57 protein-coding genes and 3 tRNA genes are annotated in these 57,671 nt (G+C 29.7%); 40 read left to right on the top strand and 20 right to left on the bottom strand.

Going from position 1 to position 57,671, the window contains the following annotated elements; translation table 11 throughout:
* Positions 1 to 83: 83 nt before the first annotated feature.
* Positions 84 to 168, top strand: a tRNA-Ser gene (locus tag CLV86_RS00300).
* A gap of 194 nt (positions 169 to 362) precedes the next feature.
* Here the strand turns inward: CLV86_RS00300 and CLV86_RS00295 are convergent.
* Both CLV86_RS00295 and CLV86_RS00290 read right to left on the bottom strand, forming a co-directional pair.
* On the bottom strand, positions 363 to 2,177 hold the full coding sequence (locus CLV86_RS00295) for a sodium:solute symporter family protein (protein WP_121048267.1): 1,815 nt from the start codon (positions 2,175 to 2,177) through the stop codon (positions 363 to 365).
* A 127-nt stretch (positions 2,178 to 2,304) separates the two neighbouring features.
* Positions 2,305 to 3,141, bottom strand: coding sequence for a universal stress protein (locus CLV86_RS00290; protein WP_121048264.1), 837 nt, complete (start codon positions 3,139 to 3,141; stop codon positions 2,305 to 2,307).
* Positions 3,142 to 3,266: 125 nt separating this feature from the next.
* On the opposite strand from CLV86_RS00290, the gene CLV86_RS00285 reads away from it, so the two are divergent.
* Entirely contained in the window at positions 3,267 to 4,136 is an 870-nt protein-coding gene (locus tag CLV86_RS00285) for a DUF3298 domain-containing protein (RefSeq protein WP_121048261.1), read from the top strand.
* Between the two features lie 25 nt (positions 4,137 to 4,161).
* A complete protein-coding gene (locus CLV86_RS00280; RefSeq protein WP_076733405.1) occupies positions 4,162 to 4,617 on the top strand; it encodes a pyridoxamine 5'-phosphate oxidase family protein in 456 nt (151 codons plus the stop codon).
* Between the two features lie 4 nt (positions 4,618 to 4,621).
* Here CLV86_RS00280 and CLV86_RS00275 read toward each other — a convergent pair whose 3' ends face one another.
* Positions 4,622 to 4,825, bottom strand: a complete 204-nt coding sequence (locus CLV86_RS00275) for a hypothetical protein (RefSeq protein ID WP_121048258.1) — start codon at positions 4,823 to 4,825, stop codon at positions 4,622 to 4,624.
* Positions 4,826 to 4,949: 124 nt separating this feature from the next.
* Between CLV86_RS00275 and CLV86_RS00270 the strand changes: the two genes are divergently transcribed.
* Positions 4,950 to 5,777, top strand: a complete 828-nt coding sequence (locus CLV86_RS00270; RefSeq protein WP_121048254.1) for a universal stress protein — start codon at positions 4,950 to 4,952, stop codon at positions 5,775 to 5,777.
* Between the two features lie 19 nt (positions 5,778 to 5,796).
* On the opposite strand, the gene CLV86_RS00265 is transcribed toward CLV86_RS00270, so the two are convergent.
* Complete coding sequence (locus CLV86_RS00265) at positions 5,797 to 6,486, bottom strand: Crp/Fnr family transcriptional regulator (RefSeq protein ID WP_121048251.1); 690 nt, start codon at positions 6,484 to 6,486, stop codon at positions 5,797 to 5,799.
* A gap of 184 nt (positions 6,487 to 6,670) precedes the next feature.
* Here CLV86_RS00265 and CLV86_RS00260 point away from each other — a divergent pair, with 184 nt between their 5' ends.
* The 9 genes from CLV86_RS00260 (at position 6,671) to CLV86_RS14170 (ending at position 15,587) form a co-directional block, all read left to right on the top strand.
* The gene (locus tag CLV86_RS00260) at positions 6,671 to 9,079 is read left to right on the top strand and encodes a heavy metal translocating P-type ATPase (RefSeq protein WP_121048248.1); all 2,409 of its coding nucleotides are present in this window, start codon (positions 6,671 to 6,673) and stop codon (positions 9,077 to 9,079) included.
* Positions 9,080 to 9,172: 93 nt separating this feature from the next.
* Complete coding sequence (gene ccoS / locus CLV86_RS00255) at positions 9,173 to 9,379, top strand: cbb3-type cytochrome oxidase assembly protein CcoS (RefSeq protein WP_076733410.1); 207 nt, start codon at positions 9,173 to 9,175, stop codon at positions 9,377 to 9,379.
* A gap of 11 nt (positions 9,380 to 9,390) precedes the next feature.
* Entirely contained in the window at positions 9,391 to 11,589 is a 2,199-nt protein-coding gene (ccoN, locus tag CLV86_RS00250; protein WP_121048245.1) for a cytochrome-c oxidase, cbb3-type subunit I, read from the top strand.
* A 5-nt stretch (positions 11,590 to 11,594) separates the two neighbouring features.
* Entirely contained in the window at positions 11,595 to 11,789 is a 195-nt protein-coding gene (locus CLV86_RS00245; RefSeq protein ID WP_076733412.1) for a cbb3-type cytochrome c oxidase subunit 3, read from the top strand.
* Between the two features lie 2 nt (positions 11,790 to 11,791).
* Positions 11,792 to 12,775: a cbb3-type cytochrome c oxidase N-terminal domain-containing protein gene (locus CLV86_RS00240; protein WP_121048242.1), complete on the top strand. Its 984-nt coding sequence runs from the start codon at positions 11,792 to 11,794 to the stop codon at positions 12,773 to 12,775.
* A gap of 39 nt (positions 12,776 to 12,814) precedes the next feature.
* Positions 12,815 to 14,236, top strand: coding sequence for a cytochrome c oxidase accessory protein CcoG (ccoG, locus tag CLV86_RS00235; RefSeq protein ID WP_121048239.1), 1,422 nt, complete (start codon positions 12,815 to 12,817; stop codon positions 14,234 to 14,236).
* Between the two features lie 18 nt (positions 14,237 to 14,254).
* Positions 14,255 to 14,701, top strand: a complete 447-nt coding sequence (locus tag CLV86_RS00230) for a FixH family protein (protein ID WP_121048236.1) — start codon at positions 14,255 to 14,257, stop codon at positions 14,699 to 14,701.
* Positions 14,702 to 15,409 (top strand): sulfite exporter TauE/SafE family protein, encoded by a 708-nt coding sequence (locus tag CLV86_RS00225; RefSeq protein WP_121048234.1) that lies wholly within the window; start codon positions 14,702 to 14,704, stop codon positions 15,407 to 15,409. It begins immediately after the preceding gene.
* 28 nt (positions 15,410 to 15,437) lie between these two features.
* The gene (locus CLV86_RS14170; RefSeq protein ID WP_170148495.1) at positions 15,438 to 15,587 is read left to right on the top strand and encodes a hypothetical protein; all 150 of its coding nucleotides are present in this window, start codon (positions 15,438 to 15,440) and stop codon (positions 15,585 to 15,587) included.
* A 51-nt stretch (positions 15,588 to 15,638) separates the two neighbouring features.
* Here the strand turns inward: CLV86_RS14170 and hemN are convergent, their stop codons facing one another.
* Positions 15,639 to 17,003, bottom strand: a complete 1,365-nt coding sequence (hemN, locus tag CLV86_RS00220; RefSeq protein WP_121048231.1) for an oxygen-independent coproporphyrinogen III oxidase — start codon at positions 17,001 to 17,003, stop codon at positions 15,639 to 15,641.
* 193 nt (positions 17,004 to 17,196) lie between these two features.
* Here hemN and CLV86_RS00215 point away from each other — a divergent pair, with 193 nt between their 5' ends.
* The 6 genes from CLV86_RS00215 to CLV86_RS00190 all read left to right on the top strand — a co-directional run bounded on the left by CLV86_RS00215 (position 17,197) and on the right by CLV86_RS00190 (position 22,918).
* Positions 17,197 to 17,628, top strand: coding sequence for a DUF2452 domain-containing protein (locus tag CLV86_RS00215; RefSeq protein ID WP_076733418.1), 432 nt, complete (start codon positions 17,197 to 17,199; stop codon positions 17,626 to 17,628).
* A gap of 24 nt (positions 17,629 to 17,652) precedes the next feature.
* The gene (locus CLV86_RS00210) at positions 17,653 to 18,987 is read left to right on the top strand and encodes an exonuclease domain-containing protein (RefSeq protein ID WP_121048228.1); all 1,335 of its coding nucleotides are present in this window, start codon (positions 17,653 to 17,655) and stop codon (positions 18,985 to 18,987) included.
* A gap of 80 nt (positions 18,988 to 19,067) precedes the next feature.
* On the top strand, positions 19,068 to 19,850 hold the full coding sequence (locus CLV86_RS00205; protein ID WP_121048225.1) for a DUF3108 domain-containing protein: 783 nt from the start codon (positions 19,068 to 19,070) through the stop codon (positions 19,848 to 19,850).
* Positions 19,851 to 19,854: 4 nt separating this feature from the next.
* Positions 19,855 to 20,184 (top strand): FUSC family protein, encoded by a 330-nt coding sequence (locus CLV86_RS00200; RefSeq protein ID WP_121048222.1) that lies wholly within the window; start codon positions 19,855 to 19,857, stop codon positions 20,182 to 20,184.
* Between the two features lie 52 nt (positions 20,185 to 20,236).
* A complete protein-coding gene (locus CLV86_RS00195) occupies positions 20,237 to 21,274 on the top strand; it encodes a M28 family metallopeptidase (RefSeq protein WP_121048219.1) in 1,038 nt (345 codons plus the stop codon).
* Between the two features lie 84 nt (positions 21,275 to 21,358).
* Positions 21,359 to 22,918, top strand: a complete 1,560-nt coding sequence (locus CLV86_RS00190) for a M28 family peptidase (RefSeq protein ID WP_121048216.1) — start codon at positions 21,359 to 21,361, stop codon at positions 22,916 to 22,918.
* A gap of 61 nt (positions 22,919 to 22,979) precedes the next feature.
* Here CLV86_RS00190 and CLV86_RS00185 read toward each other — a convergent pair.
* The 4 genes from CLV86_RS00185 to CLV86_RS00170 all read right to left on the bottom strand — a co-directional run bounded on the left by CLV86_RS00185 (position 22,980) and on the right by CLV86_RS00170 (position 25,928).
* Positions 22,980 to 23,055, bottom strand: a tRNA-His gene (locus tag CLV86_RS00185).
* A 96-nt stretch (positions 23,056 to 23,151) separates the two neighbouring features.
* A complete protein-coding gene (bshB1, locus tag CLV86_RS00180) occupies positions 23,152 to 23,868 on the bottom strand; it encodes a bacillithiol biosynthesis deacetylase BshB1 (RefSeq protein ID WP_121048213.1) in 717 nt (238 codons plus the stop codon).
* Between the two features lie 10 nt (positions 23,869 to 23,878).
* On the bottom strand, positions 23,879 to 24,775 hold the full coding sequence (gene rlmF, locus CLV86_RS00175) for a 23S rRNA (adenine(1618)-N(6))-methyltransferase RlmF (protein WP_121048210.1): 897 nt from the start codon (positions 24,773 to 24,775) through the stop codon (positions 23,879 to 23,881).
* A gap of 4 nt (positions 24,776 to 24,779) precedes the next feature.
* A complete protein-coding gene (locus tag CLV86_RS00170) occupies positions 24,780 to 25,928 on the bottom strand; it encodes a trans-sulfuration enzyme family protein (RefSeq protein ID WP_121048207.1) in 1,149 nt (382 codons plus the stop codon).
* 138 nt (positions 25,929 to 26,066) lie between these two features.
* On the opposite strand from CLV86_RS00170, the gene CLV86_RS00165 reads away from it, so the two are divergent.
* The gene (locus CLV86_RS00165) at positions 26,067 to 26,438 is read left to right on the top strand and encodes a hypothetical protein (protein ID WP_076733427.1); all 372 of its coding nucleotides are present in this window, start codon (positions 26,067 to 26,069) and stop codon (positions 26,436 to 26,438) included.
* Positions 26,439 to 26,500: 62 nt separating this feature from the next.
* Here the strand turns inward: CLV86_RS00165 and mscL are convergent, their stop codons facing one another.
* From mscL to CLV86_RS00145, 3 genes are all read right to left on the bottom strand, one after another.
* The gene (mscL, locus tag CLV86_RS00160; RefSeq protein WP_076733428.1) at positions 26,501 to 26,953 is read right to left on the bottom strand and encodes a large conductance mechanosensitive channel protein MscL; all 453 of its coding nucleotides are present in this window, start codon (positions 26,951 to 26,953) and stop codon (positions 26,501 to 26,503) included.
* 361 nt (positions 26,954 to 27,314) lie between these two features.
* Complete coding sequence (locus tag CLV86_RS00150) at positions 27,315 to 30,623, bottom strand: cytochrome c biogenesis protein (protein WP_121048201.1); 3,309 nt, start codon at positions 30,621 to 30,623, stop codon at positions 27,315 to 27,317.
* An 85-nt stretch (positions 30,624 to 30,708) separates the two neighbouring features.
* The gene (locus CLV86_RS00145; protein WP_121048198.1) at positions 30,709 to 31,119 is read right to left on the bottom strand and encodes a group III truncated hemoglobin; all 411 of its coding nucleotides are present in this window, start codon (positions 31,117 to 31,119) and stop codon (positions 30,709 to 30,711) included.
* Between the two features lie 60 nt (positions 31,120 to 31,179).
* Here CLV86_RS00145 and CLV86_RS00140 point away from each other — a divergent pair, with 60 nt between their 5' ends.
* Genes CLV86_RS00140 through corA form a run of 7 tightly spaced genes read left to right on the top strand, consistent with a single transcriptional unit; the run spans position 31,180 to position 36,603 of the window.
* A complete protein-coding gene (locus CLV86_RS00140) occupies positions 31,180 to 31,941 on the top strand; it encodes a Rossmann-like and DUF2520 domain-containing protein (RefSeq protein WP_121048196.1) in 762 nt (253 codons plus the stop codon).
* On the top strand, positions 31,928 to 32,458 hold the full coding sequence (locus CLV86_RS00135; RefSeq protein ID WP_121048193.1) for a KdsC family phosphatase: 531 nt from the start codon (positions 31,928 to 31,930) through the stop codon (positions 32,456 to 32,458). Before CLV86_RS00140 ends, CLV86_RS00135 begins: the two co-directional genes overlap by 14 nt.
* A gap of 52 nt (positions 32,459 to 32,510) precedes the next feature.
* On the top strand, positions 32,511 to 33,419 hold the full coding sequence (locus CLV86_RS00130; RefSeq protein ID WP_121048190.1) for a geranylgeranylglycerol-phosphate geranylgeranyltransferase: 909 nt from the start codon (positions 32,511 to 32,513) through the stop codon (positions 33,417 to 33,419).
* A 2-nt stretch (positions 33,420 to 33,421) separates the two neighbouring features.
* Positions 33,422 to 34,015, top strand: coding sequence for a Maf family nucleotide pyrophosphatase (locus CLV86_RS00125; RefSeq protein WP_121048187.1), 594 nt, complete (start codon positions 33,422 to 33,424; stop codon positions 34,013 to 34,015).
* Positions 34,016 to 34,040: 25 nt separating this feature from the next.
* Positions 34,041 to 34,949: a septum formation inhibitor Maf gene (locus CLV86_RS00120; protein ID WP_121048185.1), complete on the top strand. Its 909-nt coding sequence runs from the start codon at positions 34,041 to 34,043 to the stop codon at positions 34,947 to 34,949.
* Positions 34,950 to 34,982: 33 nt separating this feature from the next.
* Positions 34,983 to 35,513 carry a mechanosensitive ion channel domain-containing protein gene (locus CLV86_RS00115; RefSeq protein ID WP_076733437.1) on the top strand — a complete coding sequence of 177 codons (531 nt, stop codon included), beginning with the start codon at positions 34,983 to 34,985 and terminating at the stop codon, positions 35,511 to 35,513.
* Between the two features lie 10 nt (positions 35,514 to 35,523).
* Positions 35,524 to 36,603, top strand: coding sequence for a magnesium/cobalt transporter CorA (gene corA, locus CLV86_RS00110; protein ID WP_121048183.1), 1,080 nt, complete (start codon positions 35,524 to 35,526; stop codon positions 36,601 to 36,603).
* 72 nt (positions 36,604 to 36,675) lie between these two features.
* On the opposite strand, the gene murA is transcribed toward corA, so the two are convergent.
* From murA to CLV86_RS00095, 3 genes are all read right to left on the bottom strand, one after another.
* Positions 36,676 to 37,992, bottom strand: coding sequence for a UDP-N-acetylglucosamine 1-carboxyvinyltransferase (gene murA, locus CLV86_RS00105; RefSeq protein ID WP_121048181.1), 1,317 nt, complete (start codon positions 37,990 to 37,992; stop codon positions 36,676 to 36,678).
* 8 nt (positions 37,993 to 38,000) lie between these two features.
* Positions 38,001 to 38,648 carry a DUF4290 domain-containing protein gene (locus CLV86_RS00100; protein ID WP_076733441.1) on the bottom strand — a complete coding sequence of 216 codons (648 nt, stop codon included), beginning with the start codon at positions 38,646 to 38,648 and terminating at the stop codon, positions 38,001 to 38,003.
* An 85-nt stretch (positions 38,649 to 38,733) separates the two neighbouring features.
* Complete coding sequence (locus tag CLV86_RS00095; protein ID WP_076733442.1) at positions 38,734 to 39,027, bottom strand: DUF493 family protein; 294 nt, start codon at positions 39,025 to 39,027, stop codon at positions 38,734 to 38,736.
* A 91-nt stretch (positions 39,028 to 39,118) separates the two neighbouring features.
* On the opposite strand from CLV86_RS00095, the gene CLV86_RS00090 reads away from it, so the two are divergent.
* From CLV86_RS00090 to CLV86_RS00040, 11 genes are all read left to right on the top strand, one after another.
* On the top strand, positions 39,119 to 39,661 hold the full coding sequence (locus CLV86_RS00090; protein WP_121048179.1) for an AAA family ATPase: 543 nt from the start codon (positions 39,119 to 39,121) through the stop codon (positions 39,659 to 39,661).
* A gap of 8 nt (positions 39,662 to 39,669) precedes the next feature.
* Positions 39,670 to 41,571, top strand: a complete 1,902-nt coding sequence (locus CLV86_RS00085) for a RecQ family ATP-dependent DNA helicase (RefSeq protein WP_121048177.1) — start codon at positions 39,670 to 39,672, stop codon at positions 41,569 to 41,571.
* On the top strand, positions 41,571 to 42,527 hold the full coding sequence (gene fmt / locus CLV86_RS00080) for a methionyl-tRNA formyltransferase (RefSeq protein ID WP_121048175.1): 957 nt from the start codon (positions 41,571 to 41,573) through the stop codon (positions 42,525 to 42,527). The genes CLV86_RS00085 and fmt overlap by 1 nt, the downstream gene beginning before the upstream one ends.
* A 193-nt stretch (positions 42,528 to 42,720) precedes the next feature.
* Complete coding sequence (locus tag CLV86_RS00075) at positions 42,721 to 42,993, top strand: HU family DNA-binding protein (RefSeq protein WP_013870774.1); 273 nt, start codon at positions 42,721 to 42,723, stop codon at positions 42,991 to 42,993.
* Positions 42,994 to 43,120: 127 nt separating this feature from the next.
* On the top strand, positions 43,121 to 43,480 hold the full coding sequence (locus CLV86_RS00070; protein ID WP_121048173.1) for a hypothetical protein: 360 nt from the start codon (positions 43,121 to 43,123) through the stop codon (positions 43,478 to 43,480).
* A gap of 306 nt (positions 43,481 to 43,786) precedes the next feature.
* A complete protein-coding gene (locus CLV86_RS00065; RefSeq protein ID WP_121048171.1) occupies positions 43,787 to 44,503 on the top strand; it encodes a hypothetical protein in 717 nt (238 codons plus the stop codon).
* Between the two features lie 149 nt (positions 44,504 to 44,652).
* Positions 44,653 to 46,266 (top strand): type I restriction-modification system subunit M, encoded by a 1,614-nt coding sequence (locus tag CLV86_RS00060; RefSeq protein ID WP_121048169.1) that lies wholly within the window; start codon positions 44,653 to 44,655, stop codon positions 46,264 to 46,266.
* A gap of 146 nt (positions 46,267 to 46,412) precedes the next feature.
* Positions 46,413 to 47,651: a restriction endonuclease subunit S gene (locus tag CLV86_RS00055; protein WP_170148494.1), complete on the top strand. Its 1,239-nt coding sequence runs from the start codon at positions 46,413 to 46,415 to the stop codon at positions 47,649 to 47,651.
* Positions 47,652 to 47,743: 92 nt separating this feature from the next.
* A complete protein-coding gene (locus tag CLV86_RS00050) occupies positions 47,744 to 48,073 on the top strand; it encodes a GIY-YIG nuclease family protein (RefSeq protein ID WP_121048165.1) in 330 nt (109 codons plus the stop codon).
* A gap of 53 nt (positions 48,074 to 48,126) precedes the next feature.
* The gene (locus CLV86_RS00045) at positions 48,127 to 49,446 is read left to right on the top strand and encodes a hypothetical protein (RefSeq protein WP_121048163.1); all 1,320 of its coding nucleotides are present in this window, start codon (positions 48,127 to 48,129) and stop codon (positions 49,444 to 49,446) included.
* 3 nt (positions 49,447 to 49,449) lie between these two features.
* A complete protein-coding gene (locus CLV86_RS00040) occupies positions 49,450 to 52,353 on the top strand; it encodes a type I restriction endonuclease subunit R (RefSeq protein WP_121048161.1) in 2,904 nt (967 codons plus the stop codon).
* Between the two features lie 107 nt (positions 52,354 to 52,460).
* On the opposite strand, the gene CLV86_RS00035 is transcribed toward CLV86_RS00040, so the two are convergent.
* Positions 52,461 to 52,534, bottom strand: a tRNA-Met gene (locus tag CLV86_RS00035).
* Between the two features lie 140 nt (positions 52,535 to 52,674).
* On the opposite strand from CLV86_RS00035, the gene CLV86_RS00030 reads away from it, so the two are divergent.
* Together CLV86_RS00030 and CLV86_RS00025 are read left to right on the top strand one after the other, a co-directional pair.
* Positions 52,675 to 53,061, top strand: coding sequence for an START-like domain-containing protein (locus CLV86_RS00030; protein ID WP_076733460.1), 387 nt, complete (start codon positions 52,675 to 52,677; stop codon positions 53,059 to 53,061).
* A 54-nt stretch (positions 53,062 to 53,115) separates the two neighbouring features.
* A complete protein-coding gene (locus CLV86_RS00025) occupies positions 53,116 to 53,958 on the top strand; it encodes an aminotransferase class IV (RefSeq protein WP_121048159.1) in 843 nt (280 codons plus the stop codon).
* Here the strand turns inward: CLV86_RS00025 and CLV86_RS00020 are convergent.
* The 4 genes from CLV86_RS00020 to CLV86_RS00005 all read right to left on the bottom strand — a co-directional run.
* Complete coding sequence (locus CLV86_RS00020) at positions 53,955 to 54,515, bottom strand: YqgE/AlgH family protein (RefSeq protein WP_076733462.1); 561 nt, start codon at positions 54,513 to 54,515, stop codon at positions 53,955 to 53,957. The two genes, CLV86_RS00025 and CLV86_RS00020, sit on opposite strands and share 4 nt — an antisense overlap.
* A gap of 344 nt (positions 54,516 to 54,859) precedes the next feature.
* On the bottom strand, positions 54,860 to 55,297 hold the full coding sequence (locus tag CLV86_RS00015) for a hypothetical protein (RefSeq protein ID WP_121048157.1): 438 nt from the start codon (positions 55,295 to 55,297) through the stop codon (positions 54,860 to 54,862).
* Between the two features lie 196 nt (positions 55,298 to 55,493).
* Complete coding sequence (locus CLV86_RS00010) at positions 55,494 to 56,234, bottom strand: SOS response-associated peptidase (RefSeq protein ID WP_121048155.1); 741 nt, start codon at positions 56,232 to 56,234, stop codon at positions 55,494 to 55,496.
* 36 nt (positions 56,235 to 56,270) lie between these two features.
* Positions 56,271 to 57,671: helix-hairpin-helix domain-containing protein (locus CLV86_RS00005; RefSeq protein ID WP_487246501.1), on the bottom strand; the 1,401-nt coding region annotated here is incomplete at its 5' end.

Raw genomic sequence — 57,671 nt, 5'->3', positions numbered from 1 at the left:
ATCATAAAATTTATTTGAAAAGAAAGAAAAAGGACACTATATTTGCACCCGCATTCAGGCAAATAGCTTGATGAGGCACTCAAGGAGAATTGGCAGAGTGGTCGAATGCGGCAGTCTTGAAAACTGTTGAGGGTCACACCTCCGGGGGTTCGAATCCCTCATTCTCCGCAACTAACCTCATAATCTTTTGATTATGAGGTTTTTGTTTTTAATTTCACAATATAAATCCTATTTATTTTTAATAATTAAACCACAATATTATCTTATTTATCGATTTGGTTTATTTAAAAAAACGTTTAATTATATAAAAAAAGCCTCGTAATTTTTTAATTACGAGGCTTTTATGCTTTTTTTAATGTTTTTTACAAAATTTTTGAACTAACACGCTTCCACACCTTAATTAAAAACAATCCTGAAACTAGCGCTACAACTGTTAATACAAATGCTAAATTATAATCTCCATAAATATAATAACCTGTTGCAAACATGCAACTGTATATTAGTACACAGCCTAAAACCATAGCTAATAGACCAGAAGGAACACTCCAAACATAATTATTATTTTTTAAGCTTATACCTTGCTCTTCTGCTTCAAAAACAACTTTTTTCCAACCTGGACCACCTGGTTGTATTTTTTTATAAAACTGCTGAAGTACTTCTTTACTTTCAGGTTGTGTTGCATAGGTAGCAATAAGCCAAATTATAGTAGTAATTACAACAACAAATGGGTATTGATAATACTCTGCAAAAACACCAGAATCCACTCCAAAAAGGTATACACCTATTGGTGTTAATTTTAATAGAATTGAAATAATACCAGATGCAAACATTGCTGTTATTTCACTCCAAGCATTAATTCTCCACCAAAACCAACGCAAAATAAAAATTAAACCTGTTCCGGCTCCAAACATTAATAAAACTTCGAAAAGTTGTAATGCATTTTGAAGTAATAATGCTAATAAGGCACTTAAAACCATAAGTACAACTGTAGAAACTCTACCAATAAATACAAGTTTTTTTTCTGAAGCATTTGGGTTTATTTGTTGCTTGTAAAAATCGTATACCATGTATGATGATCCCCAATTTAATTGTGTAGAAATTGTAGACATATAAGCAGCAACTAACGATGTTAATACTAAACCTAAAAGACCACTTGGTAATTTTGTTAACATGGCTGAGTAAGCTAAATCATGACCTAATTTACTTTCTGTAATATTTGGAAAAGCCTCTTGAATACTTGCCAAGTCTGGAAATACAACTATAGATGCTAATGCAACTAAAATCCATGGCCAAGGACGCAATGCGTAGTGCATTATATTAAAGAAAAAAGTTGCACCAATGGCATGATTTTCATCTTTTGCAGCGAGCATTCGTTGTGCAATATATCCTCCTCCTCCAGGTTCTGCACCTGGATACCACGAACTCCACCATTGCACTGCTAACGGAATTATAAAAAGTGTTATTAATGCATTTGTATTATTAAAATCTGGTAAAATAGAAAGCTTTTTAGAAACATTTTCATTACTTAATAGAGCATCTAACCCACCTACCTCAGGTATGTTTATTAAATAATATGCTGCTCCAATAGCTCCACCCATAGCAACAAAAAATAAAATAAAATCTGTATATACAACGCCTCTAAAACCTCCTAAAGCACTAAATAAAACGGTTATTAATCCTGCACTAATAACAGTTTCCCATGGTTCAAGACCTAACATTATACCTCCAATTTTAATGGCTGCTAACGTAACCGAAGACATTATTATTACATTAAAAATAACACCTAAATAAACGGCTCTAAATTTTCTTAAAAATTGGGCTGGCTTACCTCCGTATCTAAATTCATAAAATTCTATATCTGTTTTCACGTTAGATTTTCGCCATAATTTAGCATATACAAATACGGTTAATAATCCAGTAATTAAGAAAGCCCACCAAACCCAATTTCCAGAAACACCATTAGTCCTAACAATATCTGTAACTAAATTAGGTGTGTCTGTAGAAAAAGTTGTGGCAACCATAGAAACACCTAACAACCACCATGGCATTGTTCTACCTGAAAGAAAAAACTCTGAAGAATTTTTACTAGATTTTTTTGAAACATATATTCCTATGGATAATGTTATTACAAAAAATACTATTATTAAAGCATAGTCTAATGTGCTTAATGATACCATATTTCAATTATTTGGTTAATTATATAAAATCTATTTTTTAAAATTTTATAGTTTGGTTAGCCCAATGTATTGAAATTTTATGAAACGATTTAAAATAGTTTTAAATTAAAATAGTTACACCTAAAATTTAATTTTGAAGTACTAAAAATGGAATTTTAATATTTAACTCTAAATTTTCAATCTTAGAATTTTTTAGCATATTCTCTAAATAAGACTGCCTATGGTTTATCATAACTAATAAATCTATATTTTTTGTTTCTATTGTTTTTTCTATTATTTTTACAACATCTATTTCTGGTAACTGAAAAAAATCAACAAAATTATCTTTAAAACAATAGCTTAAAAAAGCTTTATTATCTTCTTGCCTATAAGACATCTTTTTAAGTGTAGAGACATATAAAAAATGAATTTTACACACATAATTTTTAGCAATGTTACTTACTAACTTAAAAGCTCTTTTATTAAAAGGAATGTTATAATCTGTAGGAAATAAAATATGTTTTGGGTGCATATCCTTATAACTTAAAGGCACAGATAGTATAGGGCAATTAGCATATTTAATTATATTAATTGTATTACTGCCAAACGCATTATTTACATTATTTGTTTTTCCTTTTGTTCCAATAACTACTAAGTCTGCCTCCTCTTTTTTAATAAGGTCATTTACAGATTCTACAATACTATTAAAAATAGAAATACTTTTATAATTATGTCTCGGGTTAGGAGATTTTTCTAGCATTTGTGTTATAATTTTCTGTAATTTACTATCTGCTTCTTGTTTAATTTTATCTCGATACTTTTCAAAATAATCTCTAGAAAGCTCTTCAGTATTGTTATAAACTTCAGTAGCATAGGCATGAACAATGGTAAAATCGCATTTTTCGTATTTCATTAATTCTAAGGCATAATAAATTGCATTTTTAGAGGTCTCAGAAAAATCTGTAGGAATAATTATTTTAATCATTTTCTTTAAATATTAAATGGTTACATCTTAAAATTAAAACAGAAATACCTTAAAAAAGATGATTTATATCATGTTTAAAAAAAATATATAGCGCTAATTTTGAGATTGTTAAAAAGCTATTTATTATGAAAAACCTTAAAGTAGTTCTTGTTTTTTGTCTTCTTTTAAATTGTAAAACAGATTATAAAAAAGAAATTAAAGATTATAACATTGATCCTGTTCAAGAAAAGATTATAGACGCTTCTAAAGCTGAAGAAAAAGATTTAATAAATAATAAATCTATTGCCATAGAAATAAAACAAAAAAAACTAATTAATAAAAAAGACGAAAGAATTGATCTTGAAACTTTAATTAAAGAAAAAACTTTTTTTAAGGAAAAAGAAAACTATACTATAAATTTTACTTATCCAGAGCTAAATGAAAAATTAAATCCTAAGTACGAGAATTTTAACAATTATATTAAAGATTTTTATTTAAACATTTCTGGAACCGAAGCCTCTATTTTAGAAAAAAAACAAAAATGCGATAGTATTACTTTAAAAAACTTTAAAGAAAGCAGACTAATAAATTATAAAATATATAGTGTAAATAACAATTTGGTAAGTGTAGTTTTTTACAAAGAAAACTTTTATTCTGGAACATTACATCCTAGTTTTAGTTTTAACTGTATGAATTTTGATTTAAATCGAGGTGTTTTTATGACTTATAAAGATTTCTTTTTAAACGATAGTGAAACAGATTTTACAAACATTTTAAATCGCGAAATATTTAGTAAAATAAACAAAGGAGAATTGTATTATGATTGTTGGGAACTCTCCTTAGACAACTTTTTAAATCATAAAAACAATTTTGTTTTAAATGAAACCTATGTAGAGTATTATTTCGATGATTGTGTAATGTGCCCATCTTACACAGGAAGTTATTCGGTAAAAATACCATTAGTAAAATTACTATCGGTTTTAAAGAAACATGAGTTTAATCCATTAGAATTTTAAATATTATTCACTAAATAAAAAAATTATGATAAAAAATTTAGATACTAAAGAGTGTGAGTTCATTTTAAACAGAAATTACGTTGGCTACTTAGCATATAACTATTTAAATAAGCCTTATGTACTACCTATAACCTATTTTTATAATAAAGAACAACATAATATAATTTGTTATTCTGCAAAAGGTCATAAAATTGATGCGTTAAGAAAAAATAACGCTGTTTCTATGTGCGTTACAACCATATCTGCAATAAACGATTGGAAATCTATTATGGTACATGGTAAATACAAAGAGCAATCTGGTAGTGGTGCACTTGCTTTACTACACCAGTTTTCACTTGGTGTAAAAGATTTAATAAATAAAAATGAAAATAAAAGTTTAGATTATATTAATCAGTTTTCTAGTAAAATATCGTCTGAAGATTTACCAATAATTTACACAATAGAAATTGAAGATATTACCGGTAAAATGAGAATATTATAATTTTTTACAAAAACACGAACTCTATAGCAGTTCCAAAAGTTATAAGTTTTTCTCGTAAACCTTCCACCGCATTATGTGTGGTGAACTCGAAAATAATTTTATTATTAGATGCATCTTCTATTAAATTAGAAATACCTTGAGTATTAATAAGACACTCTCTAATAGAAATATAATACTCTGTACTTTTAGTAATTACAGCAGCTTTCATTTAATTTATAATTTTCATTTTGGTAAAACTAAAAATATAATAAGTCTTGTAATATGACTTTTATCATCTTAATAAAAAAAAAGCAAACTTACCTTTGGAGTATATTAATACAAACACTAAAACAATGAAAAAAATATTAGTTCCCGTAGATTTCTCAGAATATTCAGAAAATGCATTAAAAGTTGCTGCAACAATAGCTAAAAAACAGCATGCAGAAATTGTAGCTGTACATATGCTAGGTCTTAGTGATGCTGTAATTACAAAAGAAGACGACTCCATGGAAGGTATGTTTTTTGTACAATTAACAAAAAAACGTTTTGCCGAGTTTTTAGATAAAGATTATTTAGATGGTATCACTATTCATCAAACTGTTAAAAACTATAAAGTTTTTAGTGAAATAGACGATGTCGCTAAAGAATACGAAGCAGACCTTATTGTAATGGGCTCTCATGGAAGTAGTGGTTTAACCGAGGTATTTGTTGGATCTAACACAGAAAAAGTAGTCCGTACAGCTTCGGCACCTGTATTAGTTATTAAAGAAAAAAGCGATTTTAATATTAAAAGAGCAGTGTTTGCAAGCGATTATAGGTTAGAAAGCCTTGAGGTTTTTAATAAAACTACTAATTTATTTAAAAAATTAGGGATAGAAGTAAAATTACTTTTTGTTAATCTTCCTGGAGAATATTATCTAAGCACAAACGAAATAGAGCAACGTATAACTAATTTTTTAGTGCACCTACATAAAGATGATAATATTTTACCCGAAGATATTGCAATCTATTCAGACTACTCTGTAGAAAAAGGTGTTTTTAATTATGCAAAAAGAGTAAAAGCAGATATTATTGGAATTCCAACTCATGGAAGAAAAGGACTAGCACATTTTTTCTCTGGTAGTATAAGTGAAGATATTGTAAACCACTCTAAACTTCCTGTATTAACCGTTAAAATATAAAATAAATAGTTTTAAAATTTTAAAAGCCTTCTATTAAACGATAGAGGGCTTTTTTATCTTCTATTTTAATGCGTTTTCCATCAGTAGCAATTAAATTTTCTTTTTTAAATGAAGATAGCGTTCTTATACATGCTTCTTTTGCCGTACCAACAATATTAGCAATATCCTCTCGTGTAAGCGTTATAGAAATATATCCTTCGTTATCTTTACCAAAATTATCCTCAAGATATTTAATAGTTTCGGCAACACGTTGTCTAACCGTTTTTTGTGCCATATTAACTATTATATTATCTGCAAACTTTAAATCGCTGGCAATATGCACTAATACAGCTTTTGTAAATTCTACATTGTTATTTAAACTCTCTTGAAGATGTTGTTTGGGTATATAACAAACTTCCATATCATTTAATGCAACAGCACTTAAATTAGTCGATTCGTCTGAAATTACAGAACGTTGTCCCAAAACCTCTCCTTTTGTAGCAATTTTTACAATTTGGTCTTTACCATTGTTACTCATTTTAGACAATTTAGAGACACCACTTCGTACACAAAAAACGCCGTTAAGCTTCTCTCCTTCTGCAAATAAAGTTTCTCCTTTTTTTACAATTTTTGAAACTTTACTATCCGAAATTCGCTTTAATTCTTCCTTTTTTAAAGCTTTAAACGAGTTTAATTCTCTAATTATACAATTCTCACAACGACCATGCATTCTTTCTAATTTTTCTACTGCTAAAGATACGTAAATCTATTCACGATATATAATAAATACCTCTATAAATCTAAGTAAAAAATGACAAATGTCATTTTTTAGGGTTTACTATTTAAAGACCTTTGTATTAGGTATAACAATACTAATTAATAGAGATTAATTGGTGTGAGCAAATAATATAATTATGGAAAATTGTTTCCATTGTGGAGATGAGTGCAAAACAGTAATCAATCATCACAATAAATCTTTTTGTTGTAACGGTTGTAAAACTGTTTTCGATATTTTAAATGATAACGATTTATCTTATTATTATGATATAGAACAGTCTCCAGGTACTACTCCATTTTTTAAAGAAGGAAAATTTGATTTTCTTGAAAATAAAGAAATTACCTCTAAACTTTTAGAGTTTAACGAGCAAGGTACACAAGTAGTTTCATTATTAATTCCAACAATACATTGTAGTTCTTGTATATGGGTTTTAGAAAACCTCAACAAACTTAATCCAGCAATAAAAACGGCACAAGTAAATTTTCCTAAAAAAACGGTAAGGATTACTTTTTCTTCTGAAGAAATTACACTTAAAAACTTAGTTGTATTATTATCTAAATTAGGTTACGAACCATACATTTCTCTAGATGATGCAACTAAAAAAAGTAAAAAAACCGATAGAAGTTTAATTTATAAACTAGGTGTTGCTGGTTTTGCTTTTGGCAACATTATGTTTCTTTCCTTTCCAGAATATTTCGAGGTTAACGAATTTTGGTTAGATAAATTTAAACCTGTCTTTAGGTGGTTAATGTTTGCATTTGCCTTACCAGTTGCATTATATTCAGGTCAAGATTATTTTATTTCTGCTTACAAAGGATTACGTTCTAAAATATTAAATATCGATGTACCAATAGCCATTGGTATTTCTGTTTTATTTATAAGATCTACAATAGAAATTATTTTCGACTATGGAACAGGTTTTTTTGACAGTATGTCGGGCTTGGTATTTTTTCTATTACTAGGCAAATTTTTTCAGCAAAAAACCTACGCATTTTTATCTTTCGAGCGCGACTACAAATCTTATTTCCCAATTGCAGTAACACGACTAATAAAAAATAATCTTACAATTAATGAAGAACAAGCTCAAGTTTACGAGCTTAAAAAAGGAGATAGAATACTTATTAGAAATGAAGAACTGCTTCCTGTAGATGCAATATTAATAAAAGGAAATGCTTTAATAGATTATAGTTTTGTTACTGGCGAAGCAGAACCTATTACAAAAACATCTGGAGAACACTTATTTGCGGGAGGAAGACAACAAGCTGGATCTATTGAAGTAGAAGTTTTAAAACCTGTAGAGCAAAGCTATCTTACACAACTTTGGTCTAACGAGATTTTTAGTAAAAATAAGCAAAGTCATTTTCAATCTTTAACAGATGGTATTAGTAAGCGTTTTACATTAAGCCTTTTATTTATAGCATTTATAGCAACTTTTGTATGGCTATTTATAGACTCATATATTGCTTTAAATGTGTTTACATCGGTTTTAATTGTAGCATGTCCTTGCGCGATTGCTTTAGCTGCTCCTTTTACATTAGGTAATTTGTTACGCATTTTTGGACGTAATAAACTCTACATTAAAAACAGTGCGGTTATAGAGCAGTTAGCGCATATAGACACTGTTGTTTTTGATAAAACAGGAACGCTTACTACAAATACTAAAAATACAATAACTTATAAAGGTATTTCTCTTACCGAAGAAGAAGAGACATTACTTACAAGTACGCTTAGAGCATCAAACCATCCATTAAGCAGATCTCTATATGCTATTTTAGATAAAAATAATATTCAACCTTTAGATACTTTTAAAGAAGATATAGGACAAGGTATTACCGGTAAAATTAACAATCAAGAGATTAAAGTGGGTTCCTTTGGTTATGTTGAGAACAAAAATGAAATTTCACAATCTAAAGCACAACAACGTACAGCTATTCATATTAGCAATAACAATAAATATAAAGGATGTTATGTGTTTTATAATGAATACAGAGATGGTGTTAAGGAAGTATTTAACACACTTAAAAAAAATTATAATCTAGTAATTCTTTCAGGCGATAATGATGGCGAAAAAGAACATCTTAAAAAATTATTGCCAAAAAACACAACATTATTATTTAATCAGAAACCAGAAGACAAATTAAACTACATAAAACAGCAGCAACAAAACGGAAAAAACGTATTAATGCTAGGAGATGGACTTAACGATGCAGGAGCTTTAGCTCAAAGTAATGTTGGCTTTTCAATTTCAGAAAACGTAAACATTTTTTCTCCAGCTTGCGATGGTATTTTAGATGCTTCAAAATTTAAAGATATACCAAATTTTTTATCGCTTTCAAACCAAGGTATTACAATTATTAAATACGCTTTTATTTTTTCTTTAATCTATAATTTAATTGGATTAGGTTTTGCTATCACAGGTCATTTAAAACCTGTTGTGGCAGCCATTTTAATGCCTTTAAGTTCTATAAGTATTGTTGTTTTCACAACATTAGCTACCTATTACATTGGAAAAAAACTACTGCCTAAAAAAATTAATCTTAATTAACTAAAACTATTTAAAATAAACTTTGAAACATGATAATTGTCATCTTTTTTAAACCTCAACAGCGCTAATTTTACAAAATAATTCAGGTAAGGTATGAGTATTATTTATATGCTTTTAGCAATTAGTGTTTTAGTAGCATTAATATTTTTTACAGTCTTTATAGTATCTGTAAAAAGTGGACAGTATGACGACATGTATACACCTTCTGTAAGAATGCTTTTTGAGGATGAAATCGTTAAAGAGAAAAACAAAAAAACAAAGTCTAAAGACAACATAAAACCAATTATATATAAAGAATAACTAAAGTAACTATGGAATTACAAAAATTTTATTACGATAATAAAATCGTTAGCAAATTCATTATCGCTACACTCGTTTGGGGAATTGTAGGCATGTCAGTAGGTTTATTACTTGCTTTTATGTTCTTGTTTCCTAACCTTACAGATGGTATTTCTTGGCTAAGCTTTGGACGTTTACGTCCATTACATACAAACGCAGTAATTTTTGCCTTTGTTGGTAATGCTATTTTTGCTGGTGTCTACTACTCTACTCAACGTTTGTTAAAAGCACGTATGTGGAAAGACTGGTTAAGTAATCTTAATTTTTGGGGATGGCAAGCCATTATTGTTGGTGCTGCTATTACATTACCTTTAGGTTACACTACGTCTAAAGAATATGCCGAATTAGAGTGGCCTTTTGATATTGCTATTGCATTAATATGGGTTGTATTTGGTGCTAATTTAATTGGTACTATTCTTAAAAGAAGACAACGTCATTTATACGTTGCTATCTGGTTTTATTTAGCAACATTTGTAACTGTTGCTGTTTTGCATATTGTAAATAGTATGGAAATAGCTGTAAGTGCATTTAAAAGCTACTCTGCTTATGCAGGTGTTCAAGATGCATTAGTACAATGGTGGTACGGGCATAATGCAGTGGCGTTTTTTTTAACAACACCTTTTTTAGGTTTAATGTATTACTATGTACCTAAAGCTGCTAATAGACCTGTCTATTCTTATAGGCTATCTATTGTACATTTTTGGTCTTTAATCTTTATTTACATTTGGGCTGGACCACACCATTTATTATACTCTGCTCTTCCAGATTGGGCACAAAACTTAGGTGTAGCTTTTTCAGTTATGTTAATTGCTCCTTCTTGGGGAGGTATGATTAATGGGTTATTAACCTTACGTGGTGCTTGGGATAAAGTACGTACAGATCCTGTTCTTAAATTTATGGTTGTGGCTATTACTGGATATGGCATGGCAACATTTGAAGGCCCGATGTTATCATTAAAAAATGTAAATGCTATAGCACACTTTAGCGATTGGATTATTGCACACGTTCACGTTGGTGCATTAGCATGGAATGGTTTCTTAACCTTTGGTATGATTTATTGGATGGTACCAAAATTATTTAAAACAAAACTATGGTCGCTTAAGTTAGCCAACGTACATTTTTGGATAGGTACTTTAGGTATTATTTTATATGCTTTACCATTATATGTTGCAGGTTTTGTACAAGCATCTATGTGGAAACAGTTTAATCCAGATGGTACATTAACTTATGGAAACTTTTTAGAAACTGTAACGCAAATTATGCCAATGTACTGGATGCGTGCCATTGGAGGCACTTTATTTATTACAGGAGCTCTAATTGGAGTATATAATGTTATTATGACAGCGCGTTCTGGTGTAAAAGTAACAGATGAGTTTGCAGAATCTGCTCCATTACAAAAAGTAACTAAAAAACGCACAAATAAAGAAGGTTACCATACATGGTTAGAAAGACGCCCAGTTAAATTAACTATTTATGCTACAATAGCAATTTTAATTGGTGGAGCGGTACAAATTGTTCCATCATTAATTGTCGATGATTATATACCTGTTATATCAAGTGTTAAGCCTTATTCTCCACTCGAACTTGAAGGTAGAGATATATACATTAGAGAAGGCTGTGTAGGCTGTCATTCACAAATGGTAAGACCTTTTAGAAGTGAAGTTGAGCGTTATGGAGAATACTCTAAAGCAGGAGAATATGTTTACGATCATCCATTTCTTTGGGGAAGTAAACGTACCGGTCCAGATTTACTACGTGTTGGTGGAAAATATAGTGATAATTGGCATTTAAATCACTTTTACGACCCTCAAAGCACCTCATCAGGTTCAATTATGCCATCATACAAATGGTTAATTAAAAACAAGCTTGATAAAAGTTTAACAGAAGCAAAAATGGAAGCTATGGTAACTTTAGGTGTACCATATACCAAAGAAGATATTTCTAAAGCTCAAAAATGGATGACAGAACAAGGTACCCAAATTGAAAAAAACCTTTATAGTGATCCAGATTTCGCAAAAACTTATGAGGCAGATAAAAAATATGCAAAGGAAAATGGAGAAGATTTTGTAGAAATGCGCAATCGTGAAGTTGTCGCTGTGATAGCATATTTACAACGTTTAGGAACAGATATTAAAATTAAAAACGCAAACGAAACTGCACTAAATCAATAATAGCCATGTTTAAATTTGTAAAAGGAAATTTAGAACAAATAGATGGAGTAGAAATATATCCTATTATATCACTTTTAATATTCTTCATCTTTTTCGCAGGATTATTTCTGTGGGTTTTTACAGCTAAAAAATCGCATATAGAAACGGTTAGTAATATTCCGCTTCAAGACGACACCATTAATACTAATAACGACGATTAAATATGAAAACTACAGCATCATTATTAAGACTATTACTCTTTTTTGTTTTAGCCATAATTTTAATTGAATGGGTTTATAACACTGGAGAAGAATGGGCAATGCTTACTCAACCTGTATTTTGGGCCATTATTGGAACAGCAATGTTATTTGCCATCGCCTTTGAAATATGTATAGAAGCTTTAAAAACCGTATTATTTAAAACGCTTACAGAAGAGCAAAAAGCAACTTACCTATCTCAACAAGCTATTAAAAGAAAAAATCAATTTAAATGGATTAGAGAAACTTATAAAAAATCTTTAGGTACAAAAAGAATTGAAGAAGAACATGAAATAATTTTAGATCATGACTACGATGGTATTAAAGAATTAGATAACAATTTACCACCATGGTGGGTTTATATGTTTTATGCTACAATAATATTTGCTGCAATATATTGGGTGCGTTTTGAAATTGTAAACGATTACAACCAAAAAGAAGAATACGATTTAGCAGTTGCTGAAGCTAAAATTGTAATTGAAGAATGGAAAAAAACTGCAAAAGATTTAGTCGATGTTAATACAGTAACTATTTTAACAGATCCTTCAGATATTAAAGCAGGACAAAACATTTTTACAGCCAACTGTGTAGCTTGCCATAAAGCCGATGGTGGTGGCGGTATTGGACCAAATTTAACAGACGATTACTGGATTTTAGGTGGTGGTATTAAAAACGTATTCCATACAATATCTGAAGGTGGTCGTGCTGGAAAAGGTATGATTTCGTGGAAAACAGATCTTAAACCAGCAGAAATGGCACAGGTAGCTAGTTACGTTTTAAGTTTACATGGTACTACACCTGCAGAGCCAAAAGATCCGGAAGGAGAAATTTGGATAGATCCAAATGCTCCAGTAGAAGAAGTAAAAGTAGAAATTATAGACAGCACAAATACCGAGGTAAAAATACTTATAGAAAATCAACCAGTTACAGATGATGTAATAAAAAATTAAAAACGAAAAATCTAGTAAAAAAGAGTAATTAATAGCACAATGGCAGAGCAAGGTCGAGATAATTTTAGAGATACTATTGGCACACTAAACAAAGAAGGTAAGCGTGCATGGGTATTCCCTAAAAAGCCAGATGGCAAATGGTATACATACAGAAAATATGTTAGTTATGTATTATTAGCCTTCTTGTTCTCTGCTCCATTTATTAAAATTAATGGCAATCAATTTTTAATGTTTAATGTATTAGAACGCCGTTTTAATATTTTTGGGTTCCCATTTTGGCCACAAGATTTTCATCTATTTGTAATCATGATGATTATTGGTGTGGTATTCGTTATTCTTTTTACAGTAGCATTTGGCCGTTTATTTTGCGGTTGGGTTTGCCCACAAACTATTTTCATGGAAATGGTTTTTAGACGTATAGAATATTGGATAGATGGAGACAGAGGCAAACAAATCCGACTTCAAAAAATGCCATGGAATGCCGAAAAAATAAAAAAGCGCGTTTTAAAATGGAGTATCTTTTTTATAATTTCATTTTTAATTGCAAATGTATTTTTAGCTTACTTGATTGGTAGCAATCAATTAATGCGATATATCTACGAAGGGCCTTTAAAGCATTTAAGTACCTTAATTTCCTTACTCATTTTTACAGGAGTTTTCTATTTTGTTTTTGCTTGGTTTAGAGAACAAGTATGCATAATTGCCTGCCCGTACGGTAGATTACAAGGTGTACTTTTAGATAATAAATCTATTATCGTTGCTTACGACCATAAACGAGGTGAAAAAGAAACCGGACGTGCTAAATTTAAAAAAAATGAAGATAGACCAGCTTCTGGTAAAGGAGATTGTATAGATTGTTTTCAATGCGTACATGTTTGTCCAACAGGAATAGATATAAGAAATGGTACACAATTAGAATGTGTAAACTGTACAGCTTGTATAGATGCTTGCGATCATATAATGGAAAGTGTAAACTTACCAAAAGGTCTTATTCGCTATGCTAGTGAAGCTAATATTGAAAAAGAAGAGAAATTTAAATTTACTCCTCGTTTAAAAGGTTACACAGCCGTATTAGGAATTTTAATTGCAGTTTTAATAGGCATGCTTTTTTTACGTAATGATGTAGAAGCAAATATTCTAAGACTTCCTGGACAATTATACGAACATAAAGCAGGAAACATGATTAGTAATGTGTACACCTTTAAATTAGTAAATAAAACAGTAGATGATATCGAAAATGTAAGTTTTAAAATATTGTCACATAAAGGAAATATAAAATTAGTAGCTCATGATGGATTTAAAGTTAAAGCAAAAGCTTTTGCTGAAGGTACTCTTTTTGTAGAAGTTAATGCAAGTGCTCTTGAAGGAGATAAAGATAGAATAGAAATAGGTATTTATAGTGGAGACCAATTAATAGAAACCACTACCACAGCATTTTTAGGACCTAGAAGTTATAATTAATTATAAAACCGAAAAATTATGAAATGGAATTGGGGAACAGGAATTGTTATAGGTATAGCTGCTTTTATGAGCTTTATTCTATTTCTAGTTATTAAAATGACCACTAACGAGAAATTTAGTTTCGATTTAGTTACCGAAGAATATTATGCAAAGGAAATGTTATATCAAACAGAAATTGATGCAGAAACAAACACATATAATTTAAAAGAGAAAATTATAAGTAAAAAAACAAATGATGGATGGTTATTAATATTTCCTAAGGAATTAGAACCGTCAAAAATTATAGGTAAAGTGTTCCTATATAGGCCATCTAACGAAAAACTAGATTTTGACCTTGAGTTAAAATTAACGTCTTCTCATTTGCTCATACCTGACAATAAGATGTTAGATGGCCGTTGGAACATTATTATAGATTGGGTTTACCAAGACAAACACTATTTGTATAAAAAAGAAATAACGTATTAAATGTTAATCTCGGCAATATTATTTGGTTTATTAGGAAGCTTCCACTGTGTTGGTATGTGTGGCCCTATTGCTTTTTTATTGCCTTTAGACAGAAAAAATAAAACTAAAAGCATATTACAATTATTAAGCTATCACTTTGGCCGTATACTAACATACAGCGCATTAGGTCTAATTTTTGGAATTGTTGGTAAAAGCCTTAATTTATTTGGGCTACAACAACAGTTATCTATCGCAATAGGATTGTTAATGATTATTGTAATTATAATTCCTACAAAAATTTTTAATCGTTATAATTTTTCTAAACCTATTTATAAACTTGTAAGTAAAGTTAAAAACAAAATGGGAGCTAATTTGAAAAAAAAGAATCCTAGTACTTTTTTTACCATAGGCTATCTTAACGGTTTATTACCATGCGGACTTGTTTATATGGCTATTTTTGGTGCTTTAGCAACAGGTAATGCTCTTCAAGGTAGTTTATATATGGCTTTATTTGGTTTAGGAACTATACCACTTATGACTACTGCTATTTACTTAGGCAATTTTTTAACAGCAACAGTAAAGCAGCGTGTATTAAAATTAATACCTGTTTTTGTAATAATTATTGGCTTATTTTTTATTCTTAGAGGTTTAGGTTTAGGTATCCCATATTTATCTCCGTCTAATATGGTAACTGTAGAACAAGTAACTGCAGAATACAAATGTCACTAAAAAATGTAATAATTTAAACTAAATAATAATGAAAACTTATATAATACCTTTAGTCGATTGGGGAATGGGAGCAACTTTAATTGGTGTATTTGCACTTGTATGTATTGTGTTATCTCTTGTTGTAATAAACATGGTAAAAGGAGACAAAAAAAATAAAGAAACTTCTAAAAAAGATTAATAAAAAAATGGATAGTTTCTACTATCCATTTTTTATTTAAGTATTTATGCTTTAAACAGTCATAGAAAAAACTTGAGTTTCTGGTTTATTTCTTTGTAATCGCCTATCAAAAGGCAAGCACACATTTCTAACAAAAGGTTTTCCTTTTTCTGTTACATAAATACTTTTAGCTTCTATTTTAATAAGCCCGTCTTTTTCTAATTCTTTTAGCTTTATAAGTACATCTGGAAGTTCGTTAAAACATAAAGTAGCATCATTCCAAGAGGTTTCAAATTTACACATGAGATTTAATATGTGCTTTCTAATAATTAAATCTTCTTCATTTAAAATATGTCCTCTAAAAACTGGTATTACACCTTCATTAACAAGTGATTTATAACTTTCAACACCTTTTTCGTTTTGAGCAAAACCATACCAACTATCACTAATTGCAGAAGCGCCTAAACCAATCATAACTTTAGTATTTGTTACTGTATAGCCCATAAAATTTCGATGCAATTTTTTGTTCTTATGTGCTTGGTATAATGAGTCTGTTGATAAAGAAAAATGATCCATGCCTATTTCAAAATAACCTGCTTCAAGTAGCATTTGTTTTCCTTTTTCGTATTGTAATCTTTTTTGTGTTGCAGTAGGTAAGTCTTTTTCATTATAACCTCTTTGTCCATTTCCTTTTATCCATGGTACATGAGCATAACTATAAAAAGCAATACGCTCTGGCATTAATGTTATTGCTTTATTAATGGTATTAATAACATCTTCTATAGTTTGATATGGCAACCCAAAAATAATGTCGTGTCCAATAGATGTAAATCCTTCCGCTCTAGAATATTCTGTTACATTTTTTACGTTTTCAAAAGGTTGGATTCTATGTATTGCTTTTTGTACTTTTAAATTATAATCTTGAACACCATAACTTACTCGTGTAAATTTAAAACTTGCAAACATCTTTAAATGTTCTTTTGTTGTATTATTGGGATGCCCTTCAAAACTTAATTCACAATAATTGCTAAATTTTCCAATTCTACTAATTGCGTTTAATAAAACAGTTATATTTTCTGGTTTAAAAAAAGTTGGAGTTCCTCCTCCAATATGGAGTTCTTTAATGTTTGGTGTTTCTCCAAGAAAGTCTTTATATAGCTTAAATTCTGCAATTAAAGATTCTATATATGGTATTTCTACGTTATGATTTTTTGTTATACGTTTATGGCAACCGCAAAAGGTACACATGCTTTCGCAAAAAGGCAGATGAATGTATAAACTTACTCCATTAGTACTATTAGTTTCATCAAAACTTTTCTTTAAAGAAGCTTTCCAACGTTTTAAAGAAAAAGAATTATTGTCCCAATAAGGAACTGTAGGATAACTAGTATATCTTGGGCCTGCAACATTATATTTTGCTATTAAAGAGCTATTCATTTATTTAAAATTTTTAAACAAATTTATAGAGTAATTAAAGTTTAAAAGATGATTTATGTCATCTCAAAAAAATGGTTGTATTTAAAATTAAATTATAGTTTTATTAAATACCGTAAAGAAACTAACTATGGTTAATATATTTCATTATAAATCTTTAAACCATTATCTTTACAAGGCTAAAAAAAAAGAAAAAATGTCTGATTCAAAAAAACCAGATAACGTTGTTTTTAACCAAGAAACACAACAATATGACGCTGCTTTAAAACCGTATGCTACAAATGTTGGCGCTCCTGCAATACACGTTAAAGAAAATATAACCTGGAAAAATAAAAATGTTATTAAAGCTAATAAACAATTAAAAGCCAGGTATTTAGAAATTAAAGCCGAGTACGATAAAATAATTGAAGAATTAGAATACAATAACCTAGTTTATAATGCCAAATTTAATTTTGAACCAATTCTTGGTGAAACCTATCACCTCTATAAAGACAAAAATGGACAGCCCTTTTTATCTATAATCTCGCCTACAGAATGTAATTTTAATTTTATAGGTAGTTTTTATTTAACATCAGAGCACATGTGGAAAAAAATTGATACTACAACAAATAAATTAAGAGAAGAATAATTAATTTCTAGCTAAAAAAACACATTGCATTACACAATAATAGACGTTGAAACTTCTGGAAGAACCAATCGTATTACCGAAATTTCGGTGTTTAAATACGATGGAAATAAAGTTATAGATGAGTTTACTTCACTTGTAAACCCAAACTGCTATATACCAGAACACATTACTGCTTTAACAGGAATAGATAACGGCACTGTAGCAAATGCTCCAGAATTTCATGAAATAGCACAGCAAGTTTTAGAAATTACTAAAGACACCATTTTTGTTGCCCATAATGTTAATTTCGACTATAACGTAATTAGAAACGAATTTAAATCTATTAATATAGATTTTACAAGAAAAAAATTATGTACTGTAAGACTTAGTCGTAAGCTTTTACCTGGCCATAAAAGCTATAGTTTAGGAAAACTTTCTAAAGATTTAAACATAAATATAAATGGAAGGCACAGAGCGCATGGCGATGCAGAAGCAACAGTTACGTTATTTAAAAAATTACAAGCTCAAGACAATGCAGAGAATGTTTTTAGTAATTTTTTAAATAAAAATAGTAAAGAAGCTACCTTACCTCCTAACTTACCAAAAGAAGTTTTTAATGCATTACCAAATGCTACAGGTATTTATTATTTTAAAAATAAAAAAAACGAAATAATTTACGTTGGTAAAGCTAAAAACATAAAAAAAAGAGTGCTTAGTCATTTTTACAGTAAAGCACAAAAAAGCTTAAATATGGTTCGTGAAACTAGAAACATAGATTTTGAACTCTCTGGTAGTGAACTTATTGCTTTATTAATGGAAGATGCAGCCATAAAACAACATTTCCCACAATATAACAAAGTAGCAAAACGAGCTCCAAAAGGTTTTTCTCTTTTTAGTTATCAAGACAGAAATAATATTATGCATATTGCTATTAATAATAGCAAAGCAACACCAAATCCTATAATTACGTTCTACAGTTTACGCGAAGCAAGATTATTTTTAGAACGTATTTGCGAACAATTTAATCTTTGTCCTAAATTTTGCCATTTACAAGAAGGTGTTAGTGAATGTTCTCACTTTTCTATTAAAAACTGTAAGGGCATTTGTAAAGGCAATGAAGATGTAAACATATATAACGAACGAGTTACTAATGCAATATGTGAAATTGTAAATGATAGTCAAGATAAAATTTTAAAAGAAAAAGGTAGAAATGATAATGAAGAAGCCTTTGTAATTATAAAAAACGGAACATACCTAGGCTACGGTTTTATAGATAAAAACGAACAAATTACACACGAGGATGAACTTGAAAATTATCTAATAAAACAAAAAGATAATAGCGATGTACAAGGTATTTTACGCAGTGTACTTTTAAAATAATTATTAAATAAAATATAAACACAATATTTTCGGCATAATTAGTGTTTACTATTTTTATCTTTGAACTTTAAATAGTCTTTATGAAACAATTATTTTTATTTCTAGCCATTATTTTTTCGTTACACATTAACGCTCAAAATAATGCCTTTCAAGCTAATGAAAAATTAACATTTACTGCAGGTTATAATATGTCTGGTTTAATGACAGATTTTGCTGAAGTAACTATGGAAACTAGCAGTGTAAAAACTAAAAGCTCTACACTTTTACGTTTAAAATGTAAAGCCACTACTTACACAAAATGGGACAATTTTTTTAAAATTAGAGATCTTTACGAGAGTTATGTAAACCCAAAAACATTAACTCCATATTTATTTAAACGCGATATAGATGAAGGCGGGCATTATAAATTTGTAAAATATAATTTTAACCATAAAAATAATACAGTTAAAAGCTTAATTAGGCAAAAAAGTAAAAACTTCGAATCTGGCTTTTGGGATAGAAATAACACTGTAAGAATAAACGGAAATACTAAAGACATAGTAACAACCATTTATCATTTAAGAAGCTTAGACATAAAAAAAGCATCTGTAGGAGACAGTGATACTTTTACCGTTCTGTTTGATAATAAGGAAACTAAATTTAGATTTACATATATTGCAAAAGAAACCATTAATACAGCTTTAGGTAAAAAAGAATGTTATAAATTACGTATAAATCTTACTAATAATGATGCCTTAAAAGGTAATAGTAACTATTTATGGTTAACTGCAGATGAGAATAAAATTCCAGTATATGCTAAATTTAAAGTAGCATTTGGAAATGGAGAATTAAAAATTAAAAACGCAACAGGTTTAAAAAATTAAAACAATGAGATTTTTATTTATCAGTTTAGGTTTAATAAGTGCTATTCTAGCTGTAGTACTAGCGGTTTTACCATTATATAACTTCGCTTTTTTTCCTGCAATTGCAGCTTTAATTTTTGGAATTATAGCATTTTTTAAAGGGAAAAAAGAAAATAAACCCAAACATACAGTTCAATTAATATTTTTACTTACCATTATCTCTTTAGCTTTGGCAAGTTTTAAAAGTATTACCACAACTACCGAAGTTGGCGATACAGAACAGTTAGAACAAAGAGAAGAAAACTCACTTGAAGACTCTATAGAAGAATTAGAGGATATTGATATTTCAGAATAATGTAATTTATTGTAGGAAATTATTTATATTTAGATTTATAAATATTTTTAAAATGAAAGCTTTAATCATCGCTTCTGCTTTTTTAGTTGTTGGCTCTTGTTCAGAAACAAAATATAGCACAAAAATTGAAAATTTAGAACATAATGTAGAAATTATAGACAAGGAACTTGTACTTCAATATTCAAAAACAATAACTCCTCAAGATTTAAAAAGCAGATTAGATATTTTTTGCTCAGAAGAATTTCAAGGCAGAGCTACCGGTAAACAAGGACAAAAAAAAGCATCAAATTATTTAAGAAGTTTTTACAAAGAAAAAAATATTGCACCTAAAGTTAACGACTCTACTTACTACCAAACCATACCCGAAGATTTTTTGCCAAAAGGTATGGGAGCATCAGAAAACATTTTAGCTTATATAAAAGGAAGTCAATATCCAGAAGAAGTATTAATTATTTCTGGTCATTTAGATCACTTAGGTATTAAAAACGATGCTATTTTTTTTGGAGCAGATGATAATGGCTCTGGTACTGTTGCCATTACAGAAATTGCAGAAGCTTTTAAACTTGCAGAACAACAAGGCCACTCTCCTAAAAGAAGTATTTTATTTTTGCATCTTACTGCCGAAGAAATTGGCTTACAAGGCTCTAAATTTTATATAGAAAATCCTGTTTTTAATTTAGATAAAACAATAGCTAATTTAAATATAGACATGATTGGGCGTGTAGATAATAAGCACGAAAACAATACAGATTATATTTATTTAATTGGAGCAGATAGAATAAGTAAAGAATTACATTATATTTCTGCAAAAACAGCACAAACATTCACAAATTTAGAACTAGATTATAAATATAATAGCGAAAATGATAAAAATCGCTATTATTACAGAAGCGACCATTACAATTTTGCTAAAAAAAGCATTCCTGTTATTTTCTATTTTAATGGTGAACATAAAGATTACCATAAACCAACAGATACTCCAGAAAAAATAAATTATCCATTATTGGCAAAACGCGCAAAACTAATTTTTGCAACAGCATGGCAATTGGCCAATAGAAAAGATTTTTTAATTAAAAATGAAGACATCTAAAGTTTTCTAAATAAAATACAACAAATTAAGTTGACAATTATATTTCTCGTATTTTTACTTTATAATTAAATTATAATACTAAAAATGAAAAAAATATTTTACTTCTTTTCTCTTTCTGCTTTAATTGTAGCCTGTTCTACTTCTAAAAGCAATACATCAACTAATAATATTAATAAAGTACCGGCAAACCCAACTACTTATGCAGAAACTATAACTGCAGAAAACTTAAAAAAAGAACTTTATATTTATGCTGGAGACGAGTTTAAAGGTCGTGAAACCGGTGAAGAAGGACAAAAAATGGCAGTGGAGTTTATAAAACAACACTATATAGAAAGTGGTATACCTGCAGCAAAAAGCGATGGAAACTATTTTCAAGATGTACCACTAGAAATAATGTCTGCTCCAGAAGTAATGTTAACTGTTAACAATAAAGCTTATAAAAATTTAGACGATTTTGTTTCAATTTCATCCTCTAAAAACACAAACTTAAGCACTAGCGAATTTGTTTATGCTGGTTTTGGTATAGATGACGATAACTACTCTAACTATAAAAATTTAGATGTTAAAGATAAAGTTGTAGTAATTCGTTCTGGAGAGCCTAAAAATAACGATGGTAGCTATATAATTTCGGGAACAAATGAAAGCTCTAAATGGTCTAATATGCGCCAATCTTTTGCATTAAAAAAGGAAGTTGCCCAAAATAAAGGTGCAAAAGCGTTACTATATTATTACCCAGAAGTCTATGCAATGGCTGTAAATAGATTTGGGCGTTCTAGTGGTAGAATGTCTTTAGCTAATGGAGGTGACGATATGTTATACATGCTAATTAATTTAGACTTGGCTAAAACTTTAGTAAAAGATATTGAAACTAAAGAAGAAGCGTCTACTTTAAAAGCTAATATTAAAATTGATTATAAAAATAATTCTGAAAAAATAAATTCTGAAAATGTTGCAGCAATTATTAAAGGAAGTGAAAAGCCTAATGAGTACATTATTATCTCTGCACATTTAGACCATGAAGGTGTTAAAAATGGTGAAATTTATAATGGTGCAGACGATGATGGTTCAGGAACAGTTGCTGTTATAGAAATAGCAAAAGCATTTGCTAAAGCAAAAAAAGAAGGTAACGGTCCTAAACGCTCTATCGTTTTTTTAAATGTTACTGCAGAAGAAAAAGGCCTACTAGGCTCTAGACATTATACAGATAATGATCCTATTTTTCCGTTAGCAAATACTGTTGCAAATTTAAATATAGATATGATTGGTCGTACAGATCCTAATCGTGAAAAGAAAAACAGAAACTACCTTTACCTTATAGGTAGCGATAGGCTAAGTACAGAGTTACATAATATCTCTGAGGCAGTGAACACGAAATACATGAATATTGATTTAGATTATAAATTTAATGAAGAAAATGATCCTAACCGTTATTACTTTAGAAGCGATCACTATAACTTTGCTAAAAACAATATTCCTGTAATATTTTACTTTAACGGAACTCATGAAGATTACCATAAACCAGGAGACACACCAGATAAAATTCAATACGATTTATTAGAAAACAGAACACGCTTAATTTTTTATACAGCATGGGAATTGGCTAATAGAGAGGCTAGAATTACTGTAGATAAAGCAACAGAATAAAAAACACAAACTTATATATACAAAAAAAGCCTTCAATAAAAATTGAAGGCTTTTTGCTTTTGGGTGGAAGACCGGGTTCGAACCGGCGACTTTCGGTACCACAAACCGACGCTCTAACCAGCTGAGCTACAACCACCATTTGTGCGCATTTTGTAATGCGTGTGCAAATGTAAATTAATTCCTATTTACTACAAAGCCTTTTCATTAAAATTTTATGCATTTTTTTGTTTTTTTTACTTTAAATCAAATAAGCTATTAACTGCTATATAGCGTTCTACAGTGAATCCTTCGGCGTAATCTACTCCTACTAAGCGACCTAGGTCTCTTGCTCTATAATTTACACTATCTATAAAACTTTTACTAGTTATAGGTGTTTCTGGCTCGTTACTTTTACTATTAAAAAATTGCGTTTGATAAGCATCTACAGCTTTTTGTTTTATATTCATATAATTAGAAATATCTACAACAAAATCTGGCTCAATATTTTTCCATTGTATGTAATGGTAAACATGTTTTGGCCTCCATTTTTCTTGATTTATACCATTATGCATAGTTTCAATCTTTAATAATCCACTTAAAAAACATGCGTCACTTACAAGTTTACTTCCTTTTCCGTGGTCTATATGCCTATCATCAATTGCATTACAAAGCACTATTTCTGGCTTATATTTTCTAAGCATTTTAATTATTTCTAATTGGTGCTCTTTATTATTAACAAAAAAACCATCTGCAAAACCTAAATTTTCTCTAACAGATAATCCTAAAATTTTAGAAGCATTTTCAGCCTCTATTTTTCTAGTTTCTGCTGTACCTCTAGTTCCTAATTCGCCTTTTGTTAAATCTATTACTCCTACTTTTTTACCTTCGGCAATAGCTTTTGCAATCGTTCCTCCTGCTCCCAACTCTATATCATCTGGATGTGCACCAAAAGCCAGTATATCTAATTTCATTTTTAATGTATTATTTATTGTTTATCCAATTTTGTTGTTCTTTTTCTGTTAAAAATGTCCAAGCTACTACTCTACTTTTTTTATTGCCTTGGTTCATTTCTATTACTTTTATTGTTGTTGCTCCAAGTTTTGTTAAAGACTTTTTCATTGACTTAATATTGTCTTTATTGGAGACTAAACTTGTATACCAAAAACATTGTGTTTTAAATAAAGAACTTTCATATAAATAAGTATGTAAAAAGGCTTTTTCTCCTCCTTTAAAACATAATTCATGTGCTTGACCTGCAAAGTTTCTTGTTACGGAATCTGTAAGCTTACCTAAACCTTTTAATTTTCTTGTTGTAGCCTCGAAAGCTTCAGCTTCATCTTTATAAAACGGAGGATTACAAATAGATACAGAAAATTTACTATTAGAATTAATTATTCCTTTAAAAACATTATCTGTATTAGGTTGATGCTTTAACTTAATAACTCCTTTAAGCTTATTTTTTATAATTATTTTTTCTGCGGAAGCTATAGACTTTTTATTACAGTCTGTTGCTACAAAACTCCAATTATACTCTGCATTACCAAGTAAAGGATATATACAAGATGCTCCTGTTCCTATATCTAAAACTGTAATATTATTATTGATATTTGATGTGTTAAGTAAACTCGAAATATGATGAATATAATCAATACGACCAGGAATTGGAGGACACAAATTTGTATCCGGAAATTCCCAAAAATCTATATTATAATATGTTTTTATTAGTGCAGTGTTTAAAGCTTTTACCGCCTTAGCATCGGCAAAATCAATAGTTTTTTTTTCGTATTTATTTTCAAAAACATAAGATTCAAGACTAGGAAAACTTTCTATTAGTTTTTTAAAATCGTAATCTTTTTGATGCTTATTTTTTTTATGCAAAATATTATAATTGTTTTAAGGCTTGGTTTATATCATTTTTTAAATCTTTTACAGATTCTATACCTACTGAAAATCTAATTAAACCATCGGTTATGCCTATAGCATCACGTTCTTCTTGACTTAATAATGAATGAGATGTTTGAGCAGGACTTAAAACCGTGCTCTCCACTCCTGCTAAACTCATGGATGCTTTTATTAATTTTAAAGCTTTTTGAAATTTTACAGAATCTAAGTCGTCTTTAAGTTCAAAAGAAAGCATAGCTCCAAAACCATGCATTTGCGATTTTGCTAACTTATGTTCTGGATGTTTTTTTAAACCTGGATAGAAAACATTTTTAACTGCATCGTTTTTTTCTAACCATTTTGCCATTTTATAAGCATTTTTGGTTTGTTTTTCTACACGTAGTCCCATTGTTTTCATGCTACGTTCTAACATCCATACAGTAAAGTCGCTTAAACTACCTCCCAAATTTTTAGAGACATTCCATATTTTATCCATATGTTCTTTAGAACCTGCAACTGCACCTGCACAAATGTCGCTATGTCCTCCAAAATATTTTGTTGCCGAGTGCATTATTAAATCTACTCCAAAATCTCCAGGTGTTTGGTTTATAGAACTTGCAAACGTATTATCTATACTTGTAATTATACCTTCCTTTTTTCCTAAATCTGCAACAGCTTTAATATCTGTAATGGTTAATAAAGGATTAGAAGGAGTTTCAATATGAATTAATTTAGTATTTGGTTTTATAGCTGCTTCAAAATCTGAAACACTATAACCGTTAGTAAATGTAAATTCTATATTTAGTTTTGGAAATTCTTCTCTAATAAAATTACTTGTTCCTCCATAAATTGTATTTTGTACTACAATATGATCTCCTGCTTTTAAAAAAGCTAAAAACATATGACTAATAGCTGCCATACCCGAACCAAATATCATAGCCATTTCTTTACCTTCTAAAGCAGCTATTTTTTTAGATAAATATTCTTGATTTGGTGTATTAAAATAACGCGGATAACGTTTAATATCGACATCTAAAAATTCGTAAGAACTTGATAAATAAATAGGTGATACTGCACCTTTAAATTGTTCGTCTTTAATTTCGCCTACATGCGCGCAAATGGTATTTAAACCTAATTTCTTTTTACTCATAATGTAAAGATAGTAATTGTATAGATTAAGATTAAAAAGTAATCTATAAAGATATTATTATTCTTAAAAAATGTTAAAAACCAATGGTTTAACAAGCCATTAACGCAAAAATTAAATGTCTGGTTGTATTTTAGAAACATGATACACACGGAAAAAAAAGAAAACGCGGCATTTATTAAGGAATCTGTTAACTACTTAGAAAACTTAGGTTTTGAAAATATTAAGGCAGACGTAGAAGGTTACGAGGCTCCAAAATCTTATGTAAAACAAGATGGTGACATAAAAATAACTCCAGATATAACTGCCACTAGGAGAACAAAAAAATATTATTTTGAAATTGGTTTAAAAAGTGATAAACCTCGCTTATTAAAATCGAAATGGCGTTTTCTTGATGTGTTAAGTAGGATGAATGATAATAGATTTAGAATTATTACAACACGTGGCCACTATAAGTTTACTAACGATGTTTTAAACGATTTAAATTTAAACAAAACACTAATTAAAATATGATTACTTTATATTTTGATTAGAAATGAACCAGCGTATGACGTTCCACTACATATGCTGTTTTTTTAGTCCTTTACTTTAGATTTTAATATTTTATTTTGCTCTGCCATAAGCTCGTTTAAATCTGTAAGCAATTGTATATCTTTTGGAGTTTTAACAGTTTTGTCTTTAGGATCTTGAGATTTATTCTTTAACCTATTCATGGCTTTTACAACAACAAATACTGTTATTCCAATAATCATAAAATCTAACAAGGCTTCAAATAACGCACCATATTCTATAGCAACTTCTGCAGTGGTAACTTTCTCTGTTTCGTCTAAAACAGCATTTCTAAGTATTATTTTTTTATCTTGAAATTTAATGCCATCTGTCATTAAAGATAATGGAGGCATAAATACTTTTTTTACCAATACATCAATAACTTTATTAAAGGAAGCTCCTATAATAATACCTATTGCCATATCCATCATATTACCTTTTACGGCAAACTCTTTAAACTCCTTAAAAAATGCTTTCATGTAATAAAACTAATTAATGATTATTTTTTAAATTTTTTATTATAAATTCTTATCATAGCTATAGCCCAACATATTACACAAAATGCTATAAAAATCGAAAAATATAATATAAAGCTATTTGGATCCATTATCTATCAGCTTTAAAAATATCATTAATCCTAAAATTGTAGGTACCCACAATCCCAAAAATATACCGTGAATTTCATTTCCAGTTAAAAACAAATATTCAGCAACTAGAATTATAATTAAGCAAAGTATTAACATTAAAATGTTATGTATACCAATACGCTTAAAATAATTCATTCTTTATTGTTTTAATTAGAAAGTCTAATCTAACAATTAAAATTAGAATTAAAAAATATTATTTTTTATAAAACTTAGCGTACATTCTATATGAAAGAACAGCAAGTATAGTAACACATACAACAGCAACTGCTATATATTTATAACTTAAATCTTGTCCTGATTGGTAAGAATGCAAACCTGATAAATAAAAGTTTACACCAAAATAAGTGAAAATAATAAACGAAAGTGCAACTATAGACATTAAATTAAATAACCATCTGCCACGTAATCCAGGTACTAATCTGGCGTGTATTACAAAAGCATAAATCATTATACTAATAAGTGCCCATGTTTCTTTCGGGTCCCATCCCCAATAACGTCCCCAACTCTCGTTAGCCCACATACCACCAAGGAAGTTTCCAATAGTAAGCATAACTAATCCAACAGTTAAAGACATTTCGTTTATAATAGTAAGCTCTTTAATATTTAAGAGCATTTTTTCTTTATTTTCTTTTGTGGTTAAAATCATGAGTATTAAAACAGTTACTCCCAAGATCATAGATAGTGTAAATGGTCCATAACTAGCTACAATAACTGCCACATGAATCATTAACCAATAACTATCTAAAACTGGTGGTAAATTTGCAATAGCAGGATCCATCCAGCTTAAATGAGCTACCATTAACAACATAGATGTTACAAAAGCTGCTGCTGCGGTTGTTAAGTCTGAACTATGGTTACCGCCCAATAAACTTGAAAATACAGTTTTTAAATTTCTGTTTGAGGTTGCTGAAAGCATTAAACCAAATAACATAGTAGCCCAAGCTACATAAATCATAGATTCGTAACCATCACTCCAAGGTGCGTGACCAGATATATACCATCTTAAAATTAAACCTAGAGTATGTAATAAAAAGGATAATAGTATTAAGGCCTTTAAAGCTACTATTAGTGCTTTAATAGTCTTACTCTTATCTTTAAATATTTGTACAATTAATAATATAAATAACAAGGCTCCAAATAGCATATATGCATAATGAAGATTTTTAAATATATCATATTTATTATACAAAATCTCTGTTTGAATTTTTTCGTCGGTAAGCATAACTTCGCCACCAAGTTTTTGTTGATTTCTTTTAAAAGCTTCTAAAATTTTATCTGCTTCTTTAAAATCTCCAGATTGTTTTGCACTATTTAAACGATATAAATAAAGATTAAAACTTTGATTTATAAAGCTTTGATACATAGTATCTTTTATCTTTTCTTTATAATGTCCTGTTCTATACTCGTTAGCAGAAACCCATTTATTATTCTCATCTTCTGGTATAGGAAATATTTTAAGCGAATTTCCTTGTACTGTATTATGTAATAAATTTACACGCTGATCTGCCTCTATAAATTCCTTTTGGTATCCATTTGGAGCCAGTGCTTTGTAGGCATCATTTAAATATGGTGCTAGTTTGTATTCTCCTCTATTAGTAAAGAAATGACTTAATGTGGCATAACCATCAGATTTATCTACTCCTATAATTTTTCTAAGCGAATCGTCTTTTTTAGATTTTAAATAGATAATTGGAACGTTATACCAAAACTGAGGACTCTCGTGTACAGATAGAAATACTTGATCTGCTGTAAAGCCTTCGTAAGTATCACTCTTACTAAGTTTTCTTAAAAATTCTGAAGCATAAGTATTTACAGGCATCATTCTTCCTCCAACGTCTTGTATAACTAAACGTCCAAACTTATCTGCTTCTTTTTTAGGCACTATATTAGCTCTTAAAATAGAATCTACAGCATTCTTATTTTCTTCGTATGTATAATTATCGTGTTCTACAATAGGCTCTTGTGCTTCTGTTGTGTTTACAGGTTCCTGAGCGTGATTGTGTCCATCTCCTTCAAAATGTTCGTTTTGAGCAAATCCTGTTAAAGTAAAGCATAAAATAAAAATAGAAATAAATTTCTTCTTTTTGTCTTTAACTTTATCTAACGCTCTTTTTAAATCGGCAAAACGTGTGTTTTTATTAAATAGAATAGCCATTAAACCAAAATAAAGTAACATATATCCTAAATAAGTTATCCAGGTTCCCCAACGATCATGGTTTACAGAAAGTCTTGTTAATGTTTCATTATTATCGAAACCTGCTTGAAAAAAACGATATCCTCTATGATCTAAAACGTTATTCATAAAAATTTTATAATCAAAATCACCTTCTTCTTTATCTATAACTGTAATAGCACTAGAGAAAGCAGAATAACTATTCTCTGTTCCTGGATATTTTTCGGCAACAAAGTCGTTTAATTTAATATCGAATGGCAACTCTAAAAGTTTTGCTCCAAATCTAAAATCGATATCTAAACCACCAACATTTACACGCTCCCATTGGTTACTTGTTCCCATACCACCAAGTAATTTTACTTGTTTAGTATCGTTATTTGCTGTAACATTTAAAACAATTCCATCTTCGTCACTTTTTAATAATTGAGATTTTTTTACAATATCAAAATGACCTTTTATAACTGGTTTAGGAAATACCATTTGCATATTACCAATAACGTATCTTGAACGTAACATTAAAGGCTGAATACTGTCTTTTATTAATTTACCTTCGGCCATAGTTGCCATTTGTAAATATTCACCTTCAAAAGGAGAGTCTATAGTTATTCCATTTTCATCATTAATAATATTTATAGCTCCCTTTTTTGGATTATTTAGAGTAAATATAATGTTGTGTATCATCTGGTCTTCACCAGATTTTAAAAAATGATTATGTGGCGCTCCATTTCCTGCTTCTACAATTTTTAAATATTCTTCACCATCTTCACTTGGAATAATATCTTTTTCGGCATTAGCGATAAATTTTTCTAAAGTAACATTAATAGGAATTGTATCGTATGTTGTATTAATAGAAAGTTTATTATTCAATCTTTCTGAAAAATCAACTTCTTTTTCAATTCTAAGACGTTGCGCAACTCCATCAATTTTATAATCACCATTCACCAAACCTAAAACATAAGTTTTTTGAGATAAAAATGTGTTTTCGGTTTCACCTTCTTGAATTGGCATCATACCTTCATACCCAATATATCTTGTAATAAATGCTCCTATAAAAATAAATATAAATGCTAGGTGAAGTATTAATGTGGCCCATTTTTCTTTTTTAAATAATCTAAATCTAAAAATGTTTCCAACAAAATTAATTACAAAAAACACCATAATACCTTCAAACCACCAAGTGTTATATATTAAGGTACGAGAGTAAGGTGTTGGCGAAGTTTCTTGTCCTGCATCCATAAATGTTCCTACAATCATCGCTGCTGCGAAAACAATAAATAATACGGCTGTTAAACGTGTAGAAAAAAGGATTTTTGCTAGTCTATTTTGCATAATAATAAGGCTGTATTTAGCTCGTGCAAAGATAGTCCTTTTTGTTTATTTTATTTAGCAGATATTTGAGTAATTATTGTTAAAATTAATTAACATCTTCTTGCCTTGCTTCAAATATTTTCAAGTATAAAAATGTTCCCATTTTTCTGGCACGTCGTTTTGCATTTTCTGCTACTTCTCCTTTAAATAATTCGTCTATGGTTTGCGACCAATAATTTAGCCAAATACCAAAATGTAATTCTGTTATACTATAATTATTATCTTTATCTACTTTCGCATGGACTTCTAGTGGATTCCCAATGTATTTATGCTCTAGTTTTTTAGAAAAAAATAAACTAGACTCCCAAAAAGTAGTTAAATGGTTTAAATGCTTATTCCAATCTTTTATAGCATTATTAAAAATAGGACCTAAAGTCTTGTCTTTCCTTATTTTTGTATAAAAAGAATCTACTAAAAATGCTACATCTTTACGGCTATCTATATCTTTTTTTTCCATTGTTTACAAAGATAACAGAAACGTCTTTTATTTCATCTTTTGGTTAGCTATTTTAGCAAAATGATTACAGTAGTACTTTTAGGCGCAGGAAATGTAGCCACACATTTATTTAAAGCATTTTTAGCTTCGGAAGAAGTTGAAATAAAGCAATGGTATAATCGTAATTTAAAAACGATTGACAAATACAAAAACAAGGTTAATGTTACAGATAATCTTTCATCATTAGTAGAAGCCGATATTTATATTCTAGCGGTAAGCGATGATGCTATTGAAGATTTATCGAAGCAACTACCTTTTGAAAACAGATTAGTAGTACACACTTCTGGTAGTACAAGTTTATATGCAGTAGATATGAAACAAAAAAGAGGTGTTTTTTATCCATTACAAACGTTTTCAAAAGCCGCAGATTTAAACTTTAACGATGTACCTATTTGTGTTGAAGCTCTAAAAAAAACCGATTTACCAATTCTTAAAAACTTAGCAAAAGCTATAGGTAGTAAAAGCCACAAAGTAAATAGCGACCAACGCCAAGCATTACACTTAGCAGCAGTATTTGTAAATAATTTTACAAATCAACTTTATAGAATTGCGCATGAAATTACAGAACAAAATGGTGCAGAATTTAATATTTTAAAACCTTTAATTAAAGAAACTGCTAATAAAATTGAATCGCTTTCTCCATACATGGCACAAACTGGACCTGCATTAAGAAACGATAAAAAAACCATAAAAAGACATTTAAAACAATTGGAAAGCGACGAGCATAAAGCCGTTTACCACTTACTAACCAAATCTATAAAAAAAACACATGGCATACGATAAAAGCTATAAAGAACACTTAAGTAATATAAATACCTTTATTTTTGATGTAGATGGTGTTTTAACAGACGGGTCTCTTACCATAACCGCAAATGGAGATATGTTAAGGACAATGAATGTTAAAGACGGCTATGCCTTAAAACAAGCTTTAAACAAAGGTTACAACTTATGTATTATTTCTGGAGGAATTAATGAAGGTGTAAAAAAAAGATTGGAAAATTTAGGAATTAAAGATGTGTTTTTAGGAGCTCATAATAAAATTGAGCAGTTTAATATATATATAAAAGACAAAAATATAAAATCAGAAAACGTTTTATATATGGGAGACGATATCCCAGATATTCCTGTATTAGAATTAGTAGGTTTAGCCACCTGCCCACAAGATGCTGTACAAGAAGTTAAACAACTATCAAAATACATATCGCATAAAAAAGGTGGAAAAGGTTGTGTGCGCGATGTTATTGAACAAGTTCTAAAAGTAAATAACGATTGGAATAGTTATTTTGATGCTTCATTATAATTTTAATAAGAATTGCTATTTTAAGTTTATTAATAATAAAACAAATTAAACCTTGAATATTTTAAACCTCATCCGTTGGAAAAACTTATTAATGATTGCTGTTGTGCAACTATTAGTAAAATATGCATTATTTCCAGCTTTTGCAATTGATACTACATTAGGCTCATTAAATTTCTTTTTATTAATCTTATCAACTGTTTGTATTGCAGCTGGTGGTTACATAATTAATGATATTTACGATTTGGAAACCGATGCAGTTAACAAACCAAACAAAGTAATTGTAGGAAAAAAAATAACCGAAAGCACAGCAAATAAGCTTTATGTTATTTTTACTTTTGTTGGTGTTTGCTTAGGTTTTTATTTGTCTCATCAAGTAGCAAGACCTCCGTTTTTTGGTCTATTTGTTATTATAGCAGCAGCACTTTATGTATATGCTTCTTATTTAAAACAAATTGCCGTTGCTGGTAATATTATTGTTTCTTTATTAGTTGCTATAAGTTTACTAATTGTTGGTGTTTTTGAGCTTATTCCTGCAACAACTATTCAAAATGAAAGTATCCAATCTACAATGCTAGAAGTTCTTACAGACTTTGGTGTTTTTGCTTTTTTAATAAACTTTATACGCGAAATTGTAAAAGACATACAAGATGTAGATGGCGACCACAAAGCTGGCATGCAAACGCTACCAATTCTTTTTGGCAAAAGTAGAACTAGCAAAATTACAATGGTTTTAACCCTAATAACAATTGTAATTATTGTATATTATATAACTACATTTTTATATATGCATGTAGAAGCTATCGCTTATTTTTTAATTGCGGTAGTTGGACCGTTAATTTATATAGCAATTAAAATGTTTACTGCAGAAAGTAATGCGCATTTTAAACATATTAGTTTCATACTTAAAATGGTGATGATTTCTGGAATGTTATCGATGCTACTTTACAGATTAATTTTATAAACATGTTAAAAGAAAAACTTAAAAATCGACACATTATTTTAGCCTCTGGTTCGCCTAGACGTCAAGAATTTTTTAAGAATTTAGGTTTGGATTTTGAAATTAGATTAAAGGATACTAAAGAAGAGTATCCTCCAAAATTACTTCATTTTGAAATTAGCGATTATTTAGCTCAATTAAAATCTTTACCATTTCTTGAAGAATTAAACGATAATGATATTTTAGTTACTAGCGATACCATTGTTTGGCATAAAAATGTAGCGTTAGGAAAACCAAGAACTAAAGACGAAGCTTTTGCTATGCTAAAATCTTTAAGCAATAACACTCATGAAGTTATTACCTCTGTATGCGTGCGTACAAAAGTCTTTCAAAAAACAGTAAATGCTGTTACAAAAGTTACATTTAAAGATTTTACTGATGAAGAAATATGGTATTACATAAACACATATTCTCCAATGGATAAAGCTGGTGCTTATGGAATTCAAGAGTGGATTGGACAAATAGGTGTAGTAACTATTGAAGGCTCATATTTTAATGTTATGGGCTTACCCACTCACCTATTATACGAAACGTTAAATATTATTGCAGACGATTTTTAGTGTTGTAATTTTGTAAGAAAATATTATGAAAACAAAAAGTACAATATATTTAAGCATAATTATTGGCTTACTTTTTTCTTTATTGTCTTGTACTAATAAAGAAGAAAAAACCACTACAACTTTAAAAGAAAATAACAACAATAATATTACAGCTGAAGCTTTTAAACCAAATAAAAACTTTACAAACTATTGGTATAATGGAGAAGCAGAAATTACATCTTACAAGCTACTACAATCACGTTACGGCGAAATTAGAGAAGGAACATCTGTTTTAATATATGTAACAGAACCTTTTTTAGAAAATAAACAAGTAAAAGCAGACAATAACAACCCTACTAATATTAATGTTTTAAAATTAAATAGGACTAAGAATTTTACAACGGGTATCTATCCGTACTCTATAATGCAAAGTACGTTTTATCCTGTTGCAAACAATAAACATGCTATAAAAGTAAGCTGCTCTATACAAGAATGGTGCGGACATGTTTATACACAATTAAACAACCGCGAACTTTTTGAAATAAACTCACATTCTTATTTTGAAAATCAAGCAGATAATAATTTTAAAATAGAAAAAAACATTTTAGAAAACGAAATATGGACGCAATTACGTATCAATCCTAATAGTCTTCCAACTGGAGAAATTAACATAATTCCTTCTTTAGAGTTTGTACGTTTAAACCATAGTCCACTTAAAGCATACCAAGCTTCTGCTAAATTAGAAAATGGAAAATACACATTAAATTACACCAACTTAAATAGAAAACTAACAATCAATTTTAATCCAGAATTTCCTTTTGAAATAACTAATTGGGAAGAAATTAATAATGATAATGTAACAAAAGCAACAAAATTAAAAACAATTAAATCTGCTTATTGGAACAAAAAAAGTATTAAAGACGAAGTGTTGCGAGAAACACTTTTGTTACAGTAAAACATTATTATAATTACTACAAAAATTAACTATATGTTTTTGCAAAAAATTGAAGTAGAACTTATAAACACAGCAATTGTATTAGCTGTATTTCTATTTATTAGAATAGTTGGTAAAATGACTATAAGTAAAATAGGAAAAAAAAGTGGTGTAAACGACGCTCGTATTAATCTTATTTCAAGATATTATACAGTAACATTATTAATTATTTTTCTATTTGTTGAAACCTATATTTTTGGAGCCGAATTAAAAGATATCTCTTTAGTTTTCTCTTCAGTTTTTGCTGTAATTGGCATTGGTTTATTTGCAATTTGGTCTATTTTAAGCAACGTTACTTCTGGAATTATTATGTTTTTCTCGTTTCCATATAAAGTTGGCGATAAAATAAAAATTCATGATAAAGACTATCCTATAGAAGCTGTAATTGAAGATATTCGTGCGTTTCAATTACATCTTAGAGTAGAAAACGGAGACTTAGTAACATATCCTAATAATTTAATTCTTCAAAAAGCTGTAACTTTAGTCGAGAAAGATGCCATTGAAGATTTTGGCGATTTCCACTAACAACATTAATATGGCTAAAAGAAAACAAAAAAAACGAACTCAAAACTATAAAAAACAAGTTGGACAAGTTCCTGGAACATTAGTTTATACAGGAACAAAAGAAACCTCACAGTTATTTATAGAATCGTTTGATTATAATTCAGATTTTTTTGTTGAAAAAGAACTAAAAACGGTAGAAGAAGCATTCGAGTTTAAACACTCTAACACCGTAACTTGGATAAACTTAAATGGCTTAAACCAAATTGATGAAATCGAAAAACTTGGAACGCATTATAATTTACATCCTCTTGTTTTAGAAGATATTGTTAGTACCAATCAACGTCCAAAAATAGATGAATATGAAGACTACATCTTTTTGGTTTTAAAAATGATGTATTACGATGCCGATGAAAAAATAGTGTCTGAACAAGTTAGTTTTATTTTAGGCAAAAACTATGTACTTTCATTACAAGAAGCAGAAGGAGATGTTTTTGATGCGCTTCGTGAGCGTATTCGTCAAGCCAAAGGTAGAATTCGTAATCTAGGTTCAGATTATTTAATGTACGCCTTAATAGATTCTGTAGTAGACCATTACTATGCTATTATAGAAACTATGGGTAACAAAATTGAAGATTTAGAAGACAACCTTTTCGAAGGTCTAACTAAAGACGAAATTAGTACAGAAATTCAAAGTCTTAAGCGAGAAGTGTTAAAAGTACGACGTGCAATCTTTCCTCTTCGTGAAATTATAAGCAGAATAGACAAAAGCGATAGTAAACTTATAGATCAAAAAACATTACATTATTTCGCCGATGTTTACGATCATATTATACAAGTATCCGATACGATTGATATTTATCGCGAAATGATTTGGGGACTTATGGACATGTACATGACAACAATTAGCAATCGCATGAACGAGGTCATGAAAGTACTAACTATTATTGCTACTATTTTTATTCCACTAACTTTTATTGCTGGTATTTATGGAATGAATTTTGACCACATTCCAGAGCTGCATTACAAATACAGTTACTATATTCTTTGGGTGGTAATGATTGTTATATTCTTAGGAATGCTATATTATTTTAAAAGAAAGAAATGGTTGTAAATATTTAATCTAAAAAAAAAAGCTTCAGCAATAACTGAAACTTTTCTTTATTTATATCTATTTCTATTTATTTTAATTCCCTTCTACCCTAGTAATTTTAGCACCAATTCTTTGTAAACGTTCTACAATATGTTGGTAACCACGATCAATCTGCTCTATATTATGTATTGTAGATGTTCCTTTTGCAGACAGTGCAGCAATTAATAATGAAATTCCAGCTCTAATATCTGGAGAGACCATTGTTGTTGCTTTTAATTGCGATTTAAAATCATGACCCATTACTGTTGCTCTATGTGGATCGCAAAGAATAATTTTTGCTCCCATATCTATAAGTTTATCTGTAAAGAATAAACGACTTTCAAACATTTTTTGATGTATTAAAACTTCACCTTTTGCTTGTGTAGCCACAACTAAAATAATACTTAATAAATCTGGAGTAAAACCAGGCCAAGGCGCATCGGCTACTGTTAATATAGAACCATCTATATAGTTTTGTATTTCATAACCATCTTTATGAGCAGGAATGTAAATATCGTCTCCTTGTTTTTCAAGCGTAATACCTAATTTAGCAAATACACTAGGTATTTGTCCTAAATCGTCCCAACTTACATTTTTAATGGTTAATTCGCTTTTTGTCATAGCAGCTAAACCAATCCAACTTCCTATTTCAATCATATCTGGAAGCATAGTGTGTTCTGTACCTCCTAAAGCATCAACACCTTCAATAGTTAATAAATTAGAGCCTACACCTGAGATTTTTGCTCCCATTCGATTAAGCATCTTACATAACTGTTGTAAGTAAGGTTCGCATGCTGCATTATATATTGTTGTAACACCTTCTGCTAATACAGCTGCCATTACAATATTTGCTGTTCCAGTTACAGAAGCTTCATCTAAAAGCATATCTGTACCAACTAATTTATCAGCTTCAACACCATAAAAATAGTCTTCTCTATTATATCTAAATTTAGCACCTAAATTTATAAAACCTTCAAAATGCGTATCTAAACGACGACGACCAATTTTATCGCCTCCAGGCTTTGGTATGTAACCTTTGCCAAAACGTGCTAATAATGGACCAACCATCATAATAGAACCACGTAAACCACTACCTTCTTTTTTAAAATCGGCAGTTTGCATATAATCTAAATCTAAAGCATCAGCTTGAAAAGTATAGGAACCTTCTCCTAACTTACTAACCTTTACTCCTAAATTTTTAAGTAATGCTATTAGTTTATTTATATCAATAATATCTGGAATATTATTAATTGTTACTACCTCTGGAGTTAGTAATACTGCACATAATATTTGTAATGCTTCGTTTTTTGCGCCTTGTGGTTGTATATCACCTTTAAGTTGGTGTCCGCCTTCTATTATAAATGTACCCATTCGTTATATTAATATCTCTTTTTACCTCTATTAGAATTGTTTTTCTTTGACCCTTTTTTGTTGTTAGAGTATTTCTTTTTAGAATTAGATTTCATTAAGCTAGAAGCGTCAATTAAATCTTCATCAGATCCTTTTAAATTAATTTTACCATCAGACAATTCATATAAATGGTTAAAAATTACATCATCCTCAACAGTATCTTTATTCCAGTTTAAAAAACACTTTTTCATGTGATTGGCAATAGTATAAGTTAAAGCTTCCTTTAACTCATTGTCTTCCCAAGAAACCGCAACATCAATCATCGTTTTAATATTGTTTCCGTAAAAACGATACTTAGGAAAGTTTTGAGGGTATTTTAAAGCCTCTGGTCTTTCTTCTAAAACTTCTTTTGAAGGTTTTGGGTAAGGAGAATCTGCATCTAATTCAAAATTAGACATGATAAATAGTTGATCCCAAAGTTTATGCTGAAAATCTGAAACATCACGTAAATGTGGTTGTAAATTTCCCATTACAGAAATAATGGCTTTAGCAACTTTATTACGTTCTTCCTTTGTTTCTCTTGTTTTGGCGAAGTTCACCATCTTTTGAACGTGTCTTCCATATTCTGGAATAATTAAATGTTCACGCTCTGTGTTGTATTCTATATCGTCTATCAAAATTAAAATTGTGTAGAATTAATGTATTGCATTGAAGTATTTAATGCTTTCGCAAAATACAAATTCTTATGTTATAACGCAATAATTATAGAGAAATTACACCTTCTATTTTTTCTGCTACTTCTAGGTATTTTTCAATAACAGCATCTGGGTTTTTCATTCTTACGTTTATAGAAACACTAGTATATTTACCGTTACTAGACTCTTTAGTATTAATTACTGCGCCTAAATGGTTAAAAATAGCTTCAACTTGCTCAATCTTATTTTTATTAGATTTTACAATAAATTTGTATAAATACTCCGATGGCCAAAGTGTTGTATCTTGTAATTGCTCCTTTAATTTTGCGTAAAAAGCTTCTTGATTTTGTTTGTTGCTCATAAATCTTATAATAGTTAGCAAAGATAAGTTATCCTTGTATTTTTTTTATACATTTTTTATTCCGAATTTTACAACTAAAATCATACCATAATTGAATACAAAAACAATTGTCATAACAGGAGGTCCTGGAAGTGGAAAAACTTCTATTATTAAAGAACTTGAAAAAAGAGGTTTCACATGCTCTGAAGAAGTATCTAGAGATATCATTTTAAAAGCTAGAGAAGACGGCATCGACCAACTATTTTTAACAAACCCAATACAATTTAGCGAGCTACTTTTAAAAGGTAGAAAAGAACAATTTCATACGGCTTTAGCTAGCAATAATGAGTTTTTCTTTTTAGATAGAGGTATTCCAGACATTCCTGCTTACATGGAGTTTAAGGGTGATGAATATCCTGAATTTTTTAGCGAAGCTTGTAAAGAGCATAAATATGATGCTATTTTTATATTAGCGCCTTGGCAAGAAATATTTACTAATGATAATGAGAGATACGAAAACTTTGACCAAGCATTAGAAATCCATGAAAAATTAATTGAAACCTATACAAAATACGGTTACGCCTTAAGAGATGTACCTTTTGGTTCTATTGAGGCCAGAGCAGACCATATAATTGATGTTGTAAAAGCATTGTAACATTTATTTTGAATCATCCTATTAACATATTAGAACGTTATTGGAAATTCACTACATTTAGGCCGCTTCAAGAAAACATTATCAATTCGGTTTTAGAAGGTGAAGACACTTTTGCTCTATTGCCTACAGGCGGTGGAAAATCTGTTTGTTTTCAAGTACCAGCTTTGGTTAAAGATGGTATTTGTATTGTTATTTCGCCTTTAGTGGCTTTAATGAAAGATCAAGTACAAGCACTTGAGAATAAAGGCATAAAAGCAATGGCTTTAACCAGTGGTATATCTTATAAAGAATTAGACACACGTTTAGACAATTGCATCTACGGAAATTATAAATTTCTATACCTTTCTCCTGAACGCTTACAGCAAGACATTGTACAAGATCGTATAAGGCAAATGAATGTAAACCTTATTGCTGTTGACGAAGCGCACTGTATTAGCCAATGGGGAAACGACTTTAGGCCAAGCTATAGAAATATAATTAAGCTAAGAGAACTACAACCAACTGTAAATGTTATTGCATTAACAGCAAGCGCAACACCAGAAGTTGTAGAAGATATTATAAAAGAACTCGATTTTATAAGCCCAAAAGTGTTTAAACAATCGTTTTTAAGGCCTAACTTAGCTTATATGTCTTTTACCGAAGAAGATAAACTTTTTAGACTTAAAACCATTTTAACTAAAAACAAAGCTTCCTCAATAGTTTATGTTAGAAATAGAAAAGCTACACAAGATATTTCTAACTTTTTAGAAAGTAATAATTTTACAGCTACCTTTTACCATGGTGGCTTAACAAACACAGAAAAAGATACCGCCATAGAAAGCTGGATGAATAACCAAAAACAAGTAATGGTTGCTACAAACGCTTTTGGAATGGGTATTGACAAGCCTGATGTTAAAACGGTTATTCATTTAAATTTACCCGAAAGTTTAGAAAGCTACTTTCAAGAAGCTGGTCGTGCCGGAAGAGATGGTAATAAAGCTTTTGCAGTTATTTTAAAAAATAAAAGTGATGATGTACTTATTGAAAATCAGTTTTTAAAAGTTTTACCAACAATAGATTTTATAAAACAAGTATACAGAAAGTTAAGTAGTTATTTTCAAGTTCCATATGGAGAAGGACAAGAGGAGACATTCGATTTTAATTTTAATAGATTTTGTAAAACATACGGTTTTAATGCACTATTAGCTTACAATGCAATTCTTTTATTAGATAGAACTAGTATTATTACTCTATCTAAACAGTTTAACAACCGTACAAAAGTTTTATTTAAAGTTAGTAATTCTGCATTATTTAATTATTTAGAAACACACGCTAACATTAATATTATTGTAAAATCTATTTTACGCACCTATGGTGGTATTTTTGAGCAAGAAACTAAAATTAATACTTTGTTAATTGCTGGTAAAGCGTCCACAACCGAGGATAAAATAATTGAAACTCTAATAAATTTAGAAAAAGCAGATATTATTACACTTAAACATTCTAAAACCGATGCACAAATTACATATTTAGTGCCTAGAGAAGATAATAAAACTATAAATAGAATTAGTAAAATTATAAAACAACAAAATGCTTTAAAAGAAAAACAAGTACTATCTGTTTTAAATTATGCAAATAATAATAACATATGTAAAAGTGTACAACTCCTCTCCTATTTTGGAGAAACCAATGTTAAAGACTGTGGAGTATGCTCAGTATGTATTGCAAGAAAAAACTCTAAACAAGCAACCTCAACAGAAATTAAAAAAGGCATTATTAATGCATTAGAAACTGGCGAGTTGTCTTCTAGAGGTTTGTTTGAACGTCTTAGTTTTTCCGAAGAAAATATTAACTTACAATTACAAGAGTTACTAGAACACCAAATTATAAGCATTACAAAAAATAACAAATACAAATTAGCACATATATAATGAGTGAAAAAAGAGAGTTAAGAATTGTATTTATGGGAACTCCAGAATTTGCAGTAACCATTCTAGATACTTTATTAAACAACAATTATAATATTGTTGGTGTTATTACAGCACCAGATAAACCTGCTGGACGTGGTAGAAAACTAAATAAAAGTGCTGTAAAAGAATATGCAGAAACTAAAGGTTTAAATATATTACAACCTACAAATTTAAAAAGCGAAGCATTTCTTGAAGAATTAAAACAATTAAATGCTAATTTACAAATTGTGGTTGCCTTTAGAATGTTACCAAAGGCTGTATGGCAAATGCCAGATTATGGTACTTTTAATTTACACGCTTCCCTTCTACCTAATTATAGAGGTGCCGCACCAATTAATTGGGCTATAATTAATGGTGAAACAAAAACAGGTGTCTCTACGTTTTTTATAGACGAAAAAATAGATACTGGTGAAATGATTTTGCAAGAAGCCGTTAATATTGATGCTAATGAAAACGCTGGGAGTCTTCACGATAAGTTAATGCACCTTGGTAGCAAATTAGTTATAAAAACTGTAAAACATATAGCTATTGGAGATGTAAAAACAACACCACAGCCAGAAGATGCAATTTCAAAAACGGCCTACAAACTTAATAAAGACAATTGCAAAATAGATTGGAATAAAGACATAGACACTATATATAATAAAGTACGTGGTTTAAGTCCATATCCTGCAGCATGGAGTAAGCTTAATAATGGAGAAGAAACATTAGACATAAAATTATACACTGTTGAAAAACAGGAAATAAATCACGATTACAGCATAGGAAGTATTATTTCTACTAAAAAAGAAGTTAAAGTTGCAGTTAAAGGAGGATTTATAAACATATTAGATATTAAACTTCCAGGAAAGCGAACCATGGATATAAAATCACTTTTAAATGGATACGCATTTAAAACAGATGCCAAAATGCTCTAAAACCCTATGGGTACTGTAATAGTTAAAAATCTCACAAAAACGACTGGCTTTATTAACAAATGTTCAAAGTTATTAACAAAATCACGTTTTTCCCTTGCTATTACTTGCATAGTAGCATAATCCGTATAAATTTGTAGGAGGATAACAAAAAAAATTGTTTACCAACTATTTATTAATATTAAAAATTAAAATTATGAACAAAACAGATTTAATCGATGCTATGGCAGAACACGCAGGAATTACTAAAGCAGCTTCTAAGAAAGCTTTAGAATGTGCGTTAATTGAAATCGAAGGAGCTTTACAAAAAGGTGACAGAGTTTCATTAGTAGGATTTGGATCTTGGTCAGTATCGAAAAGAGCTGCAAGAGATGGAAGAAATCCTCAAACAGGAAAAACAATCAAAATCAAAGCTAAAAACGTTGTTAAGTTTAAAGCAGGATCTGATTTAGCTAACGCAGTAAACTAAGTTTTACTCATTATAAATTATAAAGCCTTCCTATTTGGGAGGCTTTTTTAGTTTATTATTTGTCTTACTTTAAAATAAGTTAGACAACATAAACTTTATAATTAACAATTCTATTTTAAAACTATTTATGACTATTAAAGATTTACAAGGCATATACAATATAACTGGAAGTAATCAAGACCAAGAACAAACAACCTATAAAGGAACATTAGAACTTACACTAGATAACAATAACAGGATTAATGCCAAATGGATTATAAATAATAGTCAAAAACAATTAGGCACTGGCTTTTTTAAAAACAACATTTTAGTTATTAATTTTAATTACAAAGGAGACGATAATGAAATTTACAAAGGAGTTGTTGTTTATAAATGCGTAACCAAAGACATTTTAGATGGTTTTTGGTCAGAAAAAAAAGGAAATCCCTTATACTTAGGTGAAGAACGTTGCTTTAGAATTGGTAGTCTAAAAGAACGCATAAACTAAGTAAATGTTTATAAAGTAATCCTTCAATTTAAAGAGGCTGAAAAAAATAAAAACAGAGCTTTAAATACTACAAGAAAGGCATTCTGGAAATATATAAAACCGTATAACGAAATTTTAGAGTGCGCACCAGAATAATAAGTTTCAATATTTACGATTTTTTACAATTCAATGTCTTAAAAAAGGTTTTACATTTAGAGTCTCTTACAAAATAAACCACGCTTAAAATCACTAATAAACACTTTGTTTTTAAGCAATATAAACGCGCTATTAAAAATTAAATTCTAACTAATAATTAAATCAACAATCATGAAAAAAACTATTTTAATTCTAATGCTATCAATTTATTTTATACCTCAGCAAATTAATGCACAAAACGAAGGCATTGCTGCTGTGGCAGGAGTACTTGCTATTGGAGCAGGAATTGGAGCTGTAGAACAAATGAAAGAGCAAGCTGAGTTAACAGCAACGCAATGGATTTTATCCAATCATCCAGAACTTACCAGTTTCTCCTTAAAAACGTTAGACTTTAATGGTAAAAAATTAAAAGACATGTCTTCCGTATCTGTAATGACATTTAAAATTCAAGAATTTACACCTGCCGACAAACCAGAATTAAACGGAAAAAAACAAGTTCTTTTTGGTTTTACCTCAGCAGGTTGGATAAGCGAATACGGTATTAATTTTGACAAAGTTAGTTGGTACTTAATAGATGAAACCGAGTGGCTAAACATGATGGTTTCTTATGTAAAAGTATCGTCAAACACAAATAATACTTCCGAAATTAAAACCACTTTAAAAGAAGGAAAAGTAGTTAACAAAGGTGTAAGATCAAATGGTAAATTAGCAATACCATTTTTTAAATTATCTGGCGATATGTATGTGGTTACAGACTACTCTACTAACATGAAACTGCTTTATAATGAGCGTTCCTTAGGTATCTTTTTAAAAGAAACTCAAGACTTAGTACAAATAAGTCGTGGTGGAATTATAGACATCCACCAATTCTTTTTCGATGAAGATTAAATAATTTCCTTTTTACACTATTAAGCTATACATTTTTTTAAAAAGTTATATATTAGGCTTTCCCTATTAACTAATACTTCTAATAAAAGTAAAATACTCTTTTATTAGAAGTTTATAGTTTTACAATAAATTTAAACAACAAGTTTTAAATGTCAGAAGAACAAAAACAAGCACAACTAAAACAAACACTCTGGAACATTGCCAACGACCTTCGTGGTAATATGGATGCAGACGATTTTAGAGATTATATACTAGGCTTTATTTTTTATAAATATTTAAGCGGAAAAATGAAAAACTACGCAAATGTTATCCTAGAACCAGATGGTTTAAGTTACGAAACTGTAGAAAATCACGAACAAGCCGAAGAATTGTTAGAAGCCATTCGTTACGAAGCATTAGACAAACTAGGTTACTTTTTAAAACCAAGCGAACTCTTTAGCGAACTTGCAAAACGAGGAAACTCTGGAGGCAAAAACAACTTTATTTTAGGCGATTTAGCCAATGTGTTAACAAGCATAGAGCAAAGCACTATGGGAAGCGAAAGCGAAGACGATTTTGGTAACCTATTTGAAGACCTAGATTTAACTAGTAGTAAACTAGGTAAAACCGAAGACGCCAAAAACGAACTCATAGTAAAAGTACTAACCCATTTAGAAACCATCGATTTTGACCTAGAAAACTCAGATAGCGACATCCTTGGTGATGCTTACGAGTATTTAATTGGGCAATTTGCCAGTGGAGCAGGAAAAAAAGCAGGCGAGTTTTACACACCACAACAAGTCTCTAAAATATTAGCACAATTAGTAACCACTAATAAAACCAAACTAAAAAGCGTGTACGACCCAACTTGTGGTTCTGGCTCCTTACTATTACGTGTCGCAAAAGAAGTAAAAGAAGTAGGCGAGTTTTTTGGGCAAGAAAGCAACCCAACCACCTATAACTTGTGCAGAATGAATATGATTATGCACAACGTACACTACAAACAGTTTGATATTTATAACGAAGACACCTTAGTAAACCCAAGCCCTAACCATATAGACAAACGTTTTGAAGCCATAGTTGCCAATCCTCCATTTTCGGCAAAATGGAGTGCAAGTCCTTTGTTTATGAGCGACGATAGGTTTTCTGCCTATGGTAAACTAGCACCAAAATCTAAAGCAGATTTTGCCTTTGTGCAACACATGGTACATCAATTAGACGATAATGGGACTATGGCTTGTGTATTACCACATGGTGTGTTGTTTAGAGGAGCAGCAGAAGGACACATACGTAAATTTTTAATAGAAGATAAAAACTACCTAGACGCAGTTATAGGCTTGCCAGCAAACATATTTTATGGCACAAGCATACCTACTTGTATTTTAGTACTCAAAAAAAATAGACAAGACGTACGTCATTCTGAACTTGTTTCAGAATCTCATCCTAAAAGAAACGAATCCATCCTCTTCATAGACGCAAGTCAACATTTTGAGAAAGTAAAAACCCAAAACGTATTACAAGACGAACATATTAAAGCTATTGTAGATACCTACAGAAAGAGAAAAACCAAAGATAAATACAGTTACGTTGCCAGTTTAGACGAGGTAAAAGAAAACGACTACAACCTAAACATACCACGTTATGTAGATACCTTTGAAGAAGAAGAACCTGTAGATTTAGCAGCAGTCTCACAAGACTTAAAAGCTTTAGAGCAAGACATAGCAGAAACCGATGCAACCATAGCAGACTTTTGCAAACAGTTAAATATTGACACACCATTCTAAACGTCATTGCGAGGACGCAGGACGAAGCAATCTCATGAAGCATAGAATAACAATAAACAGATTGCCACGACCAAAGGTCTCGCAATGACAGACAAAACCAAATGACCAACACAACAACACATACAAAATCATCATCGCAACCGTCATTGCCTCGCAACCGTCATTGCGAACGCAGTGAAGCAATCTCATCAAAACAACGCAAAAGTCTAATACCCAAACTACGCTTTAAAGAGTTTGAAGGTGAATGGAAAGAAATAAAAATAGGAGAGGTTTTAAAAATAGGAAGTGGAAAAGACTATAAACATTTAGAGGAAGGTAAAATTCCTGTTTATGGAACAGGAGGATTAATGACTTATGTGGATAAATATTTACATGAAGGAGAAAGTGTTTGTATTGGTAGAAAAGGAACTATTGATAAGCCTGTTTATTTAAATGAAAAATTCTGGACTGTTGATACTTTGTTTTATACTCATTCTTTCAAAAAGTCATTACCGAAATTTGTTTTTGGAATATTTGAAAGGATTAATTGGAAACTATATAATGAAGCATCTGGTGTTCCTAGTTTATCAAAAAGTACAATTGAGAAAATAAAGGTTTCAATTCCCAACCTCCCAGAACAACAAAAAATAGCCAATTTTCTAACAGCAGTAGACACCAAACTACAGCAACTCACCACCAAAAAAGAAACACTAGCCTTATACAAAAAAGGCGTCATGCAACAACTGTTTAGCCAACAATTGCGTTTTAAACCAGACGTCACCAATGAAACCGTCATTGCGAGTACGCAGGACGAAGCAATCTCACCAAATAAAACGCAATTCCCAGATTGGGAAGAGAAGAAGTTGGGAGAGGTTGGAAATATTGTTTCTGGGTTAACATATAGTCCAAATGATATTGTTGATGAAGAAAATGGAGTTTTGGTTTTAAGGTCATCCAATGTTCAAGACGGAAAATTATCTTTTCAAGATAATGTTTATGTTAAAGTAGAAAGCTTTAATCCAGTTGAAAAGAATGATGTTTTAATCTGTGTTAGAAATGGAAGTAAAAGATTAATTGGTAAAAATGCAATTATAAGTGATGATTCTGTCGGAATAGCTTTTGGAGCTTTTATGTCAATTTACAGAAGTAAATTCAATACATTTCTATTTCATTATTTTAGTTCAGAAGAATATAAAAAAGAAGTTCATAAAAATTTAGGAGCAACTATTAATTCTATAAATGGAAGTGATTTGAAAAAGTTCAAAGTTCCATTTCCTTCTGAAAAAGAACAACAAAAAATAGCCAATTATTTAAGTGCCATAGATAAAAAAATAGAAGCCGTACAAACGCAACTAACGCAAACACAAGCATTTAAAAAAGGGTTGTTGCAGCAGCTGTTTGTGTAAAGTAAAACGTCACTGCGAGGCACGAAGCAGTCTCATTAAGCGTAGAACTAATATTAAACAGATTGCTTCGTTCCTCGCAATGACAGAATAGAATGAAACCAGGATACGTTTACATATTAACCAATAAAAACAACACCACATTATACGTTGGTGTAACCTCTAATTTGGTGCAACGTATTACACAACATAAAGAAAAGCACGATAAAAAGTCCTTTTCAGCAAGATATAATTTAACTAAATTAGTGTATTACGAAGCACACCAAAGCATTGGAGATGCTATTGGCAGAGAAAAACAATTAAAAGCAGGAAATAGAGCAAAAAAAATAGCATTAATAGAAAGTACTAATCCAGAGTGGCTAGATTTGTATAATGTTATTGCGAGTAGGAACGACACGGAAAACTCTAGCAATCTTAACAAGTAAATTAATAACAAAAATAAATATTAACGCTATTAATCAAATAAAAAACCAACCACATGAAAACCAAACTAACCACATTACTGCTAACACTTTTTAGTGTTGCTATTTTTTATGCGCAGGAAAAAGAAGAAGAACCATTAGGATTCGATAATAACACTATTGAAAATCCAATTAAAAAATATAAAGAGGATATTTTAAAGAATAAAGATCCTTTATTCAATAATAAAATGATTGATTTATTTTTTGCAGAAAAAGTTGGAACAGCATTTGGAGGTTCTAACGATTTAACACTACAAAAATATTTTGCATCCTTAGATTCTAAAGACAATTCTTTTACCGTTGGTTTTAATTTTGATAATCGATTTGGAAATCCTTTAAAACAATTGGATTTTGTGTTTTCTGGTGGTTTTAAATTTAAATCTAGCGATGAGTTTTCAACGGTATTAAAAAACGACAAATTTGAAGAATCTAGTTTAAGTGCTATTTTAAAAATAAGCTATATAGGCAATGGCATTATTAATTATAAAGATAAAATTAAAAAAGAAACTGTTATTAAAAAAAGAGAGCTTGCGGTAAAAAAATACAGGTCTATAGTTTATGAAAAGCAAAGAGAAGCCATAAATACATATAACACTAAGGATTTTAAATCTGAGATAAAATTAAGAAACAGCTTAAATGCTTACGATTCTGAAATGAAAAGTTTAACTTCTGTTTTAGAAGAAAAACAGGAAGATTTTTATAAAAAAATTGCAGAAGAAGAAATCAAATATTTAAAAGATAATGACATGTATCGCTACATTTGGGACTATTGGATTTCTTTAGAAGCTATTATACCATTTGGCGAAAATGATTATAGTGTATTACCTATAAATAATAATAAAGCAACCACTCAAAAACTTTATGCATTAGATATCGATTTATCTGCTAATTCGTTTATAGAGTGGTCTTCTGGTATTTCAATTTTTGGTAATATTCATTATAATATTAACGGCACAAATAATTATATTTTAAACGATTCAGAAACCAAACCTTTTCAAACAGCTATATTAAACCCAGATAATACAATTGCTATTAGTCAGCCTATAATGGCTTACGAAGATCCTTATGAGGATTTTATAAATCAATCTATAAAACTAGAAAGTGCTGCATTTTTCTTTGGTAATTTTATAGGTTTTAGTCCAGCAGTAGAATGGAATTTTGGAGGGAAGTTTAAAGCTAGAGATTGGAAATTAGGTATTCCTGTTAGTTTAAAAGATAAAGATGGCAAACCAAAAGTTAATTTTGAATTGCAATGGAGACAACAGTCTACATTAACTAACGTAAATCATATAATTGGAGTAAGTACAAGCTTTATGTTTGGAGACTTAATAAATTAATACATGTCAAGACAATCCGAATTACAACTAGAAAACAACCTAATTAAACAATTAATTGGTTTAGGCTACCAAAACATAACCATACCAGATGGAGACGCTTTAGTGTCTAATTTAAAAACGCAACTAGAAGCGTTTAATAAAACAGCTTTTTCTACTAAAGAGTTTGATACTATTTTAAACCACTTGGCAAAAGGTAATGTGTTTGAAAAAGCAAAAACCTTACGCGATCGTTTCAACATTACCAGAGACAATGGAGACAGTTTTTATGTGCGCTTTTTTAATAGTGAAGATTGGACAAAAAACGTGTTTCAAGTCACCAACCAAATAGCACAAGAAGGCACGTACAAAAACCGTTATGATGTTACGTTGTTAGTAAACGGTTTACCATTAGTACAAATAGAATTAAAACGCAGAGGTTTAGAGTTAAAAGAAGCTTTTAACCAAGTAAATCGTTATCAACGTCATTCGTTTGATAGTAATTATGGTTTGTTTAAATACGTGCAAATATTTGTTATCAGTAACGATTTAGAAACGCAGTATTTTGTAAACAATAAAGACCAATCTATAAAACAATCGTATTTCTGGAGCGATGTAAATAATAAAAACATAAAAGATTTAAAAAGCTTTGCAAACCTGTTTTTAAACCCAAACCATTTGGGTAAAATGATTGCGCAATATGTGGTATATAATGAAACCTATAAGGTTTTAATGGTATTGCGTCCATATCAATTTTATGCAGTAGAGGCTTTAGTAAATAAAGCAAAACAGCAAACAGATAAAGCTGATACCGTAAAAGCTAACGGTTATATTTGGCACACAACCGGTTCTGGTAAAACACTAACATCGTTTAAAGCAAGCCAAATAATAATGGACTTGCCAAATGTAGATAAAGTGGTGTTTGTGGTAGATCGTAAGGATTTAGACTACCAAACCATGAAGGAATTTAATAGCTTTAAAAAAGATAGTGTTAGTGGTACTACAAACACAAAAAACTTAGTTAGCCAATTAAAAGACGACTCTAAATTGGTAGTAACCACTATTCAAAAGTTAAACAATGCTATCACAAAAGCTAGTTACAATAGGAGTTTTACATACTTAGAAAATAAACGTGTAGTTTTTATTTTTGACGAATGCCATAGAAGTCAATTTGGAGAAACGCACAAAAAAATAACCAACTATTTTAAAAACAGTCAGCTTTTTGGCTTTACAGGAACACCAATTTTTGCGAAAAATGCTTCAAAAAACGATTTAGGAAAACGAACCACTAAAGATTTATTTGGAGAATGTTTACACAAATACGTAATTACAGATGCTATACGAGACGATAATGTTTTAAAATTTGGTATAGAATACATTGGTAGATACAAACAAAAAAGCAACACCTTTATAGATATCGATGTTGCTGCTATAGATAAGCCAGAGGTTTTTGCAGACCCAAAACGTTTAGAAAAAATTGCCGATTATATTATTGCCTATCATGATACTAAAACCAAGAGTCGTCAGTTTTCTGCACTATTTGCAGTAAGTGATATTGATACGTTAATTAAGTATTACGATATTTTTAAACGTAAAAAAATAGCAGGAGAACACAATTTACGCATTGCAACCATATTTACTTACGGAACAAACGAAGATGGCGTTGGCGCAAACGATGCTTTACCTTCTACACAAAAAGAAAAAATAGTGTATGCAAAAGAACCAAATACTACGTATAACAAAGAAAACCACACTAGAGAAAAGCTAGACGAGTACATTCAAGATTATAATAAAATGTTTACACAAGCCTATTCTACCAAAGACCAAAAGCTTTTTGATGGTTATTTTAAAGATATTACCAAACGCTTAAAAGAACGAGAAAAAAACACTGCTTTAGATAAAGATCGTTTAGATATTGTTATTGTGGTAAATATGATGCTAACAGGTTTTGATGCAAAAAAAGTAAATACGTTATATGTAGATAAAAACTTACAATATCATGGTTTAATTCAAGCCTTTTCTAGAACCAATAGAATTATTGGAGATGTAAAGTCGCAAGGAAACATACTATGCTTTAGAAACCTAAAAGGAGCAACAGATGATGCTATAACCTTATTCTCTAATAAAGATGCCATAGAAGATATTATTTTACCAGATTACGAAGTTGTTGCAGGTAAACTAGATACAGCTTTAGAACATTTATTTGAAGTTACGCCAAGTTTTGATGATATAGAAACGCTAAAAGACGAAAATGAAGAATTAGCTTTTGTGCAAGCATTTAGACGTGTTTTACGAACAATAAATGTATTACAATCGTACACAGATTTTAATTGGGAAGATTTAAATATAGACGAAGATACTTTTAATGAATACGCAGATCGCTATTGGAGTTTAAGTGAAAAAGTAAAAAAAGCCAGCAAAATAGATAAAACCTCTATACTTAATGATATCGATTTTGAATTAGAACTCATTCATCGAGACCAAATAAATGTAGCCTACATTTTACAACTTCTAGCAAAGCTTAAATATGCAAAAACAGAAGATGCAAAAGCACAGAAAAAAGCAATAATAGACATGCTATCTGGTGACATGCAATTACGTAGTAAACGCGAGTTAATAGAGAAGTTTATAGAAGAAAACTTACCACATATTGACGATGTAGATGCTATACAAGATGAATTTGAACGCTTCTGTCACGAAGAAAAAATACTAGCGCTTTCTAAACTATGTGAAGAAGAAAACTTAGACCAAAAACAATTTAAAGCCTTAATAGAAAGCTACACAGATTATGGTCGCGAACCTTTACGCGACGATATATTTAAATGTTTAGATAATAGACCAAGTATATTAAAAGCACGTGAAATAGGTGAACGTATTTTAGATAAAATGAAAGCGTTTGTACAAGTGTTTGTAAATGGAATGGTTGGGTAAAACCTATATTTACCTTTCATCTGGCTAGTTCGTTTAGTTTTAATACTAAAGGCAGAAAATAAAGGCACAAAAAAAGTCTAGTACTTTTGTACTAGACTTTTTTATTGTAGCGAGAACGAGATTTGAACTCGTGACCTCCGGGTTATGAATCCGACGCTCTAACCAACTGAGCTACCTCGCCATTTATTTGTGGCTGCAAATATAAAAACAAATTTATAGTGAGCAAACATAAAAGCAAATAAAATATTTATTTAATTTTTTTTCTAAACTCATTAATTAATGTATATATTGGAGACATAATATTTTTATATCATTTATTACATGGACGAAAAAGTTAAATACGAATTAGAATTCCCCATACACGCCTCACCTACACTACTTTATCAATATATCTCAACGCCTTCTGGTTTGTCTGAATGGTATGCTGATAACGTAAATTCTCGTGGAGAGCTTTTTAAGTTCATTTGGGATGGCGCAGAAGAACAAGCTAAATTATTAACAAAAAAAAGTGGAGAACGCATTAAATTTCGTTGGTTAGAAGACGAAGGAGAAGCTTATTTCTTTGAAATTAGAATACAAGTAGATGAAATAACAAAAGATGTTTCAATAATTGTTACAGATTTTGCTGAAGAAGATGAAGTTGAAGAAAGTAAAATGTTGTGGGAAAACCAAATTTCAGATTTAAAACAAGTATTAGGTTCTGCTTAATACATTCCATAATTTAAACTTATATTTGTGCCGAAGAAATTCGGCACTTTTTTTATGATAAACATTAACGGAAATTTTAGCAACAATAATCAAATTTTAACTCCAGAAAATCGTGGGTACAGCTATGGTGATGCTTTGTTTGAAACAATAAAAGTATCGCATGGTAAAATACTTTTTCTAGAGGATCATTATTTTAGACTTATGGCTTCTATGCGTATTATGCGTATGGAAATTCCTATGAATTATACTATGGAGTTTTTTGAGACTGAAATCTTAAAAACCATTGAAAAAAATGAATTAATTAACAATTCTTGCAGAGTTAAAATTCAAGTACATAGAAATTTTGGAGGTTTATATTTACCTACAAATAAAGAAGTATCATTTATTATTTCAGCAAAAAAAATTAATAATGATTTTTATTTATTAAATGAAGAAAAACATGAAGTCGATTTATTTAAAGACTTTTATGTTGCACCTGGATTACTCTCTACACTAAAAACAAATAGTAAATCTATAAACGTAATTGGTAGTATTTATGCTAAGGAAAATGATTTAGATAATTGTTTACTACTTAACACAAACAAAAATGTTGTAGAAGCTTTAAACGGAAATTTATTTTTAGTAAAAGGAAACACTATTAAAACACCACCTATTGCAGATGGATGTTTAAAAGGAATAATGAGACAGCAAATTATAAATATAATAGAACTGTTACCAGATTATAATTTAGATGAGTCCTCTATTTCTCCTTTCGAATTGCAAAAAGCAGACGAGTTATTTACAACCAATGTTATACAAGGCATTCAACCTATAACTAAGTATAGAAAAAAGACATTTACTAATAACGTAAGTAAATTACTGCTTCAAAAAATAAATGTAAAGGTTAGATTAGGCTAATTATAACTAGGGTTTTCTGGTGCATTAGACCAAATGCTATAATCGCCACCAAGTTCCACCATTTTTTCTTTCCAAAAAAATTGGTAGTCTTTTTCTATAATCGCTTTTTTATGTACATTTTTAGTTACAACCCAAGCGTTAGATTTTAACTCTTCTTCTAATTGGTTAATTTCCCATCCAGAATAACCTAAAAAGAATTTTATATCCTTTTCGCTAATTTTACCTTCCATAATTAATTTAGAAACTTCACTAAAGTCTCCTCCCCAAAAAATACCTAAAGAAATTTCAATACTATTAGGTATTAGGTCTGGTACTTTGTGGATAAAATAAAGGTTATCTTGTTCTACCGGACCACCGTTATAAACCTTAATTGGTGTTTCGATTTCTGGTATTAAGTCGCTAATGGTAAACTCTAAAGGTTTATTTAAAATAAATCCTATGGAACCTTCTGCAGAATGATCTGTTAATAAAACAATAGAACGATTAAACGACATATCTCCTATTATAGATGGTTCTGCAATTAATAAATCTCCTTTTTTGGGCTTAGTTAAAATCATAAAAAAATGAATTTTATTAATTAAATGTAAACTTTATTTATTAAAAATCCAATAATTTTAAAATTTAAAACCTTTTACAGCAAAAAATATTTACTATAAAAACATTATTTAAAACATTACAAAAGCAAATAAATAATTATAAAAAGATTAAATCTAATGTCTTTTTTTATATAAAAAACATTCTTTATTGCTGTATAAGCTATGTAATAAAATAATGTTTATTCTGTTTTTGGTAATATATTTAAATTGTATTGATATAACGAATTCCAGGTAATTTCGCATTTATTAAAACCATCAAAACACATTATAGGTTTTAAATTGTAAGCTGCCAAAGTAATTATAAATCAATCTAAACCTCCAAATGGATAATTTCCTGTGGAAAACTCTACAATACCAGTATCTTGATTTATTTTTTTTAAATTACTCATATCAACTTCAAAACCATATTCTAAGTAATTAAAAATGGAAAGAGTATCAAGATTTCCTAATTGTTCAATATTATTATTTTCTTCTTTAAAAAAATCCTTTATATATTCATTTACATAACTAAGAAATAATTCTTTACATCTATATTTTTCTGGTTCTGCTTGTTGGTCTAAAAAATTATTTAGTTCTATTAATGCTATATCAACCTCCTCCTCTGTCATACTATCCCAATCAAAATCTGGTCCTTTATCATCAAATTTAAAATCTGGTTGCCTGACCATAACCATATGCTTATAGATTTTTTTAAAATCTTCAAATTTATATCTGTCTTCTATATTAAATTTAATGTAAAGCATGCATTGTAGGCTTTAAGACAATTTAATGTTAACTAGAGTCATATTTTTAAGCTTAATTTACTTCCCAATACAGAAATTAAAAAACCCCATAAATACAAAACACAAATAACATAAGGTACAAAATAGGTACAAAATAGGTACAAAATAGGTACAAATATAATCCTATAATTATTAAAAATTCTCGTAGCTTGTTGAATTAGGAATCAAAATCTTTTAGTTCAGAATATTTTATATGCATTGTTATATCTTCTACATTACTATCAACTTTTGGACTAAATAAATCCTTACTCACACTATAAGCTTCTAATTTGGATTCGCTGTAATTTTCAAGAATTAAATCGTTAATGTCTTTTTCTTTCAAATCTGGAGATAGCCAATCTTGATAATCAGATTCATTGAGTATAACTGGTTGTCTTTTTTTGAGATTATGAATTTTTTCAAATAAAGGAGAAGCTTCTTTTGTTAAAATTGTAAACGTTATATACGTATCTATTACATTGTACAAACCTGCTAAGCCTAAAGGTTGTTTTTCTTTATTTTGAATATAAAATGGATACTTTTTCTTTTTATGATCGTGTGGCTCAAAGAAACCTGTAACTGGAATTATACAACGATTTTCCATTACTGATTCTTTATAAATAAAATGATTAAAAATTTTCTCTGAGCGTGCATTTAATCCACCTCCATATCTCACGGCTTCTTTATAATACCCCTTTATTTGGTTTGATGATTTATTATTTGGCACGATTCCCCAAACTGCTGGAGCAATTAATTCTGATTTTTCTTGCGGGATTACTAACATATTAGGATGCGCAAATCCATTTAAATGATAATTAGGTTTATCAAATATTGGTTTTAAGTTTTCATCGCTTAACTTTACTTTAAAATGATTTTCGAGTTTTTTCGTTTTATGCGTGATACTTGTATGGAAACACATTGTCTTATAAATTTTAATGGAAGTTATAAAATAAAATTAACTTTCTCTTGGATTTGGTTTTAAAGCCAACTTTCTAGACCAAATTATATCTAAGCTGCAAAAATCGAAAGACTCTGTTACTTTACCATAACAAGAATAAACACCTAAACCATTTATAGGATATTTGTCTACAACTTTAGTAAAATGTACAGTATCAAAATAACTTCCTTCTCTATCGGTAAATGTGCAAAAACGTAACTGCTTACCATTAGATGCTGTATGAAATCTTGTATTAACTAAAATACCGTATAACAACACAGATTTGTTGATATTTCTTTTTAAATCTTTAACCAAAATACTCTCAATTAATGGCTCATTTACTAAATCAAAATAATTACATAAAGGAAAGCCTAATAGTTCCATTTGATCGTATGCTTCTTCAACAACAGACGTCTTAATTGTTGGTAAATTAAATTGTTTATGCTCAGTTTTAAATAATTTTGATTGTGTTGTTTTTCTTTTGGAAACATTCAATTTGAAAATTGCATGCCATAACAATTCTATCTTAGATAATTTTGTAAATCTAAAAGCATCAATTCTAATTAATATGGTTAGTTGCTCAATGCTAATTGTTACTCTATCTATAAAATCATCCAATGAAACAAACTTCCCATGGAGTTGTCTTTCTGTTAAAATTCTTTTTATTACTAATATTTCAAGACTTTTTAAGTAACCAAAACCTAAATAGATATTTTTACCTTTGATTATGTTAGGGTGGTCACTATCATTTATACATGGTGGATTAATAATACCTCCACACATTTTAGCTTCATGGATATAATGTTCTGCGCTATAAAAACCACCGCCATTATTTAATACTGCAACCATATATTCTAACGGATAATAGCATTTTAAATACATGCTTTGATAACTTTCTACAGCATAGGAAGCCGAATGCCCTTTTGCAAATGCGTAACCTGCAAAACTCTTTATTTGGTTCCAAACTTCAAACGTTAATTCATCTCTGTAACCCTTAGCTTTACAATTAGAAATGAACTTTTCTTCAACTGCTAAAAATTCGGCTTTAGACCTATATTTACCGCTCATTCCTCTTCTAAGCACATCTGCTTCTCCTAAAGTTAATCCTGCAAACTGATTTGCTACTTTTAAAACATCTTCTTGGTATACCATTATACCGTACGTCTCTGGCATAATTTTAAGCAACATAGGATTTGCCTCTTTTCTTTTTTCTGGATAACGTTGTCTTATAATAAATTCTTTTTTCATTCCAGATCCAGAAACGCCTGGTCTAATAATAGAACTTGCTGCAACTAAACCTAAATAATCTTGTGTTTGAAGTTTACGCATTAATCCACGCATTGCAGGAGATTCAACATAATAAGCTCCAATTGCTTTTCCGTTTTTAAGGAGATTATTTATGTTTGGATCATTTTTAAA

It is taken from the genome of Lacinutrix venerupis (genome assembly GCF_003663945.1).
Taxonomy (GTDB): domain Bacteria; phylum Bacteroidota; class Bacteroidia; order Flavobacteriales; family Flavobacteriaceae; genus Lacinutrix; species Lacinutrix venerupis.
Note: the sequence above shows the minus strand (reverse complement) of the source record. Positions and strands in the feature narration are given on the sequence as shown.

Bases quoted from the DNA above. Each gene is read 5' to 3' on its own strand.
- CLV86_RS00265 (WP_121048251.1), bottom strand. From the start codon at position 6,486: ATGCATGGTCGTTGTGAGAATTGTATAATTAGAGAATTAAACTCGTTT.
- CLV86_RS00125 (WP_121048187.1), top strand. From the start codon at position 33,422: ATGTTAAAAGAAAAACTTAAAAATCGACACATTATTTTAGCCTCTGGT.
- CLV86_RS00065 (WP_121048171.1), top strand. From the start codon at position 43,787: ATGAAAAAAACTATTTTAATTCTAATGCTATCAATTTATTTTATACCT.
- CLV86_RS00295 (WP_121048267.1), bottom strand. From the start codon at position 2,177: ATGGTATCATTAAGCACATTAGACTATGCTTTAATAATAGTATTTTTT.
- mscL (WP_076733428.1), bottom strand. From the start codon at position 26,953: ATGAAAGCATTTTTTAAGGAGTTTAAAGAGTTTGCCGTAAAAGGTAAT.
- CLV86_RS00150 (WP_121048201.1), bottom strand. From the start codon at position 30,623: ATGCAAAATAGACTAGCAAAAATCCTTTTTTCTACACGTTTAACAGCC.
- CLV86_RS00260 (WP_121048248.1), top strand. From the start codon at position 6,671: ATGGAAAATTGTTTCCATTGTGGAGATGAGTGCAAAACAGTAATCAAT.
- CLV86_RS00245 (WP_076733412.1), top strand. From the start codon at position 11,595: ATGTTTAAATTTGTAAAAGGAAATTTAGAACAAATAGATGGAGTAGAA.
- CLV86_RS00205 (WP_121048225.1), top strand. From the start codon at position 19,068: ATGAAACAATTATTTTTATTTCTAGCCATTATTTTTTCGTTACACATT.
- ccoS (WP_076733410.1), top strand. From the start codon at position 9,173: ATGAGTATTATTTATATGCTTTTAGCAATTAGTGTTTTAGTAGCATTA.
- hemN (WP_121048231.1), bottom strand. From the start codon at position 17,003: ATGAATAGCTCTTTAATAGCAAAATATAATGTTGCAGGCCCAAGATAT.
- CLV86_RS00145 (WP_121048198.1), bottom strand. From the start codon at position 31,119: ATGGAAAAAAAAGATATAGATAGCCGTAAAGATGTAGCATTTTTAGTA.
- CLV86_RS00270 (WP_121048254.1), top strand. From the start codon at position 4,950: ATGAAAAAAATATTAGTTCCCGTAGATTTCTCAGAATATTCAGAAAAT.
- CLV86_RS00115 (WP_076733437.1), top strand. From the start codon at position 34,983: ATGTTTTTGCAAAAAATTGAAGTAGAACTTATAAACACAGCAATTGTA.
- fmt (WP_121048175.1), top strand. From the start codon at position 41,571: ATGAGTGAAAAAAGAGAGTTAAGAATTGTATTTATGGGAACTCCAGAA.
- CLV86_RS00075 (WP_013870774.1), top strand. From the start codon at position 42,721: ATGAACAAAACAGATTTAATCGATGCTATGGCAGAACACGCAGGAATT.
- CLV86_RS00120 (WP_121048185.1), top strand. From the start codon at position 34,041: ATGAAAACAAAAAGTACAATATATTTAAGCATAATTATTGGCTTACTT.
- CLV86_RS00165 (WP_076733427.1), top strand. From the start codon at position 26,067: ATGATACACACGGAAAAAAAAGAAAACGCGGCATTTATTAAGGAATCT.
- corA (WP_121048183.1), top strand. From the start codon at position 35,524: ATGGCTAAAAGAAAACAAAAAAAACGAACTCAAAACTATAAAAAACAA.
- murA (WP_121048181.1), bottom strand. From the start codon at position 37,992: ATGGGTACATTTATAATAGAAGGCGGACACCAACTTAAAGGTGATATA.
- CLV86_RS00190 (WP_121048216.1), top strand. From the start codon at position 21,359: ATGAAAAAAATATTTTACTTCTTTTCTCTTTCTGCTTTAATTGTAGCC.
- CLV86_RS00275 (WP_121048258.1), bottom strand. From the start codon at position 4,825: ATGAAAGCTGCTGTAATTACTAAAAGTACAGAGTATTATATTTCTATT.
- CLV86_RS00140 (WP_121048196.1), top strand. From the start codon at position 31,180: ATGATTACAGTAGTACTTTTAGGCGCAGGAAATGTAGCCACACATTTA.
- CLV86_RS00225 (WP_121048234.1), top strand. From the start codon at position 14,702: ATGTTAATCTCGGCAATATTATTTGGTTTATTAGGAAGCTTCCACTGT.
- bshB1 (WP_121048213.1), bottom strand. From the start codon at position 23,868: ATGAAATTAGATATACTGGCTTTTGGTGCACATCCAGATGATATAGAG.
- CLV86_RS00030 (WP_076733460.1), top strand. From the start codon at position 52,675: ATGGACGAAAAAGTTAAATACGAATTAGAATTCCCCATACACGCCTCA.
- CLV86_RS00045 (WP_121048163.1), top strand. From the start codon at position 48,127: ATGAAAACCAAACTAACCACATTACTGCTAACACTTTTTAGTGTTGCT.
- CLV86_RS00170 (WP_121048207.1), bottom strand. From the start codon at position 25,928: ATGAGTAAAAAGAAATTAGGTTTAAATACCATTTGCGCGCATGTAGGC.
- CLV86_RS00195 (WP_121048219.1), top strand. From the start codon at position 20,237: ATGAAAGCTTTAATCATCGCTTCTGCTTTTTTAGTTGTTGGCTCTTGT.
- CLV86_RS00025 (WP_121048159.1), top strand. From the start codon at position 53,116: ATGATAAACATTAACGGAAATTTTAGCAACAATAATCAAATTTTAACT.
- CLV86_RS00200 (WP_121048222.1), top strand. From the start codon at position 19,855: ATGAGATTTTTATTTATCAGTTTAGGTTTAATAAGTGCTATTCTAGCT.
- CLV86_RS00020 (WP_076733462.1), bottom strand. From the start codon at position 54,515: ATGATTTTAACTAAGCCCAAAAAAGGAGATTTATTAATTGCAGAACCA.
- CLV86_RS00290 (WP_121048264.1), bottom strand. From the start codon at position 3,141: ATGATTAAAATAATTATTCCTACAGATTTTTCTGAGACCTCTAAAAAT.
- CLV86_RS14170 (WP_170148495.1), top strand. From the start codon at position 15,438: ATGAAAACTTATATAATACCTTTAGTCGATTGGGGAATGGGAGCAACT.
- CLV86_RS00050 (WP_121048165.1), top strand. From the start codon at position 47,744: ATGAAACCAGGATACGTTTACATATTAACCAATAAAAACAACACCACA.
- CLV86_RS00230 (WP_121048236.1), top strand. From the start codon at position 14,255: ATGAAATGGAATTGGGGAACAGGAATTGTTATAGGTATAGCTGCTTTT.
- CLV86_RS00280 (WP_076733405.1), top strand. From the start codon at position 4,162: ATGATAAAAAATTTAGATACTAAAGAGTGTGAGTTCATTTTAAACAGA.
- CLV86_RS00010 (WP_121048155.1), bottom strand. From the start codon at position 56,234: ATGTGTTTCCATACAAGTATCACGCATAAAACGAAAAAACTCGAAAAT.
- ccoG (WP_121048239.1), top strand. From the start codon at position 12,815: ATGGCAGAGCAAGGTCGAGATAATTTTAGAGATACTATTGGCACACTA.
- CLV86_RS00215 (WP_076733418.1), top strand. From the start codon at position 17,197: ATGTCTGATTCAAAAAAACCAGATAACGTTGTTTTTAACCAAGAAACA.
- CLV86_RS00070 (WP_121048173.1), top strand. From the start codon at position 43,121: ATGACTATTAAAGATTTACAAGGCATATACAATATAACTGGAAGTAAT.
- CLV86_RS00015 (WP_121048157.1), bottom strand. From the start codon at position 55,297: ATGCTTTACATTAAATTTAATATAGAAGACAGATATAAATTTGAAGAT.
- CLV86_RS00135 (WP_121048193.1), top strand. From the start codon at position 31,928: ATGGCATACGATAAAAGCTATAAAGAACACTTAAGTAATATAAATACC.
- CLV86_RS00095 (WP_076733442.1), bottom strand. From the start codon at position 39,027: ATGAGCAACAAACAAAATCAAGAAGCTTTTTACGCAAAATTAAAGGAG.
- CLV86_RS00240 (WP_121048242.1), top strand. From the start codon at position 11,792: ATGAAAACTACAGCATCATTATTAAGACTATTACTCTTTTTTGTTTTA.
- CLV86_RS00285 (WP_121048261.1), top strand. From the start codon at position 3,267: ATGAAAAACCTTAAAGTAGTTCTTGTTTTTTGTCTTCTTTTAAATTGT.
- ccoN (WP_121048245.1), top strand. From the start codon at position 9,391: ATGGAATTACAAAAATTTTATTACGATAATAAAATCGTTAGCAAATTC.
- CLV86_RS00060 (WP_121048169.1), top strand. From the start codon at position 44,653: ATGTCAGAAGAACAAAAACAAGCACAACTAAAACAAACACTCTGGAAC.
- CLV86_RS00040 (WP_121048161.1), top strand. From the start codon at position 49,450: ATGTCAAGACAATCCGAATTACAACTAGAAAACAACCTAATTAAACAA.